This window comes from Nocardia miyunensis NBRC 108239 (genome assembly GCF_001613065.1).
Taxonomy (GTDB): Bacteria; Actinomycetota; Actinomycetes; order Mycobacteriales; family Mycobacteriaceae; genus Nocardia; species Nocardia miyunensis.
Window position 1 is genome coordinate 1 of sequence record NZ_BDBQ01000039.1, and the last position, 57,255, is coordinate 57,255.

The 57,255-nt window shown below is 67.7% G+C and carries 52 protein-coding genes and 2 tRNA genes (1 of these 54 only partly in view); 30 read left to right on the top strand and 24 right to left on the bottom strand.

Annotated features, from left to right (window positions below; translation table 11 throughout):
• The first annotated feature begins 245 nt into the window (after positions 1–245).
• The 5 genes from NM2_RS16380 to NM2_RS16400 all read left to right on the top strand — a co-directional run bounded on the left by NM2_RS16380 (position 246) and on the right by NM2_RS16400 (position 6,573).
• A complete protein-coding gene (locus NM2_RS16380) occupies positions 246–449 on the top strand; it encodes a cold-shock protein (RefSeq protein ID WP_040749676.1) in 204 nt (67 codons plus the stop codon).
• A 201-nt stretch (positions 450–650) separates the two neighbouring features.
• Entirely contained in the window at positions 651–2,678 is a 2,028-nt protein-coding gene (locus tag NM2_RS16385) for an ATP-binding protein (protein WP_067669459.1), read from the top strand.
• Between the two features lie 455 nt (positions 2,679–3,133).
• Positions 3,134–4,756, top strand: coding sequence for a phosphoglycerate dehydrogenase (gene serA / locus NM2_RS16390; RefSeq protein WP_067669461.1), 1,623 nt, complete (start codon positions 3,134–3,136; stop codon positions 4,754–4,756).
• Positions 4,757–4,859: 103 nt separating this feature from the next.
• Positions 4,860–5,303 (top strand): SRPBCC domain-containing protein, encoded by a 444-nt coding sequence (locus tag NM2_RS16395; protein WP_067669463.1) that lies wholly within the window; start codon positions 4,860–4,862, stop codon positions 5,301–5,303.
• A gap of 262 nt (positions 5,304–5,565) precedes the next feature.
• Complete coding sequence (locus tag NM2_RS16400) at positions 5,566–6,573, top strand: 3-isopropylmalate dehydrogenase (protein WP_067669673.1); 1,008 nt, start codon at positions 5,566–5,568, stop codon at positions 6,571–6,573.
• A 243-nt stretch (positions 6,574–6,816) separates the two neighbouring features.
• On the opposite strand, the gene NM2_RS16405 is transcribed toward NM2_RS16400, so the two are convergent.
• Positions 6,817–7,995, bottom strand: coding sequence for an MFS transporter (locus NM2_RS16405; protein ID WP_067669465.1), 1,179 nt, complete (start codon positions 7,993–7,995; stop codon positions 6,817–6,819).
• A gap of 159 nt (positions 7,996–8,154) precedes the next feature.
• Between NM2_RS16405 and NM2_RS16410 the strand changes: the two genes are divergently transcribed.
• The 4 genes from NM2_RS16410 to NM2_RS16425 all read left to right on the top strand — a co-directional run bounded on the left by NM2_RS16410 (position 8,155) and on the right by NM2_RS16425 (position 10,757).
• Positions 8,155–8,928, top strand: a complete 774-nt coding sequence (locus NM2_RS16410) for a fumarylacetoacetate hydrolase family protein (RefSeq protein ID WP_067669467.1) — start codon at positions 8,155–8,157, stop codon at positions 8,926–8,928.
• A 16-nt stretch (positions 8,929–8,944) separates the two neighbouring features.
• Positions 8,945–10,459: a glutamate--tRNA ligase gene (gltX, locus tag NM2_RS16415; RefSeq protein WP_067669469.1), complete on the top strand. Its 1,515-nt coding sequence runs from the start codon at positions 8,945–8,947 to the stop codon at positions 10,457–10,459.
• A gap of 110 nt (positions 10,460–10,569) precedes the next feature.
• A tRNA-Gln gene (locus NM2_RS16420) sits at positions 10,570–10,641 on the top strand.
• Between the two features lie 43 nt (positions 10,642–10,684).
• Positions 10,685–10,757: transfer RNA gene (locus NM2_RS16425), tRNA-Glu, on the top strand.
• A gap of 57 nt (positions 10,758–10,814) precedes the next feature.
• Here the strand turns inward: NM2_RS16425 and NM2_RS16430 are convergent.
• Together NM2_RS16430 and NM2_RS16435 are read right to left on the bottom strand one after the other, a co-directional pair.
• Positions 10,815–11,315, bottom strand: a complete 501-nt coding sequence (locus NM2_RS16430) for a pyridoxamine 5'-phosphate oxidase family protein (protein WP_067669471.1) — start codon at positions 11,313–11,315, stop codon at positions 10,815–10,817.
• 72 nt (positions 11,316–11,387) lie between these two features.
• Positions 11,388–12,089: an IclR family transcriptional regulator gene (locus NM2_RS16435; RefSeq protein ID WP_067669473.1), complete on the bottom strand. Its 702-nt coding sequence runs from the start codon at positions 12,087–12,089 to the stop codon at positions 11,388–11,390.
• Between the two features lie 276 nt (positions 12,090–12,365).
• Here NM2_RS16435 and leuC point away from each other — a divergent pair, with 276 nt between their 5' ends.
• From leuC to NM2_RS16450, 3 genes are all read left to right on the top strand, one after another.
• Positions 12,366–13,790 (top strand): 3-isopropylmalate dehydratase large subunit, encoded by a 1,425-nt coding sequence (leuC, locus tag NM2_RS16440; protein WP_439956880.1) that lies wholly within the window; start codon positions 12,366–12,368, stop codon positions 13,788–13,790.
• 25 nt (positions 13,791–13,815) lie between these two features.
• Positions 13,816–14,415 carry a 3-isopropylmalate dehydratase small subunit gene (leuD, locus tag NM2_RS16445; protein ID WP_067669477.1) on the top strand — a complete coding sequence of 200 codons (600 nt, stop codon included), beginning with the start codon at positions 13,816–13,818 and terminating at the stop codon, positions 14,413–14,415.
• Between the two features lie 165 nt (positions 14,416–14,580).
• On the top strand, positions 14,581–15,207 hold the full coding sequence (locus NM2_RS16450) for an HU family DNA-binding protein (protein ID WP_067669479.1): 627 nt from the start codon (positions 14,581–14,583) through the stop codon (positions 15,205–15,207).
• An 80-nt stretch (positions 15,208–15,287) separates the two neighbouring features.
• Here the strand turns inward: NM2_RS16450 and NM2_RS16455 are convergent, their stop codons facing one another.
• From NM2_RS16455 to cofC, 3 genes are all read right to left on the bottom strand, one after another.
• Entirely contained in the window at positions 15,288–16,238 is a 951-nt protein-coding gene (locus NM2_RS16455) for an NUDIX hydrolase (RefSeq protein WP_067669481.1), read from the bottom strand.
• Positions 16,235–18,451 carry an RNA degradosome polyphosphate kinase gene (locus NM2_RS16460; protein ID WP_067669483.1) on the bottom strand — a complete coding sequence of 739 codons (2,217 nt, stop codon included), beginning with the start codon at positions 18,449–18,451 and terminating at the stop codon, positions 16,235–16,237. The genes NM2_RS16455 and NM2_RS16460 overlap by 4 nt, the downstream gene beginning before the upstream one ends.
• A 154-nt stretch (positions 18,452–18,605) precedes the next feature.
• Positions 18,606–19,307: a 2-phospho-L-lactate guanylyltransferase gene (gene cofC / locus NM2_RS16465; protein ID WP_067669485.1), complete on the bottom strand. Its 702-nt coding sequence runs from the start codon at positions 19,305–19,307 to the stop codon at positions 18,606–18,608.
• A gap of 91 nt (positions 19,308–19,398) precedes the next feature.
• Between cofC and NM2_RS16470 the strand changes: the two genes are divergently transcribed.
• From NM2_RS16470 to NM2_RS16480, 3 genes are all read left to right on the top strand, one after another.
• Positions 19,399–20,394 carry an NAD(P)H-dependent glycerol-3-phosphate dehydrogenase gene (locus NM2_RS16470; protein ID WP_067669487.1) on the top strand — a complete coding sequence of 332 codons (996 nt, stop codon included), beginning with the start codon at positions 19,399–19,401 and terminating at the stop codon, positions 20,392–20,394.
• A 33-nt stretch (positions 20,395–20,427) separates the two neighbouring features.
• Complete coding sequence (locus NM2_RS16475) at positions 20,428–21,675, top strand: D-alanine--D-alanine ligase family protein (RefSeq protein ID WP_281182445.1); 1,248 nt, start codon at positions 20,428–20,430, stop codon at positions 21,673–21,675.
• Positions 21,676–21,914: 239 nt separating this feature from the next.
• A complete protein-coding gene (locus NM2_RS16480) occupies positions 21,915–22,217 on the top strand; it encodes a DUF6191 domain-containing protein (protein WP_245718064.1) in 303 nt (100 codons plus the stop codon).
• A 3-nt stretch (positions 22,218–22,220) separates the two neighbouring features.
• Here the strand turns inward: NM2_RS16480 and NM2_RS16485 are convergent, their stop codons facing one another.
• A complete protein-coding gene (locus tag NM2_RS16485; protein ID WP_067669679.1) occupies positions 22,221–22,919 on the bottom strand; it encodes a DUF3515 domain-containing protein in 699 nt (232 codons plus the stop codon).
• Between the two features lie 121 nt (positions 22,920–23,040).
• Between NM2_RS16485 and NM2_RS16490 the strand changes: the two genes are divergently transcribed.
• From NM2_RS16490 to NM2_RS16500, 3 genes are read left to right on the top strand one after another with little or no spacing between them, the layout of a single operon-like run.
• A complete protein-coding gene (locus NM2_RS16490) occupies positions 23,041–24,009 on the top strand; it encodes a thiamine-phosphate kinase (RefSeq protein WP_084531085.1) in 969 nt (322 codons plus the stop codon).
• A 39-nt stretch (positions 24,010–24,048) separates the two neighbouring features.
• Positions 24,049–24,726, top strand: a complete 678-nt coding sequence (locus NM2_RS16495; protein ID WP_067669491.1) for a uracil-DNA glycosylase — start codon at positions 24,049–24,051, stop codon at positions 24,724–24,726.
• Positions 24,727–24,762: 36 nt separating this feature from the next.
• Complete coding sequence (locus NM2_RS16500) at positions 24,763–25,032, top strand: hypothetical protein (protein WP_067669493.1); 270 nt, start codon at positions 24,763–24,765, stop codon at positions 25,030–25,032.
• A gap of 40 nt (positions 25,033–25,072) precedes the next feature.
• On the opposite strand, the gene NM2_RS16505 is transcribed toward NM2_RS16500, so the two are convergent.
• Positions 25,073–25,597: a GNAT family N-acetyltransferase gene (locus NM2_RS16505; RefSeq protein WP_067669495.1), complete on the bottom strand. Its 525-nt coding sequence runs from the start codon at positions 25,595–25,597 to the stop codon at positions 25,073–25,075.
• A gap of 79 nt (positions 25,598–25,676) precedes the next feature.
• Positions 25,677–25,868 carry a 50S ribosomal protein L28 gene (gene rpmB / locus NM2_RS16510; RefSeq protein ID WP_011210730.1) on the bottom strand — a complete coding sequence of 64 codons (192 nt, stop codon included), beginning with the start codon at positions 25,866–25,868 and terminating at the stop codon, positions 25,677–25,679.
• Between the two features lie 451 nt (positions 25,869–26,319).
• On the opposite strand from rpmB, the gene NM2_RS16515 reads away from it, so the two are divergent.
• The 3 genes from NM2_RS16515 (at position 26,320) to NM2_RS52585 (ending at position 31,707) form a co-directional block, all read left to right on the top strand.
• Positions 26,320–28,128 carry a DAK2 domain-containing protein gene (locus NM2_RS16515; protein ID WP_067669497.1) on the top strand — a complete coding sequence of 603 codons (1,809 nt, stop codon included), beginning with the start codon at positions 26,320–26,322 and terminating at the stop codon, positions 28,126–28,128.
• Between the two features lie 2 nt (positions 28,129–28,130).
• Positions 28,131–30,398: an ATP-dependent DNA helicase RecG gene (gene recG, locus NM2_RS16520; protein ID WP_067669499.1), complete on the top strand. Its 2,268-nt coding sequence runs from the start codon at positions 28,131–28,133 to the stop codon at positions 30,396–30,398.
• A gap of 394 nt (positions 30,399–30,792) precedes the next feature.
• Positions 30,793–31,707 carry an EamA family transporter gene (locus NM2_RS52585; protein ID WP_281182446.1) on the top strand — a complete coding sequence of 305 codons (915 nt, stop codon included), beginning with the start codon at positions 30,793–30,795 and terminating at the stop codon, positions 31,705–31,707.
• 73 nt (positions 31,708–31,780) lie between these two features.
• On the opposite strand, the gene NM2_RS16530 is transcribed toward NM2_RS52585, so the two are convergent.
• A complete protein-coding gene (locus NM2_RS16530; RefSeq protein ID WP_067669502.1) occupies positions 31,781–33,253 on the bottom strand; it encodes a short-chain fatty acyl-CoA regulator family protein in 1,473 nt (490 codons plus the stop codon).
• 354 nt (positions 33,254–33,607) lie between these two features.
• Here NM2_RS16530 and NM2_RS16535 point away from each other — a divergent pair, with 354 nt between their 5' ends.
• Positions 33,608–37,012, top strand: a complete 3,405-nt coding sequence (locus NM2_RS16535; protein ID WP_067669504.1) for a pyruvate carboxylase — start codon at positions 33,608–33,610, stop codon at positions 37,010–37,012.
• A gap of 25 nt (positions 37,013–37,037) precedes the next feature.
• Positions 37,038–37,595 (top strand): 16S rRNA (guanine(966)-N(2))-methyltransferase RsmD, encoded by a 558-nt coding sequence (gene rsmD / locus NM2_RS16540; RefSeq protein ID WP_067669506.1) that lies wholly within the window; start codon positions 37,038–37,040, stop codon positions 37,593–37,595.
• 348 nt (positions 37,596–37,943) lie between these two features.
• On the opposite strand, the gene NM2_RS16545 is transcribed toward rsmD, so the two are convergent.
• Positions 37,944–38,852 (bottom strand): LysR family transcriptional regulator ArgP, encoded by a 909-nt coding sequence (locus NM2_RS16545; RefSeq protein WP_067669508.1) that lies wholly within the window; start codon positions 38,850–38,852, stop codon positions 37,944–37,946.
• Positions 38,853–38,924: 72 nt separating this feature from the next.
• Here NM2_RS16545 and NM2_RS16550 point away from each other — a divergent pair, with 72 nt between their 5' ends.
• Complete coding sequence (locus NM2_RS16550; RefSeq protein WP_067669681.1) at positions 38,925–39,548, top strand: LysE/ArgO family amino acid transporter; 624 nt, start codon at positions 38,925–38,927, stop codon at positions 39,546–39,548.
• A 27-nt stretch (positions 39,549–39,575) separates the two neighbouring features.
• Here the strand turns inward: NM2_RS16550 and NM2_RS16555 are convergent, their stop codons facing one another.
• The 7 genes from NM2_RS16555 to NM2_RS16585 all read right to left on the bottom strand — a co-directional run bounded on the left by NM2_RS16555 (position 39,576) and on the right by NM2_RS16585 (position 44,632).
• On the bottom strand, positions 39,576–40,622 hold the full coding sequence (locus NM2_RS16555) for a PHP domain-containing protein (protein ID WP_084531117.1): 1,047 nt from the start codon (positions 40,620–40,622) through the stop codon (positions 39,576–39,578).
• A gap of 22 nt (positions 40,623–40,644) precedes the next feature.
• The gene (locus tag NM2_RS16560) at positions 40,645–41,238 is read right to left on the bottom strand and encodes a dihydrofolate reductase family protein (protein ID WP_067669512.1); all 594 of its coding nucleotides are present in this window, start codon (positions 41,236–41,238) and stop codon (positions 40,645–40,647) included.
• A 79-nt stretch (positions 41,239–41,317) separates the two neighbouring features.
• Positions 41,318–42,175, bottom strand: coding sequence for a bifunctional DNA-formamidopyrimidine glycosylase/DNA-(apurinic or apyrimidinic site) lyase (mutM, locus tag NM2_RS16565; RefSeq protein ID WP_067669514.1), 858 nt, complete (start codon positions 42,173–42,175; stop codon positions 41,318–41,320).
• Positions 42,176–42,910, bottom strand: coding sequence for a ribonuclease III (gene rnc, locus NM2_RS16570; protein WP_067669516.1), 735 nt, complete (start codon positions 42,908–42,910; stop codon positions 42,176–42,178). It lies immediately after the preceding gene.
• A 19-nt stretch (positions 42,911–42,929) separates the two neighbouring features.
• Positions 42,930–43,112 carry a 50S ribosomal protein L32 gene (gene rpmF, locus NM2_RS16575; protein ID WP_040826295.1) on the bottom strand — a complete coding sequence of 61 codons (183 nt, stop codon included), beginning with the start codon at positions 43,110–43,112 and terminating at the stop codon, positions 42,930–42,932.
• A gap of 66 nt (positions 43,113–43,178) precedes the next feature.
• Complete coding sequence (locus NM2_RS16580; protein ID WP_174575641.1) at positions 43,179–43,781, bottom strand: YceD family protein; 603 nt, start codon at positions 43,779–43,781, stop codon at positions 43,179–43,181.
• Between the two features lie 104 nt (positions 43,782–43,885).
• Positions 43,886–44,632: a DivIVA domain-containing protein gene (locus tag NM2_RS16585; protein WP_067669518.1), complete on the bottom strand. Its 747-nt coding sequence runs from the start codon at positions 44,630–44,632 to the stop codon at positions 43,886–43,888.
• Between the two features lie 221 nt (positions 44,633–44,853).
• Between NM2_RS16585 and NM2_RS16590 the strand changes: the two genes are divergently transcribed.
• Together NM2_RS16590 and coaD are read left to right on the top strand one after the other, a co-directional pair.
• Positions 44,854–45,378 carry a GtrA family protein gene (locus NM2_RS16590; RefSeq protein ID WP_067669520.1) on the top strand — a complete coding sequence of 175 codons (525 nt, stop codon included), beginning with the start codon at positions 44,854–44,856 and terminating at the stop codon, positions 45,376–45,378.
• A gap of 26 nt (positions 45,379–45,404) precedes the next feature.
• On the top strand, positions 45,405–45,890 hold the full coding sequence (gene coaD, locus NM2_RS16595; protein WP_067669522.1) for a pantetheine-phosphate adenylyltransferase: 486 nt from the start codon (positions 45,405–45,407) through the stop codon (positions 45,888–45,890).
• A 3-nt stretch (positions 45,891–45,893) separates the two neighbouring features.
• On the opposite strand, the gene NM2_RS16600 is transcribed toward coaD, so the two are convergent.
• From NM2_RS16600 to NM2_RS16625, 6 genes are all read right to left on the bottom strand, one after another.
• Positions 45,894–47,060, bottom strand: a complete 1,167-nt coding sequence (locus NM2_RS16600) for a glutathionylspermidine synthase family protein (protein WP_067669524.1) — start codon at positions 47,058–47,060, stop codon at positions 45,894–45,896.
• A complete protein-coding gene (locus tag NM2_RS51665) occupies positions 47,061–47,993 on the bottom strand; it encodes a hypothetical protein (RefSeq protein WP_245718065.1) in 933 nt (310 codons plus the stop codon).
• Positions 47,994–48,018: 25 nt separating this feature from the next.
• The gene (locus tag NM2_RS16610; protein WP_067669526.1) at positions 48,019–48,297 is read right to left on the bottom strand and encodes an acylphosphatase; all 279 of its coding nucleotides are present in this window, start codon (positions 48,295–48,297) and stop codon (positions 48,019–48,021) included.
• Positions 48,298–48,318: 21 nt separating this feature from the next.
• Positions 48,319–48,789: an OsmC family protein gene (locus NM2_RS16615; protein WP_067669527.1), complete on the bottom strand. Its 471-nt coding sequence runs from the start codon at positions 48,787–48,789 to the stop codon at positions 48,319–48,321.
• Positions 48,790–48,967: 178 nt separating this feature from the next.
• Positions 48,968–49,663, bottom strand: coding sequence for a response regulator (locus NM2_RS16620; RefSeq protein WP_067669530.1), 696 nt, complete (start codon positions 49,661–49,663; stop codon positions 48,968–48,970).
• A complete protein-coding gene (locus NM2_RS16625) occupies positions 49,660–52,173 on the bottom strand; it encodes an ATP-binding protein (RefSeq protein ID WP_067669532.1) in 2,514 nt (837 codons plus the stop codon). The genes NM2_RS16620 and NM2_RS16625 overlap by 4 nt, the downstream gene beginning before the upstream one ends.
• A 432-nt stretch (positions 52,174–52,605) precedes the next feature.
• Between NM2_RS16625 and kdpF the strand changes: the two genes are divergently transcribed.
• The 4 genes in view from kdpF to NM2_RS16645 are tightly spaced (at most 1 nt apart) and all read left to right on the top strand, a layout consistent with a single transcriptional unit that may run on beyond the window.
• Positions 52,606–52,692, top strand: coding sequence for a K(+)-transporting ATPase subunit F (gene kdpF / locus NM2_RS51670; RefSeq protein ID WP_120737472.1), 87 nt, complete (start codon positions 52,606–52,608; stop codon positions 52,690–52,692).
• Positions 52,693–54,366: a potassium-transporting ATPase subunit KdpA gene (gene kdpA, locus NM2_RS16635; protein WP_067669536.1), complete on the top strand. Its 1,674-nt coding sequence runs from the start codon at positions 52,693–52,695 to the stop codon at positions 54,364–54,366.
• Position 54,367: 1 nt separating this feature from the next.
• A complete protein-coding gene (gene kdpB, locus NM2_RS16640) occupies positions 54,368–56,524 on the top strand; it encodes a potassium-transporting ATPase subunit KdpB (protein WP_067669538.1) in 2,157 nt (718 codons plus the stop codon).
• Positions 56,524–57,255: the 5' portion of a potassium-transporting ATPase subunit C gene (locus NM2_RS16645; protein ID WP_067669540.1), read on the top strand. The gene runs 219 nt beyond the window's last position; 732 of the gene's 951 nt are visible here — the first part of the coding sequence; the start codon lies at positions 56,524–56,526; its stop codon lies off the right edge, out of view. The genes kdpB and NM2_RS16645 overlap by 1 nt, the downstream gene beginning before the upstream one ends.

A 57,255-nucleotide genomic window follows, 5' to 3' on the forward strand; every position in this document is an offset into this window, starting at 1 on the left:
ATTCCGATCGGGTCGCGACGCCGAGCGGTGACGTGCTCGATAAAGTGAACGGCGAGCTGATGCGAATATATCGGTATAATCACGAGACGTGAGACCGGGCCTCCTGGGAGTGCTGGCATATCGGCTGCAAACGCGTCTTGGGGGAAATCACGGTGGCGCGCACCGTGCCCGGCATGGCATTCTGGAACATCGAGACCGGGTCGAGCGGACGTTGGCCGGCCCAGCTCGTCTACAGAAGGTATGAAATGGCGCAAGGCGTAGTGAAGTGGTTCAACAGCGAGAAGGGCTTCGGGTTCATCGCTCAGGACGACGGTGGTCCGGATGTGTTCGTGCACTACTCGGCTGTTAGCGGGAGCGGCTTCCGGTCGCTCGACGAAGGTCAGCGCGTGGAGTTCGAGATCGGCCAGGGCCAGAAGGGTCCGCAGGCCCAGGGCGTGCGCGTGATCTGAGTCACCTGACTTGGTAAGGCTCCGCACCATCGTGGTGCGGGGTCTTTCGCGTTTTCGGCCGTGGTTTCGCCACGGACCGGAATCCGCTTGTGACGACCTGGACGTTTACCGTTCAACCCCTGGTCAACGGGGCCACTCAGCATGGGTGTCAGTGGTGGTAGCTGAACAGCGGCTGCCCACGGGCGAGCGGAAGGCCCGACCATGGACGAAGATGCGCAGTCCGACCACAAGTACACGATGCGGATCAGCCGGCTGGCCATCGACAAGCTGGGAATCCGCCTCTACGACCGGGTTTCGGCGGTTCTGGCCGAACTCATCGCCAACTCCTACGACGCCGACGCCAGTGAAGTGACGGTCTGGTTGCCGTGGGGAGTGACCCTCGCGGGCACCGTGCGCGGCGCACAGGAACCGCCCTACGAGATCATCGTGACCGACAACGGCCACGGCATGACCGCCGACGAGGTCAACGAGCACTACCTGATGGTGGGTTCGGACCGGCGAATCCGCACGGGCTCGGATCTTTCCCGCGAACGCGGCCGACCGGTCATGGGCCGCAAGGGAATCGGCAAGCTGGCCGCCTTCGGAATCTGCCGGACCATCGAGGTGATCAGCGCTGGCAGCGGCGAGCGCGATCGCACCGAGGCCGGATGGCCTGTCTCCCATATCGTTCTGGACCTGGACGATATGGTGCACGACACCGAGAGTGACTACTATCCGGCGGCCGGCGCGCTGGACGGCACCGTCGCACCGCAGCGCGGCACCACCGTCATCCTGCGGGACTTCTTCCGCAAGCGGGTCAATTCCGGCGCGGAACTGAATCGTCAGCTCGCCGCGAGATTCGGGATCGAACGCCCGGACTGGCGGGTCGAGGTGCACAACAGCGCGGCGCGGGAGACCGAGAGCTTCATCCTCAGTGATCTGCCGATCGATGTGATGGAGGAGACGCGCATCGATGTGGCCTCGCGCCCGGTGCGCGCGGGGCGGCAGTACCTGCCCGTCACCGGGTGGATCGCCTACTCCCGGCACCCCTATCGCGACGAGGCCATGGCGGGCGTGCGGATCTACGCGCGCGGCAAGATCGTCGCGCAGACAAGGGATTTCGGTATCGCGGCCGGATTCACCGGCGAGTACAAACTGCGTTCCTATCTGGTCGGGGCCATCCATGTGGACTGGCTCGACGACGAGGAGGACCTGGTGCGCTCGGACCGGCAGGACATCATCTGGAATTCAGGCCGGGGTGAGGCGCTGGCGGCGTGGGGACGTGAGCTCATCGCCGAGATCGGCCGGATGGGGGAGCGGTCGATCCGGCGGCGGGTGTGGGAGGAGTTCGTGGATCGGTCGCAGATCTATCGGAAGCTGGAGGCTATCGCGCCGGGCGACAGGATGTTTCGCGAATCGGTGGCTGGCGCAGCGCGAATCCTGGTGGCCAACAAGGATCGTGCCGCACTGGACGATCCGGGGCACGTGGAAAGCATTGTGCGCCTGGCCCTGTCGCTAGGTCCGCAGCGCAGTCTGCTCGATACGTTGCAGCAGATCGCCGAGGACTCCGATCCGCGCCTGGACGTCGTGGTGGCGTTGTTCGAACGCGCCCGGGTGGCGGAGATCTACTCCCTCGGGCAGATCGCCGGGGAGCGAGTCGCGGTGGTGGACAAGCTGCATGCGCTCATCGACGACCGCCGCTCGCTGGAGCGTCCCTTCCAGGAACTCATCGAGCGAGCGCCGTGGCTGCTCGCACCGGAGTGGACGCCGCTGGGTATGAACGAATCGCTCACCCGCGTCCGCGCGGCCTTCGAGCGTTGGTACGCACAGAAATTCGGCTCCACCCTGGTGACCACCGCCATCGGCAGTGCCAAGCGCGAACCCGATTTCGTCCTGCTGCACGATGCCGGTGAACTCTGGATCGTGGAGATCAAGCGGATGGACTACCATCTCACCGACGAGGAGTACAACCGCGCGATCAACTATCTCTACGCGCTGGACACGTTCCTGACCGAGAACCCCCGCATCGGCGACCAGTTCCCCCGCCGCCGCCTCACCTTCATCGTCGACCACATCGACCGTCTCCGCCCCGCCTCGCTCTCCTCCCTGGACAGCGACGCCCGCATCGACCGCCGCACCTGGCGCGAACTCCTCGATTCCACGCTGCGCGCCCACCGCGACTTCCTCGAGCGGGTCTACGCGATGCGCGGTATAGAGGGTATAGAGGAGGAGCGCGCGCAAGCGGGATAGGACGGAACGCGTCGCTCGCGCGGCCGAGGGCGAGCGCACCCGCACGGGGCGGGGCGGCCCGTCGTCTCCGCATGCCATAGGACGACCGGGCTGGGGGCGCAAGCTCTGCATTCGAACGGAACGCGCACATGCACTCCGAGCTGATCCACGTCGGGTGATCGCGGCGCTGGACGAGGAGCAACGGTCTGCGGATTCCCCTGCGCTCGAATTCTTGCCGGCGAAACCCGCGAGCATCCGGCACGGGAGGTAGTGGACGCGTCATGCGGTCCTCGTGCGGATATGCGGGGCGGGGCCGCGACAGATGCGAGACCACGCCCGAGTCGGAGCGGGCGTACGTGTCCGAGCGTCGGTGAGACCGAGGTCACCCAAGGCGACCACCCGCACCGTTCCCCGGACGAGCCCATTAAGCTTGGCCCCGGTAAATGCCGATCCCCTCTTTCCCAGGAGTGCCCCCAGTGAGCCAAAATGGCCGTCCTGTTGTTCTGATCGCCGACAAGCTCGCCCAGTCGACCGTCGATGCGCTCGGCGACGGTGTCGAGGTGCGCTGGGTCGACGGGCCTAATCGGCCCGAACTACTGGCCGCCGTGCCCGAGGCCGACGCGCTGCTGGTCCGCTCCGCCACCACGGTCGACGCCGAGGTCCTCGACGCCGGCCGGCGGTTGAAGATCGTCGCGCGGGCCGGTGTCGGCCTGGACAACGTCGAGGTCCCCGCGGCCACCGAGCGCGGTGTGATGGTCGTCAACGCGCCGACCTCCAATATCCACACCGCCGCCGAGCACGCGGTCAGCCTGCTGCTGTCCACCGCCCGCCAGATCCCGGCCGCCGACGCCACCCTGCGCGAGCACACCTGGCAGCGCGGCAAGTTCAACGGCGTGGAGATCTTCGGCAAGACCGTCGGCGTGATCGGCCTGGGCCGCATCGGCCAGCTGTTCGCCGCGCGCCTGGCCGCGTTCGAGACCAAGATCGTCGCCTACGACCCTTACGTCTCGCCCGCCCGCGCCGCGCAACTGGGCATCGAACTGCTCGAGCTGGACGAGGTGCTCGCCCGCGCCGACCTGATCTCGGTGCACCTGCCCAAGACGCCCGAGACCAAGGGCCTGCTGTCCGCGGAGAAGCTGGCGCTGACCAAGCCTGGCGTCATCATCGTCAACGCCGCCCGCGGCGGGCTGATCGACGAGGCCGCGCTCGCCGACGCGATCAAGTCGGGTCATGTGCGCGGCGCGGGCATCGACGTGTACGAGACCGAGCCGTGCACCGACAGCCCGCTGTTCGAGCTGCCGCAGGTCGTGGTCACCCCGCACCTGGGCGCGTCCACCGCCGAGGCGCAGGATCGCGCGGGCACCGATGTGGCCAAGTCCGTATTGCTCGCTCTGGCAGGCGAATTCGTGCCCGGCGCGGTGAACGTCACCGGCGGCGCGGTGGACGAGTTCGTCGCCCCGTGGCTGGAGATCGTGCGCAAGCAGGGTGCGCTGCTGGGTGCGCTGGCGAACGAGCTGCCGGTCAGCCTCGAGGTGCAGGCGCGCGGCGAGCTCAGCGCGTACGACGTTGCGGTGCTGGAGCTTTCGGCACTGCGCGGCATCTTCTCGGCGTTGAACGAGACCGACTCCGAGGGCGAGCAGGGCCCGGCGGTGACCTTCGTCAACGCCCCGGCGCTGGCCAAGGAGCGCGGGATCGAGGCGACCGTCACGACCGCCACCGAGAGCCCCTCGCACCGCAGCGTGGTGGATCTGCGCGCGGTGTTCGGCGACGGCCGCACCCTGAACGTCTCGGGCGCGCTGACCGAGCCGGAGCTGGTGCAGAAGATCGTCAACATCAACGGCCGCAACTACGATATGCGCGCCGAGGGCCTGAACCTGGCCGTGCTGAACTACGAGGACCGTCCCGGCGCGCTGGGCAAGATCGGCACCGCCCTGGGCGAGGCCGGGATCGACATTCAGGCCGCCCAGCTGAGCCAGGACGTCGACCAGGAGGGCGCGACGGTCATCCTGCGCGTGAACACCGAGGTCCCCGCCGACGTGCGGTCCTCGATCGCCGAGGTCGTCGGCGCGGGCAAGGTCGTCCAGGTCGACCTGAGCTGAGTCCGGAACCTGTGCGCGAACCGATCCTCGACCGGATCGGTTCGCGCACACCGCTTTTCGGCTCATATCGGTGGCTCGCCAATGTTCGGTTGGAATTCGTGGCGTGCGACCGATCGAAACGACCGTTGACATAGCCGCGAGCCCGCAGCGAGTGTGGGACGTGCTGACCGACTTCGCGCGCTATCCCGAGTGGACGACGTACATTCGGGAACTCGACGGGTGCGCCGAAGTCGGCCATCGGTTGCGGCTCGTGCTCGGGCCGCCCGGCACGAAGCCCTACGTGGTGGATGTGCCGGTGCTCGAGGCGACACCCGGGGTCAGGCTCGCGTGGGCGGCGGTGATTCCGCATGCCACTTGGCTGCCCGCGGCGATCTATACCGGCACACACGAATTCGTGTTCGCGGAACTGCCCGGCGGCGATACAAGACTGACGCACCGGGAGTCCTTCGGCGGCTTGCTGTCGCGGTTGGTCGCGGAAGGGCCGCGCGGCGGCGACGAAGGTTTCGAGGCATTCAACCAGGCGTTGAAACGTCGGGTGGAGGCCTGAGTGCTCGCAGTCGGACCGGATCGGGTGCGCCGACGCGTCGGCCGGTGGCCGGATCTCACGGATTGAGAGCCGCTTGCCCTGGTGACGGGGCAGATTCGGCTTACCGCTAAGGTGGCGATGCTTGCGATCGGCGCGTGTGATCGCATGGCCGATCGGCTCGGTGCCGCCGCGCTGCCGAGATCGCGCCGGTCGGCCGTACCGGCTGATTCGGCCACATATCTGGTATGTGGGCCACGAGCGTGAACGAACGGAGCGTTGTCATATGAAACTGGCTGTCATTCCCGGTGACGGTATCGGTCCCGAGGTCATCGCCGAGGCGCTCAAGGTGCTCGACGTGGTCGTGCCGGGCGTGGAGAAGACCCATTACGACCTGGGCGCCAAGCGGTATCACGCCACCGGTGAGGTACTGCCGGATTCGGTGCTGCCCGAGCTGAAGCAGCACGATGCGATCCTGCTCGGCGCGATCGGTGATCCGTCGGTGCCCAGCGGCCTGCTCGAGCGCGGGCTGCTGCTGCGCACCCGGTTCGCGCTGGATCACCACGTGAATCTGCGTCCGTCGCGGCTGTTCCCGGGCGTGCGCAGCCCGCTCGCGGGTGAGCCCGACATCGATTTCGTCGTCGTGCGCGAGGGCACCGAGGGGCCGTACACCGGCACCGGCGGCGCGATCCGCGTGGACACCCCGCACGAGGTCGCCACCGAGGTCAGCACGAACACCCGGTTCGGCATCGAGCGCGTGGTCCGCTATGCCTTCGCCGCGGCCCAGCAGCGCCGCAAGCATCTGACGCTGCTGCACAAGACCAATGTGCTGTCGTTCGCCGGTTCGCTGTGGCAGCGCACGGTGACCGAGGTCGGCGCCGAATTCCCGGACATCGAGGTCGCCTATCAGCACATCGACGCCGCGACCATCCACATGGTCACCGATCCGGGCCGCTTCGATGTGATCGTCACCGACAATCTGTTCGGCGACATCATCACCGATCTGGCCGCCGCCGTGTCCGGTGGCATCGGCTTGGCCGCCTCGGGCAATATCGATGCCTCGGGCGTCAACCCGAGCATGTTCGAACCCGTGCACGGCAGCGCTCCGGACATCGCGGGCCAGTCCAAGGCCGATCCGACCGCCGCGATCCTGTCGGTTTCCCTGCTGCTGAACCACCTCGGCCGTACCGACGAGGCCGCCCGCATCGAATCCGCCGTGGCCAAGGACCTGTCCGCCCGCACCGGCACCGCCTCCACCGTGGAAATCGGCGACCGCATCGCCGCCGCGGTCTGAGCATCCGCCCGAAAGGCCCCGCTTCCGAATGTCTTCGGGCGCGGGGCCTTTCGCTGGGTTCAGGGTTGTAGCCTCAATGTCGCGTATACCGCCGGGCGTGCGCTCGATTGCGAATACTGAGGCGGACAAGACATTTCGGGACGCAGTTCGATCTTGTTCGGGCTGAAGGTGTTTCGAGTCGCAGCGCACCGCCGAGCCGGACCTTTCGGAGGTTCGGCTCGGGGGTGTGGCGTATCGGGGTGACTACGCGGACTCGCGCGGGACGAGGGGAACGGCGGCGATGGCGAAGACCGCGGCGGCGACGTAAGCAGCGGGAAAGCCCGCGGCCGTGATCAGGGCGCCGAAGGTGGGGGCCACCGCCGCGGTGGCGAGGTACTGGCCGGTGTTCTGGATGCCCAGGCCGCGCCCGCTCCAGAAGGGGCCCGCGATCTCGGCTACGGCGGTGAAGGCCAGGCCGTTGTCGGCGACAGTGATGACCGACGCGATCACCAGGATCGGCAGTGCTGCCCACCACCAGTGCAGCCATGCCGAAAAGGCAAGGGCCGCCATCGAAATCACTGCTGCGATCGCAATAGTGCGTAGTGGTCGCAGGCGGCTGGCGAGGCGGTCGGACCAAATTCCCGCGCCGATACGTCCCGCCGCACCCAGGATCTGCGTCACTGTGACGAGAACGCCCGCGACCGCAAGTGACAGTCCGACACCGTGATTCAGCCACAGCAGTGCGAATGTCCACACCGTCGCCTGCGGGATCACCAGCAGTACCGACACGGCGTGAATGCGCCACAGGGTCGTGTCGCCTCGGTAGGGATTGTCCGAATCGACCTGCGCGACAGAACGTTCGGGACGCGGCGGATCGAGGATCCCGATCGCGCAGCCGATCGCGGCGACGCCGGCCATCACCGCGGGAACCAGCACGGCGGTGGAAAACCCGTGTGCCGCCGCGATTGCCGGGATCGCCAGGGCCGCGATGCCGACGCCGAGCGGCTGTGCGGTCTGCCGGATTCCCATCGCCAATCCGCGTTGATCGGGCGGGAACCAGCCCGCGATCACGCGCCCGCTCGCGCCGTTGGTGCTCGCCGCGCCGATGCCTGCCAGCAGCAGCAATGCGCCCAGCGCAAGGTAATTCGTGGTGGCGGCCGCGGCGGCGCCCGCGCCGAACATCAGCAGCGGGCCGACGATCAGCACCGTGCGTTCGCCGAATCGGTCGACCGCGTAGCCCCATGCGACCAGCGTGCAGACCATGCCGACCATCGGCATCGCCACCAGCAGACCGGCTGTGGGCAAGGACATTCCGCGTTCGGTGAGGGCGGGCAGCAGGAACGGCGCACCGTTGCTCATCACCGCGCTGGCGGCCTGGGCGAAGAGGCCGAGCGCGAGCATGACCCACCGTCGAGTGGTGCTCAGCTGGGTCACGGTCACCATATCCTCACCTCGTATCTCAAATATTGGGATAGAAATCTTATTCTGTGAACTCTGGATCACGGTACACCCGGCCCGCGACCGGCTGCGAGGCGGTGCTGCGGCGCCACTGTGCAGACCGGGTGGTCGGCCCCATACCACCTGGTGGATAGACTGCGAGCCATGCGTCTAGGTCGAGTTGCCAGCCCCGATGGGGTCGCGTTCGTGAGCATCGAAGGAACCACCTCCGATGGTGTTGCCAAGGAGATCGCCGAACATCCGTTCGGCACGCCCACCTTCACCGGCCGCAGCTGGCCGGTCGCCGATGTCCGGCTGCTCGCGCCGATCCTGGCCAGCAAGGTGGTGTGCGTCGGCAAGAACTACGCCGCGCACGCCCGCGAGATGGGCGGCGAGGCGCCGGAGGATCCGGTGATCTTCCTCAAACCCAACACCGCGATCGCCGGACCGAACTCGGCAATCGTGTTGCCGCCCAGTTCCTCTCAGGTCGATTACGAGGGCGAGCTGGCGGTCGTCATCGGACGTCCGTGCAAGGACGTGCCCGCCGCGCGCGCTCGCGAGGTGATCCTCGGCTACACCGTCGCCAACGACGTCACCGCCCGTGACCAGCAGCGTCACGACGGTCAGTGGACCCGCGGCAAGGGGTACGACACCTTCTGCCCGCTCGGGCCCTGGATCGAAACCGAGCTGGACCCAACGGATCTGGAGATCGTCACCGAACTCGACGGCGAGGTTCGTCAGCGCAGCCGGACATCGCTTCTGCTGCACGATATTCCGAAGCTGGTCGAGTGGGTCACCACCGTGATGACGCTGCTGCCCGGCGATGTCATCCTCACCGGCACCCCCGAGGGTGTAGGACCGATGCAGGATGGGCAAACCGTCTCCGTGACGGTCGAGGGCATCGGCACCCTCACCAATCCCGTTGCCGCCAAACGTTGATCGGAAAGTAGGGCTTGTGCTTACCCACCCCGCCGGCTCCGCAAGCTCCGCCGGCTCACCATCCCCCGCGACAGACGTACGGGTCCGTTTCTGCCCGTCGCCGACCGGCACGCCGCATGTCGGGCTGATCCGGACGGCGTTGTTCAACTGGGCGTTCGCCCGGCACCACGGCGGCGCCTTCGTCTTCCGCATCGAAGACACCGACGCCGCACGCGATTCCGACGAGTCGTACCGCGCGCTGCTGGACGCGCTGCGCTGGCTCGGACTGACCTGGGACGAGGGCCCGGAGGTCGGCGGACCCTATGCGCCGTACCGGCAGTCGCTGCGCCGGGACCTCCACATGGACATCGTCCGGAGGTTGCTGGAGGCGGGCGAAGCGTACGAATCGTTCTCCACCCCAGAGGAAGTCGAGGCCCGGCACCGGGCCGCGGGACGCGACCCGAAGCTCGGATACGACAACTTCGACCGCGAGCTGACCGCCGAGCAGATCGCGGATTTCAAGGCGCAGGGACGCGGTGCGGTGATCCGGCTGCGGATGCCCGACAAGGACATCACGTGGCACGATCTGGTGCGCGGGGAAACCACCATCCGGGCCGGTGTGGTTCCCGACTTCGCGATCACCCGGGGTACCGGCGAGCCGCTGTACACCCTGGTCAATCCGGTCGACGACGCATTGATGAAGATCACCCACGTCCTGCGCGGCGAGGACATTCTGTCCTCCACCCCGCGGCAGATCGCGCTGTACGAGGCACTGACCCGGATCGGGGTCGCCGAGTTCACTCCGGAGTTCGGTCATCTGCCCTTCGTGATGGGGCAGGGCAACAAGAAGTTGTCCAAACGTGACCCCGAGTCGAATCTGTTCGTGCATCGGGATCGGGGATTCATTCCCGAGGGTTTGCTGAATTACCTGGCTTTGCTCGGGTGGGGCATAGGTGAGGACCGGGACATCTTCTCCATGGAGGAGATGGTCGCGGCATTCGACATATCGAAAGTAAATTCGAATCCGGCGCGGTTCGACCAGAAGAAGGCCGACGCCGTCAACGCCGAGCACATTCGTTTGCTGGAGCCGGCGGATTTCGCTCATCGACTTCGCAGCTACCTCACCGGGCAGGGACACATCGGCGCGGAAGTGGATGATGCGCTTTTCTCGGCCGCGGCCGAGTTGGTACAGACCCGGATCGTGGTTCTCGGTGATGCCTGGGACTTGTTGAAGTTCCTGTTCCAACCGCACGCGGAGTTCACCGTCGACGAGGCCGCGGCGCAAAAGAATCTCGGACCAGATGCCGCACCCGTGTTACGAGCCGCCATCGACGCGCTGGAGGGCATTTCGGACTGGTCGGCAACCGCTCTCGAAGCGTCGCTGAAAACCGCTCTGGTGGACGATCTGGGCCTCAAACCGCGTAAAGCGTTCGCACCAGTGCGAGTCGCGGTCACCGGTTCGCACATCAGCCCGCCGCTGTACGAATCGCTGGAGTTGCTCGGCCGGGAGGTGACCATGCAGCGGCTGCGGACCGCCGCAACCGCGATTTGACCCGCTTGACCAGGCGATTTGTATAAAGCGGGGAGGGGACTGGTAATCTTCTCCCCGGCCCGGAAACGAGCCTCCAGCCCACCGGGACGGAGGCAGAACGCCCAGGTCATTGGGGTATGGTGTAATTGGCAACACAGCTGATTCTGGTTCAGCCATTCTAGGTTCGAGTCCTGGTACCCCAGCGGAGTGTCTCCGGGTCGTTCGATCCGGCTGAGCACTCGTCCTGGCCCCGTCGTCTAGCGGCCTAGGACGCCGCCCTCTCAAGGCGGTAGCGCGGGTTCAAATCCCGTCGGGGCTACGCGAAGATCCCCCAGCCATTCGGCTGGGGGATCTTGTCGTTCCGCTGGTGCTGCGTTCAGTTCTCCGGCGGCCAGGTCGATCCGCCCGCGGGGACCTCGGGCATGCCGAGCTTGCGGTGATCCCAGGAGCGGGTGCGTTCGGGCACGATCCTGATCGCGACCCGCTTGTTCAGCATCGCCTCGACCATCGGGCGCAGTTCCTCGGTGTACGGGCCGGTGTAGCGCTCCCAGACGCTGATGCCCACCTTGAACAGCGCCTCGGCATCGTCCACGATCTCCGCGTGGCCCTCGATGGACACCCCGCGCAGCTGGTCGTAGCTGCCACCGGCCTCGACCAGCACCGTGACCCGGGGGTCGCGGCGGATGTTGACCGCCTTCTGGGATTTGGCCTTGGTCTCGAACCAGATCTCGCCGTCGACCAGGCCGTACCACATGGCGGTCAGGTGCGGCAGGCCCTTCGGGCCGAGCGTGGCCAGCGTGATGATGCGGCTGCGCTCGAGGAATCCGGTGACCTCGTCGTCGGACATCACGATCTGTGCGCGTTGATTCACTCCCATGGGCCGACTCTAGTTTACGGCGTATGGTGCGCGTCACACGGTCTTCGTCACATTCCGGACCGCTGTCCGTGCCTACAGACGCTTGTGCAGCGCATCCGCGGCCGCGACCAGATCAGCGGCCCAGCGCGCACCCGGCCGGCGTCCCATCCGGTCGATCGGCCCGGACACCGAGACCGCGGCGACGACGCCGCCGGACGAATCGCGCACCGGCGCGGAGATGCTGGCCACCCCGGCCGCGCGCTCGGCCGCGCTCTGCGCCCAGCCGCGTCGGCGCACCTCGGCAAGTGCGCGTTCGCCGAACACCGCGTCGGACAGGACGCTGCGCTGGAGTTCCGGATCGGCCCACGCGAGCAGGACCTTGGCGGCCGATCCGGCGGTGAGGGGGAGGCGGGCGCCGACCGGGACGGTGTCGCGCAGTCCGGAGGCCGGTTCCAGGGCCGCGATCGCGATCCGCGAATGACCGTCCAGCCGGTAGAGCTGCACGCTTTCCCCGGTGATCTCGCGAAGCCGGGGCAGCACGACGGCCGCGGCGTCGAGCATGGGATCCTGCGCGGTGCTGGCGAGCTCGGACAACGCCGGGCCGGGCTGCCAGAGCCCGTTGGCGTCGCGGGCGAGCATGCGGTGCGTCTCGAGGCCGACGGCCAGCCGGTGCGCGGTGGCCCGGGGCAGTCCGGTGCGCGCGCACAGCTCGTTGAGGCCACAGGGCTGCTCGGCCACCGCGTAGAGCACGGTCATGGCTTTGTCGAGCACCCCGATACCGCTATGCTGTCTCATAGGACGATATTTAAGTCTCAGATAATGAGATTTGCAACTGAGTCCGACCACCCGCCCAGCCCGGTGGGTGACCACAACTGCAACCACAACCACGCAACTTCCGCTCTCGACCCGGCCAGCATGGAGCGAGTCTTCGAGCGACCGTTCGCGGCCGGCTCGCCGCTGAGCACTCGAAGCGCATGGGCGAAGCCCGAGTCTCGAGTGCTCAGCGGCGAGCCTTGGGGGCCGCGAACACGCCGGAGCGAAGCGGAGGCCAAAGATACCGAGGTGATCAGGATGGCCGAACGGCCACGCACACTGGCTGAGAAAGTCTGGGACGAGCACGTCGTAGCCCGCGGTGCGGGTGAGGGCGAGGCGCGTGAGCCCGACCTCATCTACATCGATCTGCACCTGGTGCACGAGGTGACCAGCCCGCAGGCTTTCGACGGGCTGCGGCAGGCCGGACGGCCGGTGCGCCGACCCGATCTCACCATCGCCACCGAGGACCACAACGTCCCCACCGTCGACATCGACAAGCCGATCGCGGACCCGACCTCGCGCACCCAGGTCGAGACATTGCGGCGCAACTGCGAGGAATTCGGCGTCCGGCTCTATCCGATGGGCGACATCGAACAGGGCATCGTGCACGTGGTCGGCCCGCAGCTGGGTCTGACCCAGCCCGGCACCACTGTCGTATGCGGTGATTCGCACACCTCCACGCATGGCGCGTTCGGCGCGCTGGCGATGGGTATCGGCACCAGCGAGGTCGAACACGTCCTGGCCACGCAGACGTTGTCGCTGCGGCCGTTCAAGACCATGGCGGTCAACGTCGACGGGCAGCTGCCCGCGGGTGTCACCAGCAAGGACGTCATTCTGGCGGTGATCGCGCAGATCGGCACCGGCGGTGGTCAGGGCTACGTCATCGAGTATCGCGGCGAGGCCGTGCGGTCGATGTCGATGGAAGCGCGGATGACCATGTGCAACATGTCCATCGAGGCGGGTGCGCGGGCGGGCATGGTGGCCCCCGACGAGACCACCTACGAATTCCTGAAGGGCCGTCCGCACGCGCCCCAGGGCGCGGACTGGGATGCGGCGGTGGCCGCCTGGGAGGCGCTGAAGACCGATCCGGACGCGGAATTCGACGCCGAGGTCCATATCGACGCATCCGCGCTGACCCCCTTCGTGACCTGGGGTACCAATCCGGGGCAGGGTGTCCCGCTGGGCGCGGCCGTGCCCGATCCGGCCGAAATGGCCGACGAGACCGCGCGCGAGACCGCCGAGAAGGCGTTGCGTTATATGGATTTGGAGCCCGGTACTCCGCTTCGGGATGTCGCTGTCGACACCGTATTCGTCGGTTCGTGCACCAATGGCCGGATCGAGGATCTGCGTGCGGTGGCGTCGGTGCTGGAGGGGCGTACGGTGGCCGCCGGGGTGCGCATGCTGATCGTCCCGGGTTCGATGCGCGTGCGCGCGCAGGCCGAATCCGAGGGCTTGGGTGAGATTTTCACCGCGGCGGGCGCGGAATGGCGTCAAGCCGGGTGTTCGATGTGCCTGGGCATGAATCCCGACCAGCTTTCTCCCGGCCAGCGCTGCGCATCGACCTCCAACCGCAATTTCGAGGGCAGGCAGGGCAAAGGATCGCGTACCCATCTGGTTTCGCCGCTGGTCGCGGCGGCCACCGCGGTGCGCGGAACCCTGTCCTCACCTGCGGACCTGAACTGACACACCCACATACTCAGGAGAACTCATGGAACCCTTCAAGGTGCACAAGGGGATCGGGGTGCCGCTGCGCCGGTCCAATGTCGATACCGACCAGATCATCCCGGCCGTCTATCTGAAGCGAGTCACACGTACGGGATTCGAGGACGGGCTGTTCGCGGCCTGGCGCTCGGATCCGACGTTCATTCTCAACGCCGAACCGTTCGACCGGGGCAGCGTGCTGGTCGCGGGCCCGGATTTCGGTACGGGATCCTCACGCGAACACGCCGTTTGGGCGTTGATGGATTACGGCTTCCGGGTGGTGATCTCCTCACGCTTCGGTGACATCTTCCGCGGCAACGCCGGTAAGGGCGGGCTGGTGGCGGCCCGCATGTCACAACATGATGTCGAATTGCTCTGGAAGTTGCTCGAGGAACGGCCCGGTCAGGAATTGATCGTCGACCTCGAGGCGCGCACGGTGGCGACCGGAACCGTCGTGTTGCCCTTCGAAATTGACGACTACACCAGGTGGCGTCTGCTCGAGGGCTTGGACGACATCGGCCTGACTCTTCGTCAGGAAGAGGCGATCGACCGGTTCGAAAAGGCAAGGCCAGGTTGGAAACCCACGACCATTCCGACGCCTAATTAGCGGGGCTAATCCGGCCCGGTCGTTAGCTGGAAGCCGCCAATCGCGGTAGCTGTGCGTGTGCCACACCACATGAAATTTGGCGTGGCACATAGACTCTTGCCCATTGAAGGTTTACCGTGGTACCTAGTCGGTCCGACGACGGGCCATTAGTCTGCGGAGGATTCAATGAACAAGGCGGAACTGATCGACGTTCTGACCGAAAAGTTGGGTACTGACAGGCGCACGGCCACTGCGGCAGTCGAGCAGATTGTCGACACGATCGTGCGCGCGGTGAACAAGGGCAACAGCGTCACCATCACCGGATTCGGTGTGTTCGAACAGCGCAAGCGCGCTGCACGGGTGGCGCGTAACCCTCGCACCGGTGAAACCGTCAAGGTCAAGCCCACTTCGGTCCCTGCATTCCGGCCGGGTGCACAGTTCAAGGCAATCATTGCCGGGAAGCAGAAGGTCGCGGCTCAGGGCCCGGCCGTGAAACGCGGTGTGGCAGCACCGGTGTCGGGTGCGGCGAAGAAGACCGCCGCCAAGAAGGCAGCGGCCAAGAAGACCGCCGCCGCCAAGAAGACCACGGCCGCCAAGAAGGCCGTGGCGAAGAAGACTGCCAGCAAGGCTCCGGCCAAGAAGGCCGCGGCGAAGAAGACGGTGGCCGCCAAGAAGACCACCGCCAAGAAGACCACGGCTGCCAAGGCTCCGGCCAAGAAGGCTACGGCGACCAAGGCCGCGGCGAAGAAGACCACGGCCGCCAAGAAGACCACGGCCAAGAAGACCGCAGCGAAGCGGACCGCTCGCCGCTGACGTCTTACGCGAATCGGCCCCGGCTCATCAGGCCGGGGCCGATTCGTATGTCGGTAGGGTCTTCGGTCACTTCTCGCGCGTCAGTGCGCGCGCAATGCTTTGTCGAGATGGTCGGCGGCGACCAACCGCCCGTCGGCCACCGACAACACCCAGGCACTGCCTTTGCGGTTACGCGCGGGAGGCAGTGTGACACCGTCGATTTCGGCCCAGGCGGCCAGCAGCGGCGGAATCACCTTGCCCTGACTGCAGATAACGCGCACGGTGTCCGGTGACACCAGTTCGCGGATCCGCCGCAGAGCCGCGTCCGGCGCTGTGGCATAAGCGGTTTCGGACATCGTCGGCTCGATGCCGATCTCGACGCCGAGTTCGTCCGCGAGTCCCTGGACGGTCTGCACACAGCGCAGGGGCGGAGCCGAGTAGACCTCGGTGGGCCCGAAGACGGCCAGATTCGGCGTCAGGTCCCGTGCCTGTATCTGCCCCTGTTTGTCCAGCGGTCGTTCGGAATCGGGGCCGGAGAAGCGGTTCCGATGACCGGCCTTGGCGTGCCGCACCAGCAGCAGGGTCGCGGTGTCCGGCGGGTACCGCAGGAAATTGCGGACGATGGTGCGGTCCATCGGATACGACAGTGCATCCATGACCCGGTCCATGCCGAGCCACCGCAACCGGTCCACCTCGGAATTGACGGTGAATTCACCGTCGTCGATCCGGGCGGACCAGTAGTCCACGCGCTTGAGTTTCCGGTGCCCGGTCACCGGATAGGTGACCTTGCCCAGATAGCGGCCCAGCCGGGTGCTCAGGCCGGTCTCCTCGGCCACCTCGCGCACCGCCGCGATCATCGAGGTCTCGCCCGGATCGAGTTTGCCCTTGGGCAGCGACCAGTCGTCGTACTTCGGGCGGTGCACCACCGCCACCTCGACCGTGCCGCCCGGCCGCCGGCGCCACACCACGGCGCCGGCGGCGAGGATGTTGGCGGTGACCCGGGGGTCGGGGTAAGGGACGGAGTCGGAATCCTGTGTCGCCGAACGGCTCACTGCTGATCCGGACGCCGCAGACGCATGAGGAATTCCTGATGATCGCGGACCTGCTCGCCGAGCTCGGCGACCTCCTCCGGGGTCGGACGAGCCTGCCAGGTCCCATCCGGTCGCAGTACCCAGCACCGCGTCGTCGGATACAGGGCCGAATCGAACATCACCGTCAGCTGCTCGCACAGCTTGGAGTCCTTGACCTGCGCCATGACCTCCACGCGCCGGTCCAGGTTGCGGTGCATCATGTCGGCGCTGCCGATCCAGTACTCGTCCTGAGCCTGGAAATGCATGACGCGGGAATGTTCCAGGAACCGCCCGAGGATCGAGCGCACCTGGATGTTCTCACTCATCCCGGTCACGCCCGGCCGCAGTCCGCAGATGCCGCGAACCACGATCTGCACCGGCACTCCGGCCTGTGATGCGCGGTACAGCGCGTCGATCACCTGCTCGTCGACGATCGCGTTGGCCTTCATACGGATTCGCGCGGGCAGACCCTGCTCGGCGAGCTCGACCTCGCGCTGGATCCGCTCGATGATCCCGGCCCGCACCCCGGTCGGGGCGACGAGCAGATTCCGGTAGGTGGCCTTGCGCGAGTATCCGGTCAGCGAATTGAACAGATCGGTCAGATCCGCGCCGATTTCCGGTGCGGCGGTGAGTAATCCAACGTCCTCGTACAGTCGCGCGGTCTTCGGGTTGTAGTTGCCCGTGCCGATGTGGCAGTACCGGCGGATCGTCGCGCCCTCGCGGCGGACCACCAGGCAGGTCTTGCAGTGCGTCTTGAGCCCGATCAGGCCGTAGACCACGTGCACGCCCGCCTGCTCCAGCGCCCGCGCCCATTTGATGTTGGCCTGCTCGTCGAAGCGGGCCTTGATCTCCACCAGGGCCACGACCTGCTTACCGGCCTCGGCGGCGTCGATGAGCGCGTTGACGATCGGGGAGTCGCCGGAGGTGCGGTACAGCGTCTGCTTGATCGCCAGCACTTGCGGATCGGCCGCGGCCTGTTCGATGAACCGCTGCACACTGGTGGAGAACGAGTCGTAGGGGTGGTGCACCAGCACGTCGCCCTCGCGCAGGGCGGCGAAAACGTTTCGGGGCGTTTCCCTTTCGCCGAACGCCGGTGGGGTGGTCGGCACGTAGGGGGCGTCCTTGAGCGCGGGGCGGTCCACCCCGTACACCTGCCACAGGCAGGACAGGTCCAGCAGGCCCGGCACCTGGATGACATCGCCCGGGTCGACGTCGAGTTCCCGCAGCAGCAGATCGAGCATGTGCTCGGTCATATCGTCGGAAACCTCCAGGCGCACCGGAGATCCGAAGCGTCGGCGGGCGAGCTCGCGTTCCAGGGCCTGCAGTAGATCCTCGTCGCGGTCCTCGTCCACCTCGAAGTCGGCGTTGCGGGTGATGCGGAACGAATGATGTTCCACCACATCCATTCCCGGGAACAGCTGGTCGAGGTGCGCCGCGATCAGATCTTCCATCGGCAGGAAGGCGGCCAGGCTGGACACGGCCGGATCACCCTCGCGCACTGCGGCATTGCGGCCCGGCGGGACGGGGGCGCTGCGGCGCACGCGCACGAAGCGATCCACGTTGTCGGGTACCTTCACCCGCGCGAAGTGCTCACCGCCGTTGTCGGAATCCTTAACCGTCACAGCGAGGTTGAGACTCAGGCCGCTGATGTAGGGGAAAGGGTGGGCGGGGTCGACGGCCAGCGGGGTCAGCACCGGGAAGACCTGATCCTGGAAGTAGCCGGACAGGCGGCGGCGCTCGTCGTCGTCCAGATCGGACCAGCCGATGATGGCGATGCCCTGTTCGACGAGTGCGGGCTGCACATCGTCCAGGAATACGCGGGCGTGCCGGGAGGCGAGCTCCTGGGTTGCGGCCGCGATCAGCTCCAGCTGCTCGGTGGGTGACAGGCCGTCGGCCGAGCGCACCGAGAGTCCTGCCGTGGCGCGGCGTTTGAGCCCGGCCACGCGGACCATGTAGAACTCGTCGAGGTTCGAGGCGAAGATCGCCAGGAATTTCGCGCGCTCCAGCAACGGTTCGGAATGATCCTCGGCCAGCGCCAGCACCCGCGCGTTGAAGTCCAGCCAGCTCAGTTCCCGGTTGAGGTAGCGATCCGCGGGCAACTGCGAAACAGTCGTACTCCCGGGAGGCGGTGCGGCGGCCGGCGGCGCCGCCGGCAACCGGGGCTGCTGCTGCTGGACGATTTCTGTATCACTCACACCATCACCTCGCTGCGCTCGGTCGTAACCCGCTCGGCGCAGGCAGTGCTGCTCGTTCGCTCGCAGGCTCGATCACACTCACGATCATCCCTCATATTCGAGTGGCACCGCGACCGGCACCGCTGGCTGCCGACCTCCGACGCAGGTCTGGCGATCATCTAGCACACATATGACCCGCGCCGCACCTCCGCATGAGATCCGTGTGAACATGCTGCGGCCACCCGATGTCGCGCAGCAGCGCGGTCGTGGCCGGGCCGAGACCGAGCGTCACCGCGGCCCGCAGGTCCGCGGGTGTGTCCACGTCCAGGCGCAGTCCGGGCCAGTCGCCGTCGAGACTCTTCGCGCCCGAGTCGATATGGCGCCGAGCCGAATCCGTGCCGAACAGCGGTGACAACGCAGCGCGCCCGTCGCGCACCAGTAGGGCGGCGGTGCCCTGCCCCGTGTGGTCGGCGACCAGGGCGCGTCCGGTCGCGGGGGCGGCGGCCAGCATATCGGTCAACTCGCTCGCGCGCAGGGCGGGCAGATCGGCCTGTAGCGCAAGCAGATCCACCGCACCGTGCCGATCGCGCACCGCCTCGGCCGCGTCGGCGAGGGCGGCATTGAGCCCGTCGGCGGCCGCCCCCGGATCGGGATGGGTAGCCGCGCCGAGTGCGTGCACCGCCGCTGCCACACCGGAATCCGGGGTGACGACGGTGACCGAGCCGATACCCGCGGCCAGGGCCGCGTGCACGGTGTCCGACAGCATGGCCAGCACCAGACGCGACCGATCGGCGGGCGGCAACACTTCGGCGAGTCGGCTCTTGGCACGCTCGAGGTTCTTCACCGCGATCACGGCGTGGACGGCATCCGGACGCATCCGCCCATCGTTGCATGTCCGGCATTGTGGCGGGGCTCATGACCACCGGTATTGCGACGCGAATCCGGGAACGAATGGCAATATCGGTCTGGTGACTAGGGCGGCAGTGATGGGTGCGGGATCGTGGGGTACCGCATTCGCGAAGGTGTTGGACGACGCGGGCACCGAGGTGACGATGTGGGCCCGGCGGCCCGAGGTGGCCCACATGCTGGCCACCGAGCATCGCAATCCGGACTATCTGCCCGACGTGCGGCTGAACGGGGTGCGAGCCACCGACGACTATCGGGCCGCCCTCGATGGCGCGCAGATCGTCGTCCTGGCCGTCCCATCCCAGTCATTGCGCGGCAATCTGGCGAACTGGCTGCCCTCGATCCCGGCCGACGCCACACTGCTGAGTCTGGCCAAGGGCATCGAGACCGGCACGCTGCTGCGGATGAGCGAGGTGATCGCGGAGGTCACCGGCGCGGATCCCGGCCGGATCGCGGTGCTGTCCGGGCCGAACCTGGCCCGCGAGATCGCCGCCGAGCAGCCCGCCGCGTCAGTGGTGGCCTGCGGGGACGAGGCCCGAGCACAGGCCGTGCAGCACTCGTGCGCCACCGGATACTTCCGGCCCTACACCAACACCGATGTGGTCGGCTGCGAGATCGGCGGCGCCTGCAAGAATGTCATCGCGCTGGCCTGCGGTATCGCCTCGGGAATGGGCCTGGGCGATAACACCGTCGCCAGCCTGATCACCCGGGGGCTGGCCGAGATCATCCGTCTCGGCGTCGCGCTGGGCGCGAATCCGGTGACCCTCGCCGGACTGGCCGGAGTCGGCGATCTGGTCGCCACCTGCACCTCGCCGCTCTCGCGCAACCGGTCGTTCGGGCACGTGCTCGGTACCGGCGGGTCCATGGAGGCCGCGCAACAGGCCACCCATGGTCAGGTGGCCGAGGGCGTCAAATCGTGCACCTCGATCCGGGCGCTGGCCGAGCGGCACGGGGTGGAGATGCCGTTGACGACCTCGGTGCATCAGGTGTGTCATGAGGGACTCTCGGTTGCCGACGCCGTCGGCAGGCTGCTCGGGCGGTCGATGAAGCCGGAATGATTGAATCCGCGCAGTCCGGGTACGGTTTCGGACATGACTGAGTCGATGGCGGCGGGCGCGGGCCCCTCCGTGGTTACGCAAGCTGCCGCCTCCGGGCCTGACCGCGCCCACCGCGGGTCGATGGCGGCGGGCGCGGGCCCCTCCGTGGTTACGCAAGCTGCCGCCTCCGGGCCTGACCGCGCCCACCGCGGCCGGATTCGGGTAGGAGTCGTCTTCGGCGGCCGCAGCAACGAGCATGCGGTGTCCTGCGTGTCGGCGGGTTTCGTGCTGCGCAATCTGGACCCCGAACGCTACGAGGCCGTGCCGGTCGGCATCACCCGGGACGGAACCTGGGTGCTGAGCGGATCCGAGGCCGGGACGCTCGCCATCGCCGACCGCACACTGCCCTCGGTGGACCGATCGGGTACCGAACTGGTGCTCGCGGCCGACCCGACCCGCGGCGGGAGTCTGCTGCCGCTCGACGGTTCGGCGGGTGGGCCCGCCGCGCTCGAGGTGGTGTTCCCGGTGCTGCACGGCGCGTTCGGCGAGGACGGCACCGTGCAGGGGCTGCTGGAGATGGCGGGTCTGCCGTACGTCGGGCCCGGCGTGCTGGCCAGTGCCACCGGGATGGACAAGGAGTTCATGAAGAAACTCTTTGCCGCCGAGGGCATTCCGGTCGGTGACCATGTGGTGCTGCGCCCCGGGACGGCCACCGTGAGCGAGGCGGACCGCGAGCGCCTGGGACTTCCGGTGTTCGTCAAGCCCGCTCGCGGCGGATCCTCCATCGGCATCACGAAGGTGGACGGCTGGGATCGGCTGGACGAGGCGATCGCCGTTGCGCGCCAGCATGATCCGAAGGTGATCGTCGAGGCCGCCATCAGCGGGCGCGAAGTCGAATGCGGCGTACTGGAATTCCCGGATGGCCGGGTGGAAGCCAGTGTGCCCGCGGAGATCCGGATGCCGGAGCTGAGCTCGGACGCGCCGGACTTCTACGACTTCGACACCAAATACCTCGACGACGTGTGCGAGTTCGACATCCCGGCGAAGCTGAACGACGATGTGGCCCTGGAGATCCGGGAGCTCGCGGTACGGGCGTTCCGCGCGCTGGACTGCCAGGGGCTGGCTCGCGTCGACTTCTTCATCACCGAGCAGGGCCCGGTGATCAACGAGATCAACACCATGCCCGGTATGACCGCCATCTCGATGTACCCGCGGATGTGGGAGGCCACGGGCATCGACAACGGCGCTCTGATCAGCACGCTCGTCGATACCGCGCTGGCTCGCGGCACCGGGCTGCGCTGAGTCCGAACCAGGACGTGTCGGTTCGGATGTGCCGTCGGGCACAGGAACCGCGCCGCGCTGTCCGCTCGATGGATGGCGTGATCGGGCCATCTCCAGCCCGAGCGTGATGTGCGCCGAGATGGCGCATATGGGTCGTCTCGGACTGCTCGTGCGTGATGTGGCGACGTCGGGTCCCGTCGTCTCGGGCCGGGTGTCGCGTCGCCGGTTTCGCGCCCCCGGTTGCCGGTACCCTCGGGCCGGTGCTGTTCGCGATGACTATCCCGGGGCTGGTGGTGCTGATCACCGTCATCTCCTGTGGCGACGTGCTGTACCGAAGGCTGACCGGACGCACCGCGCTGCCGTGGATGCGCGGATCGGGCGGTCCGGGCGCCGCCGCTATCGGGCTGGAGCAACTCGACGCGGTGTTCGGTGCGGGCAAGCAGGTCGAATTCGAACAGCGTCGGGTGGTGCTCATGCACCGGGAGAATCCGGGTGACGCTGTGCCCGGCGGCCTCGGCGTCGACCTGAGCACGGGCCGGGTCACGTTCCGCCGGCCCGGGTGAGATCTAGTGCGGGATCGGCGCGGGATCGATCGGGCGGGCGGGTAGCACCTTGCTGACCGCGTTCGAAATGTCTTGTAGCGGAGTGGGTCCGGCCTTGTCGGGCATGGTGACGGCGATGTAGGTGCCGCGGTCGACGACGTACCAGGTGCCCGAGGTGACGCCACTGGTCGGATCGCGCACCTCGAACCAGTTGACGCCGTTGATCACCTGCAGCGCGGCGGATTGGACGAATTCCGCCGGACGATCCAGGCCGCAGCGCAGCACGATCGGATCGCCGCCGTCGGGCAGCTGCCAGCCGACGGTCCCGGGCGGTGCGGGCTGGGCCAGATCCGCCTTGGTGTACCCGCCCAGGCTCGACGGCAGTGCCGGTAGCAGCGTGGTGCACACCTGACCCGTGGCCTGCGGTTGCGGGACCGATCCCAGTGCGAGCGGCTCGCGCGTCGGGTGCTGCCGCGCGAACACCGCGATGGCCAGGACGACGACGATCAGCACGACCGGCAGTGCCACGGCCGTCGCGATGAGCGCCGGTGAGCGCCGGGTGTCCTCCGGCTCGACGCTGTAGCGGTCTCCGGTCCGGGCGGCGGCGTCCGAGTCGGCGCTACCCGAGGGCTTCGAGCCGGATTCGGTGGCATCCGGGCTGTCGGAGCCGGATTTCGTGGAATCGGACGCCGACGCGTCCGGCCGTTCCCTCTCGCTGCTCATCCCGGAGATCTTCTCCACTCGTCTCTGCGCCCGATCCTGGCTGGTGGTCGTTGGTTTCGGATCCGAGGGTAGCGTCGCGGGAGCCGGTTGCTCCCGGCGCGGTTCGTGAAAGGAGACGGCCATCACTGACACCAGCCCGCGAACGGTGCGTGAACTGGGCGAGTTCGGGCTCATCGCGCGGATGAACGCCGGGCGCGAACAGGTTCCGGCCGTCCTGCTCGGCCCGGGCGACGACGCCGCGGTGCTCGCGGCGCCGGACGGGCGATTCGCGGTCAGCACCGACATGTTGGTACAGGACCGGCACTTCCGGCTGGACTGGTCGAGCCCGTGCGACATCGGGGCCAAGGCGATCGCGCAGAACGCCGCCGACGTGGTGGCGATGGGGGCCGCGCCGAGCGCGTTCGTGGTGTCCTTCGGCTGCCCGGCCGACACCCCGGTGGCCTTCGTGGACGGCTTCACCGAGGGGATGTGGGCCGAGGCCGGCCGGGTGGGCGCCTCGATCGCCGGTGGTGACGTGGTGCGGGCGCCGATATTGATCATCTCGGTGACCGCGTTCGGCGATCCGCGTCGCGCGCCCGTGCTGCTGTCCGGTGCCAAGCCCGGCGACCTGGTCGCGGTCGCCGGACGGCTCGGCTGGTCGGCGGCCGGACTGGCCGTGTTGAGCGCGGGCCTGGACCCGGGCCGGTTCCCGGGTGCGGTTGCCGCGCACCGGGTTCCGCGACCGCCCTATCACGCCGTGCTGGACCTGCCGGACGACGCGGCGATCACCTCCCTCACGGACGTCTCCGACGGGCTGCTCGCCGATTTCGGGCATATCGCCGAATCCTCCTGCGTCGCCATCGATCTCGACACCGCCGCGCTGGGTGACGAGGACCTCGATCCGGTCGCCCGTGCGCTCGGCGCGAATCCGCTGGAGTGGATCCTCACCGGCGGCGAGGATCACGCCTTCGCGGCCACATTTGGTGCGGGACAAGCACTTCCGGCCGGATGGACCCGTATCGGGCGGGTCGCGGACGGCTCGGGAGTCACCGTCGACGGCGCGCGCTGGTCCGGACCGGGCGGTTGGGAATCCTTCTCGGAAGGTAGGTGACCGGTCGCGGTGAATCGGGCCACACTAAGTTTGTCCGACATGGGTGCGAAACCACTGTCGGAGATCATTGATTCGGGCTGGGCCGAGGCATTGGCGCCGGTGGCCGACCGAATTGCGGCCATGGGTGAATTCCTGCGCGCGGAGAACAACGCCGGACGCGGCTACCTGCCGAAGGGCGAGAACGTGCTGCGCGCGTTCCAGCGTCCACTGGACAAGGTGCGGGTGCTGATCGTCGGCCAGGATCCCTATCCGACGCCGGGACATGCGATGGGCCTGAGCTTTTCGGTCGCACCCGATGTCTCGCCGGTGCCGCGCAGCCTGGCCAACATATTCTCCGAGTACTCCCGGGATCTGGGATTTCCGACGCCGTCCTGCGGTGACCTGTCGCCGTGGTCGGATCAGGGTGTGCTGATGCTCAACAGGGTGCTCACCGTCTCGCCCGGTCAGCCCGCCTCGCATCGCGGCAAGGGCTGGGAAGCGGTGACCGAGCAGGCGATTCGCGCGCTCGTGGCGCGTGAGCAGCCGCTGGTGGCGATTCTGTGGGGCCGGGATGCGTCCACCCTCAAGCCGATGCTCGGCGCGGTGCCGTCCATCGAATCGGCCCATCCCTCACCGCTGTCGGCCTCCCGTGGATTCTTCGGATCCCAGCCGTTCTCCCGTACCAACGAATTGCTCGGTACATTGGGGGCCGCCCCGGTCGACTGGCGCCTGCCGTGACCGGGTGTTCTAACTCATCACAGTAGGAGCAGATGCATGCAGATCAAGTCCGTGCGCGGTGCCATCGTGACCGTCGCTGCCGGTGCGGCCATCCTGGGGGCGCCGGTTGCGGCAGCACAGGCCAAGACCATTCCGCTGGAGCAGGTTCCGGCCGCACCCGCGAATCCTGAGCAGGCCGCGCCGGTGCTGGCGCTGTACGACCCGCAGACGGGTTCCGCCTCGCTGTCGTCGAATGTGAACGCGTTCGGCCTGTGCGCCCTCCAGAGCATCAGCGCGAATGTGCAGTGCCTGGGCGGCGGTAGGTAATTCCGGTCGGTAGCGCCGCGCCCCCCGGTGCGGGTCCGCCCTAGCGGGCCGGGGCCGCATCGGCTGGGCGCAGCATCCGGACTTCGATACTGGGGGAGAAGCGTTCGACTCGTCGAGCGCCGTCGAGTTCGAAACCGTACTTGCGATAGAAGCTCTGAGCGCGGGGATTCTCCTCGAACACCCACAGGAAGGTATCCCTGCGGGTGTCCAGGACTTCGCGCATCAGATCGTGTGCGAGTCCGGTGCCGTACCACGCGGCCCGGACGTACATCGCGGACAATTCCCGTTCGGCGGGCGTGTCGCCGGTTTTGTCGATCGCGCGGATGCCGGCGAAGCCGACGACCGCGTCGTCGACGAGGGCGACGCGTATCGCATCCGGGGGCCGCGTCGCGGCCCGGATGCGTTCCCACTGTTCGGCCCGGCGTTCGATGTCGAAGGCGTCCAGGACGTGGTCCGGGATCAGCCCCCGATAGGCCTCACGCCAGCAGCCGATATGGCATTCGGCGAGGCTGTGGCAGTGTTCGGCGCGCAGCGGGGTGACGTGCCAGGTGTGGTCGGATGTCATCTCGGCACCTGTGTGTAAACGACGACACCCCGGACCACCCTCATCGGGTGCCGGGGCGTCGACGAACGGTTCGTGCAGCTCAGCCGCGAACGACCTTGCCCGCCTTCAGGCAGGAGGTGCAGACGTTCATACGGCGGGTGTTGCCGGGGGCAACCTGCGCGCGAACGGTCTGGATGTTCGGGTTCCAGCGACGGTTGGTGCGCCGGTGCGAGTGCGAAACCGACTTACCGAAGCCGGGGCCCTTGGCGCAGACGTCGCAGACGGCAGCCATAGTCGCGAGCTCCTTCATGTCATGTTCGGATTGCTGTCATCGCAGACAGCCGATCCGGAAACGTATCGTCCAATGCCTGCCGACGAGGGCGTCGGCGACGCGACCGACCGACGGCCGCGTGAGGCAACCCTGCAAGAGTAGCCGTCGGTGACGAGCGATGTCCAATCGCCCCCGACGGCTCGGTACCGGGCTGGTCGGCGCACGAATGGCCGGCCGGACCGACCGGAGGCCCGAGCGGTGTGAAGGTTCGGTGACCGGGCCGGACTCGCGAGCGAGTGGGCGCATGACCGCTTGACGAGGCGAAGTCCGGCAGGCCGTCACAGACGGCAACTGTTCCGGCATGGCGACGTGAAGGATTGCCGCCGTGGCGATGCGGTGTCGGTGTGGGTGATTACGCTGGCGATGGATCTGGGTGGTCGCCGAGATCGTGGTCGCAGCTGGGAGCGGAAGGATGGTGACGGTGCCCGGGGTCCGGGAGGTGCTCGATGGGTCCGCGATGGTCCGGTGGGGACAGCTCTGCCTGATGGGCCTGGAGCGCCACCGCGACGAGATCAACGCGCTGAACGTATTCCCGGTGGCCGACGCGGACACCGGAACCAACCTCCTGGCCACCATGCGCGCCGCGGTCACCGCCGCCCAGGATGCGCTGGGTGCCGCAGACGCACGGCCGGATGAAGCCGATCCCGAATCAACAGGCAGCGCGGTGGACAGCGACGACGCGGGTCGCACCGATGCGAGCGGCGGCAATGGCGGAGTCGTCGAGAGTGGCGGTTGGCCCGACGGTGATGCGGGTGAGGCTCCGGTCGCGATGGCCGGTGCGGGTCGTGGTGACCCGATCGACGGTGATGCGGGCGAGGTCCTTGCCACGATGGCCCGTGCGGGGACGGCCGGGGCGCGGGGGAATTCCGGGATCATCCTGTCCCAGGTGTTGCGGGGGCTTGCGGTTGCGGTGCCCAGCGGGCCGGTGACCGCGCGGAACTTGCGGGAGGCGCTGCGGCGGGCGGCGGTTCTGGTGCGTGCGGCGTTGAGCGACCCCGTCGAGGGCACGATGCTCAGCGTGCTGGAGGCGGCCGCGGATCGGGCGGCGGACTGTCCGGAGACCGAGTTGGGGGAGGTGGCTCGGGCGGCCGCGGACGGCGCGTGCAAGGCGTTGGGTGATACGCCCTCGCAGTTGGGGGTGCTGCGCGCGGCGGGTGTGGTGGATGCCGGGGCACGTGGGCTGCTGGTGGTGCTGGACGCGCTGGTGGCGGTGATCACCGGACAGGCTCCGGCACGGCAGGAGTATCGATCGAACACGGTGTCGGATGTGCCCGAACCTGCCGTGCGGCAAGATCATTCGGTGCCGGGCGATCCGGTGGCGCCGCAGTACGAGGTGATGTACCTGCTGTCCGGGACGACCGGCCCGCGCATCGATGTATTGCGCGAAAGTCTTGCGCGCCTGGGTGATTCGGTGGTCGTGGTGGGCGACGACGAGGACGGCTGGTCGGCGCACGTGCACTGCGCGGATGCGGGCGCGGCCGTGGAGGCGGGGCTGGCCGCGGGCACGCTGAGCCGGATTCGCATCGAGGGATTGATGGTGAATCCGCTTGCCGCGCAAGGATCTTCCGATCGCGGCATCCTCGCGGTCGCGGCGGGCGCGGGTGCCGCGCGGCTGTTCGAGGATTCCGGAGCGACGGTGCTGGACGGCGAGGTCACCGCCGACGTACTGCTCGCCGCGATCCGGCGCATGCCGCAGCGCGAGGTGCTGGTGCTGCCGAACGGTGCGCTGGCCGCACACGAATTGGTCGCGGTCGGTATGGCCGCCCGCAACGGGGCCGTACCCCGGGAGGTGTTGATGCTGCCGAGCGGATCGATGGTGCAGGGCATGGCGGCGCTGGCCGTGCACGACGGCGGCCGGATCGCCGTGGACGACGCGTTCGCCATGTCCGAGGCGGCGGCGGCCACCCGCTGGGGTGCGCTGCGCGTCGCCCGCGAGCGGGCGCTGACCATCGTGGGCACCTGTGCCCGCGGTGACGGACTCGGCCTGGTCGGCAACGATGTCGTGGTCATCGATCCCGAGCCGCGCGCCGCGGCCCGCACCCTGCTGGATCGGATGCTCGGCCTCGGCGGCGAACTGGTCACCCTGCTGCTGGGCGCGGACGCACCGGACGAGCTTGGCGAAGATCTGGCCGAACACATCACAGCGACATTTCCCGGGGTCGAGGTGGTCGCCTACAGCGGCGGTCAGCCCGTGGATCTGGTGCAGATCGGGGTGGAATAACCATGGCGACACTGCGGGACCGGCTCGATCACGTGCTCGGGGTGAAGGCGGCCGACTCACTGGCTGACGCCTTCGACATGCAGACGGTCGAGGATCTGCTGCGGCACTATCCGCTGCGGTATGCCACACAGGGCCAGCCGCTGAGCGAGGAGGCCCCGGAGGAGGGCGCGCACCTGACCCTCGTCGGCGTGGTCACGAAAACCGAACTGCGGCCGATGAAGAACCGCCGCGGCCGGTTGTTGAAGGTCGAACTCGACGCCGGGTCCGCGAAACCGGTCGAGATCACCTTCTTCAACGGTGACAAGGTGAGCTATCTGGTGAAACAGGGTGTGCGAGCGATGATGTCGGGCACCGTGCACTGGTGGCGGCCGGACCGCTGGAATCTGTCGCACCCCTCGTACCTGATCCTGCCCGAGGCCGGGGAGTCGGTGGAGAATCTCACCGCGGTGCGCGGCAGCGGCGATCTGCGCGGACTGGCGCAGAGCGCGAAAGGCGAACAAGGCGTTGATGTCTCGTTCTTCGAGCGCGAGTACATCCCGGTCTACCCGGCGACGGCGAAGGTGCAGAGCTGGGATCTGCTCGCCTGCGTGCGGCAGGTGCTCGATCAGCTGGATCCGATCGATGATCCACTGCCGCAGAATCTTCGGGCCGAACGCGAACTGCTCGCGGTCTCGGACGCGCTGCGCCTGATCCACCTGCCCGAACGCAAGTCCGATATCGAACAGGCAAGGGAGCGTTTGCGTTTCGACGAGGCGCTGGCCCTACAGCTGGTCCTGGCCGAACGCAAGCACGATGCCGAGGGCCGTGCCGCCAAACCCTGCCCGCCCCGGACCGGCGGTATCGCAACGGAATTCGACAAGCGCCTGCCGTTCGAGCTCACCGCGGGACAGCAGCAGGTGATCACGGAGATCTCCGAGGATCTGTCCCGCCCGCACCCGATGCACCGGCTGCTGCAGGGTGAGGTCGGTTCCGGCAAGACCATCGTCGCCCTGCACGCGATGCTGCAGGTCGTCGACGCCGGGCAGCAGTGTGCGCTGCTCGCACCCACCGAAGTGCTTGCCGCCCAGCACTATCGGTCGTTGCGCGGGATGCTCGGCGAGCTCGGCACGGCCGGCGAGCTGGGCGCGGCGGACGATGCCACCAAGGTCGTGCTGATGACCGGCTCGATGTCCGCGAGTGCGAAGAAGGCCGCGCTGCTGGACGCGGTGACCGGCGAGGCCGGAATCGTCATCGGCACGCACGCGCTGATCCAGGACAACGTCGAATTCCTCGACCTGGGCATGGTGATCGTCGACGAACAGCACCGCTTCGGCGTGGAGCAGCGGGATGCGTTGCGCGCCAAGGCCGCACCGGGCGTCAGTCCGCATCTGCTGGTGATGACCGCGACCCCGATCCCGCGCACCATCGCCATGACCACCCTGGGCGATCTGGAGACCTCGACACTGACCGAACTGCCGCGCGGACGCTCACCCATCACCACCCGGGTGGTGCCCGCCAGAATGCATCCGAAATGGGTGGACCGGGCCTGGGAGCGGATCCGCGAGGAGGTCGGGCAGGGCCGTCAGGCCTACGTGGTGTGCTCGCGGATCGGCGAGGAGGAGGACAAGCCGAAGGCCAAGGGGCGCAAGGCGAAACCGGAGGAGGAGAAGGAGGGGCCGACCACACATGCGGCCCGGGACGTCTACGAGACGCTCTCGGCCGGTGCGCTGGCGGGCCTGCGGGTCGGGCTGCTGCACGGGCGGCTGCCGAGCGACGAGAAGGACGCGGTCATGCGCGCGTTCAACGACGGTGAGATCGATGTGCTGGTGTGCACCACCGTCGTCGAGGTGGGCGTGGACGTGCCCAACGCGACGGTCATGGTGATCGTGGACGCCGACCGCTTCGGCGTGAGCCAGCTGCATCAGCTGCGCGGCCGCGTCGGGCGCGGCAAGCATCCCGGACTGTGCCTGCTGATCACCGAGACCTCCCCGATGGGTACGGCGATGGCCCGGCTCGAGGCGGTCGCGGGCACCCTGGACGGATTCGAATTGTCGGTACTGGATCTGCGCCAGCGCCGGGAGGGCGACGTCCTCGGCTCGGCCCAGTCCGGCACCGCGCGGTCGCTGCGCCTGCTGTCGCTGCTCGACGATCTCGAGGTGATCAGCGCCGCGCAGGAGCTCGCTCGTGAGATCGTCGAATCGGATCCGGGACTGGCGCGTCATCCCGGCCTGGCGACGATGATGCGCGCGGCGGTCGACGGCGAACGCCTGGAGTACCTGGCCAAGTCGTAGTCGGGTCCGGCCCGGGCGGCGGTGTCACCCGGTGGTGACTCGTTCCGGTTCGGCGGGTGCGAGCGGTGAGTCCGTCGCGGTGTCCCAACTGGGTCGGGGTGTATGTGGCGAGGCTTGGCTGTGGTGATCTGGTTCGGCCGGGTGGGTGTGCGGGTGGTGGGCTCGATTCGCGGTGATCTGGCGGGGCCGGGCCGGTGTGCGAGTGACGAGCCGGGTCGGGAACATGTCCGTGCGGGTGAGATGCTCCGACGGCGAAATGCTTCGGTCGGGCGGGGGCGGTGGGCGTAAGCGTTGGAGACTCGGCCGGGCGCGGGCGTCAGCGGGACGGCCGACCCTGGATGCGCGCGGGCGTCGGCGGGGTGCGGGCGTTGTAAAGGAAAGGAGCGGCGGTTCTGTGGTCGCGATAGATTTCGGGCGGGTGCGCAGGGGCGCGATACCGCAGTTGTTCTCGCGGGTGCCGGTGTGGCAGGGCATCGGCGGGATGCCGCCGACGTTGCTGGTGCTGGCGGGCATCGTCAGCGTGCAGGTGGGTGCGGCGCTGGCCACCGAATTGTTCGCCGCGACGGGCCCCGCCGGTGCGGTGAGCCTGCGGCTGTTCTTCGCCGGGGTCGTCCTGCTGGTGTTCTGGCGTTCCTCGTTGCGGATCGAACGTCGGGCGCTGCCGGTCGTCCTCGGATACGGCGCGGTACTGGCGCTGATGAACCTGTCCTTTTACGAGGCGATCGATCGTATTCCGCTCGGCATGGCCGTGACCCTCGAATTCCTGGGTCCGCTGGCGGTGGCCCTGGCCGGCTCGCGGCGCTGGATCGATCCGGTGTGGGCGGTTCTGGCCGGGGCCGGGGTGCTGTTGCTGACGAGGGCGGCCGGGCATGTGCCCTGGCTGGGTGTGCTGCTGGCGCTGGGGGCGGCGACCTGCTGGGCCGGTTACATCCTGCTCGGTGCGAAACTCGGCGAGAAGACAAGCGGCGGTGGGGGATTGGCGGTGGCGATGGCGTTCGGCGGAGTGCTCATGGCGCCGGTGGGCATCGCGGGTGCGGGGACCGCGCTGCTGCATCCGTCGGTGCTGGCGGCCGGTTTCGGAGTCGCGATGCTGTCCTCGGTGCTGCCGTATTCGGTCGAGCTCGAGGCGCTGCGCCGGATTCCGCCGCGGGTGTTCGGAGTGCTGATGAGTCTCGAACCCGCCGTCGCGGCCATGGCCGGATTACTCGTGCTGGGCCAGCAGATGAGCCTGCCGCAGTGGGGCGGGATCGCGTGCGTCGTGGCGGCGTCGGCGGGCGCGACACGCACCGGGCGGGGAGATCACGTCTGAGGGCGTGCGCGGTGAACGTCGGAACGGTGCGCATGCTGGAGCCGAGCGTCGGTGAAAGGGCGTGAGCCGGTCGTCAGCGGATCGCGCGCGGATAGGGCAGGTCGACCGACGTGGTCTCGGTGACCGCCAGCGGCCTGCCGATCTGCGGGAAGGCGCGCTGCGGGCAGGAGGAACGCTCGCACACCTTGCAGCCCGCACCGATCGGGACCGCGGCCGACGGGTCGTCCAGTTGCAGCCCGTGCGAGTAGACCAGCCGGTCGGCGTATTCGATATCGCAGCCGAGGCCGATGGCGAATTCCTTGGTGGCCGTGCTGAATCCGCGCGGTGCGGGCTGGGTGGTGCGCGCCACCCAGAGATAGCGGCGGCCGTCGGGCATCGCGGCGACCTGGGTGAGCACCCGGCCCGGATTCGCGAACGCCTCGTGCACCACCCACAGCGGGCAGCTGCCGCCGACGCGGGAGAAGTGGAACGCGGTCGCGGACTGTCGTTTGGAGATGTTCCCGGCGCGATCGGTGCGCACGAAGAAGAACGGCACACCGCGCTGTCCCTGCCGCTGCAGGGTGCTCAGGCGATGGCAGACGGTTTCGAAGCCCACCTCGAAGCGCAGTCCGAGGAGATCTATGTCATAGCGCAGTTCTTCGGCCGAGCGCAGAAATTTTCCGTACGGAAGTACCAGTGCACCGGCGAAGTAGTTGGCCAGCCCGACCCGGGCCAGTGCGCGTGATTCGCCGGTCAGCGAGGGCGTCCCGGCGATCACCTCGTCCAGCAGCGGCCCGTACAGCAGGAACGCCAGCGTCGTGGCGATCTGGAAGGCGCGCTGTCCCGGACGCAGCCGTCGTGCCAGGGTGAGGGTGCGGCTGTCCGGATCGTAATGCCGTTTGGGTATGGCCGGATCGGCCCCGTCGCCGCGGACCAGCACGGTCACCCGCGCACGTTCCTCCGCGACGCGGGCCAGCTGGCGATCCAGGGAGCCGATCGTCAGGTTGGATTCCTCGAACAGCTGCTCGGCGGCCAGATCCAGCTGGGCGATGTGATTGTGGTGGTCGTAGAAGAAGTCGCGCACATCCTCGTAGGGCATCGGCACCCCGGGCGCACCGGTCGGGGTGGCGACCTTGGAGGAGAGCAGATCGAGCTGATCGGTGGCCGCGCGCAGGCGGCGATGCATGGCGACGATGGTCTTGGCGACCTCGGGCAGGCGGGTGGCCAGATCCTCGACCTCGGCGGCGGGCGGTGCGGTGCCGCCGGCGGCTTCGACCAGAACCTCGTGCAGATCCGAGACCAGGCGCGCGTCGGAGTCCGCGGCGAAGAACTGCACATCAAGATCGAAGGTCGAATTCAGTTTCAGCAGAACGGGAATGGTGAGCGGCCGCTGGTCGCGCTCGAGCTGATTGAGATAGCTGGGCGAGAGCTCGAGGGACTTTGCCAGGGCGGCTTGCGTCATCCGCCGTTCCTCGCGCAATCGCCGGAGTCGGGCACCCGCATACATCTTGCGCACGTGCAAGATGGTACCCACGACATTCGCAATCGTTGCAACATCTTCGGCCATGTCTGCCGGCAATCTGCCGTGCCCGCGACTTCGGCCGATATTACCGATGCGTAGTGTGCGAATCCGGCGTGGTCGACCAGGCGCGGGAAGTGGCCGCATACCGGCGCCGGTCCTGGGCCGACGCGCCTTTCGGTGAAGGTAACCGATGATGAGCCGTGCCGCCGGTACCTCTCGTCCCGCCGCGACCGATCCGCTCGCGTTGTCCGGATGATTCCGGACTCGCATTCGGTCGATGCACAGTGACGTATCGTCGCGATGTCGGGTCGCGCACCGGCCGTATCCGGCCCCGGTGAGCGTTCGGTCGAACCTGTTACAGTTTGCGCAGGCCCATATTCGGGCAGGTACCTTTATCGGATGTTCTCCAAAGTGCTCGTCGCCAACCGCGGGGAAATCGCCATTCGGGCGTTCCGTGCCGCCTACGAACTCGGCGTCGGGACCGTCGCGGTATTTCCCTACGAGGATCGCAACTCGGTACACCGGCTCAAGGCCGACGAGGCTTATCAGATCGGCGTGCCCGGCCACCCGGTCCGGGCCTACCTGTCGATCCCGGAAATCATCAAAGCCGCCAAGACGGCCGGGGCCGATGCGATCTATCCCGGATACGGATTCCTGTCGGAGAATCCCGATCTGGCCGCGGCGTGCGCACGTGAGGGCATCACCTTCATCGGCCCCTCGTCCGATGTACTCGAACTGACCGGTAACAAGGCCCGTGCGATTGCCGCCGCACGAGCGGCCGGTCTGCCGGTGCTGTCCTCGAGCGAGCCGTCCTCGGATGTTTCCGAACTGCTGGCCGCGGCGGAGACGATGGAATTCCCGATCTTCGTCAAGGCCGTCGCGGGCGGTGGCGGGCGCGGTATGCGGCGGGTCGCGGATCGCGCCCAGTTGCGCGAGGCCATCGAAGCGGCCGCTCGCGAGGCCGAATCGGCCTTCGGCGATCCGACGGTGTTCCTCGAGCAGGCGGTGATCAATCCCCGCCATATCGAGGTGCAGATCCTGGCCGACGGGCGCGGCGGTGTGATCCACCTGTTCGAGCGCGACTGTTCGCTGCAGCGGCGGCATCAGAAGGTCATCGAACTCGCGCCCGCGCCGAACCTGGATCCCGCACTGCGCGAGCGCATCTGCGCCGATGCTGTGGCCTTCGCCCGGCAGATCGGTTACAGCTGCGCGGGTACCGTGGAATTTCTGCTGGACGAGCGCGGCAATCACGTCTTCATCGAGATGAATCCCCGTATCCAGGTGGAACATACGGTGACCGAGGAGATCACCGATGTCGATCTGGTCGCCGCGCAGCTGCGCATCGCGGCGGGGGAAACCCTGGAATCGCTCGGCCTGAGCCAGGATTCGATCAGTATTCACGGCGCGGCATTGCAGTGCCGGATCACGACCGAGGATCCGGCCAACGGATTCCGGCCCGACACCGGGCGGATCACCGCGTACCGCAGTCCCGGCGGCAGCGGTATCCGGCTGGACGGCGGTGCCAATCTTGGCGCCGAGGTCGCCGCGCATTTCGACTCGATGCTGGTCAAACTCACCTGTCGCGGAAGGGATTTCGCCACGGCCGTGGCACGGGCGCGACGGGCGGTCGCCGAATTCCGGATTCGCGGCGTGACGACGAACATCCCGTTCCTGCAAGCGGTTCTGGACGATCCGGATTTCCGGGCCGGGCGGATCACCACCTCGTTCATCGACGAGCGGCCGCATCTGCTGACCCAGCGCGGTTCAGCGGACCGCGGTACCAAGATCCTGAACTATCTGGCCGACATCACCGTCAACAAGCCGCACGGTGATCGGCCCACGGCGGTCTACCCGCAGGACAAGCTGCCCGCGCTGGATCTGACCGTGCCGCCGCCGGACGGTTCGCGGCAGCGGCTGTTGAAGTTGGGCCCCGAGGGTTTCGCGCAGGCGCTGCGGCAGCAGAGCGGAATCGCGGTGACCGACACCACCTTCCGTGATGCGCATCAGTCGCTGCTGGCCACCCGCGTGCGTACCAGCAGTCTGCTGCAGGTCGCCGGGCATGTGGCGCGGATGACGCCGGAGTTGCTGTCGATCGAATGTTGGGGCGGGGCAACGTACGACGTGGCGTTGCGGTTCCTGCACGAGGATCCGTGGGATCGCTTGGCGGCGTTGCGCGAGGCCGTGCCGAACATCAATCTGCAGATGCTGTTGCGTGGCCGCAATACGGTCGGGTACACGCCGTATCCGGAAAAGGTAACGCGCGCATTCGTTTCCGAGGCCGCCGAGACCGGTATCGATATCTTCCGGATCTTCGACGCGTTGAACAACGTCGATCAGATGCGTCCGGCGATCGACGCGGTGCGCGAGACCGGGACCACGATCGCGGAAGTCGCGTTGTCCTATACCGGTGACCTGTCGGATCCGAACGAGGATCTGTACACCCTGGACTACTACCTGAAGTTGGCCGAGCAGATCGTCGAGGCGGGCGCGCACATCATCGCCATCAAGGACATGGCCGGGTTGCTGCGCGCACCCGCGGCGCACGCCCTGGTCACGGCGTTGCGCAGCAATTTCGATCTGCCGGTGCACGTGCATACGCACGACACTCCGGGCGGGCAGCTGGCGACGTATCTGGCCGCCTGGCAGGCCGGGGCCGATGCGGTGGACGGCGCGAGTGCGCCGATGGCCGGGACCACCTCGCAGCCCGCGTTGTCGGCGATCGTCGCCGCGTCGGCGAATTCGCCGTACGACAGCGGGATCAACCTGCAGAACGTGTGTGATCTGGAGCCGTACTGGGAGGCGTTGCGAAAGGGCTACGCGCCCTTCGAATCCGGGCTGCCCAGTCCTACCGGGCGCGTATACGAGCACGAGATCCCGGGCGGCCAGCTGTCGAATCTGCGGCAGCAGGCCATCGCGCTGGGCCTGGGCGATCGGTTCGAGGAGGTGGAGGCGAAATACGCTGCGGCGGACCGGCTCCTGGGCCGCCTGGTGAAGGTGACCCCGTCCTCGAAGGTGGTCGGCGATCTGGCGCTGTCGCTGGTCGGTTCCGGGGTGACGGTCGACGACTTCGCCGCCGATCCCGGCCGCTACGACATTCCCGATTCGGTGATCGGTTTCCTGCGTGGGGAACTCGGCACGCCCGCGGGCGGATGGCCCGAGCCGTTCCGCAGTCGCGCGCTGGCCGGTCGCGGACCGGCCAAACCGGAGACCGAACTCACCGCGCAGGAGGAGGCCGGGCTGAACGGCGATTCGGCGCTGCGTCGAGGGACGTTGAACCGCTTGCTGTTTCCCGGTCCGACAGCCGAATTCCTGGAGCACCGCGAGAAATTCGGCGATACGTCGGGCCTGTCCACGAACCAGTACTTCTACGGTCTGCGACACGGCGAGGAGCATCGGGTCCAGCTGGAGAAGGGCGTCACGCTGCTCATCGGCCTCGAGGCGATCTCCGAACCCGACGAGCGCGGTATGCGCACGGTGATGTGCATCCTGAACGGCCAGTTGCGCCCGGTCCAGGTGCGCGACCGCTCGATCGCCAGCGAGGTTCCCGCCGCGGAGAAGGCCGACAAGTCGGACCCGGGGCATATCGCCGCACCCTTCGCGGGTGTGGTCACCCTGGTCGTCTCCGAGGGCGACACCATCTCCGCGGGTGACACCATCGGCACCATCGAGGCGATGAAGATGGAGGCCGCCATCACCGCTCCCCGCGCGGGCACCGTGGCCCGCGTCGCCATCGGCCGGGTGCAGCAGGTGGAGGGCGGCGACCTGCTGGTGAACGTCCGCGTGAACGAGACCGCCGCGGAGTGAACCAGCGTCGGCGGGGTGCGTCCCGGTGACTCGGATCGTGGCCGGGTCGGCCGGCGGGCGGCGTTTGCGGGTGCCGCCCGCCGGGACTCGGCCGACGTCGGATCGGGTTCGTGAGGCGTTGTTCAGCATGCTTTGCGCCCGAATGGATTTCGACGGAATTCGGGTGCTCGACCTCTACGCGGGCTCGGGCGCGCTGGGACTGGAGTCGTTGTCCCGCGGCGCATCCCACGCCCTGCTGGTCGAGTCCGATCGCAAGGCCGCATCGGTGGTCCGCGGCAATATCGCCGATCTGGGGCTGCCCGGCGGCGAATTGCGTATCGGCACAGTATCTTCCGTACTGTCCACCACCCCGCCCGAACCGTACGACCTGGTCCTGTCCGATCCGCCGTACGCCCTGGAGGGCGACCGGATAACCGCCGACCTGACCGCACTCGTCACCAACGGCTGGCTCCACCCCGACGCCCTCGTCGTCGTGGAACGCGCCACCCGTTCTCCCGAAACCTCCTGGCCCGCAGGCTTTTCCCCACACCGCCCCCGTCGCTACGGCGAAACCCGCATCGAGTCCGCCGACTACGAACCGTGAGCTGTCCGGGTGACCCCCGAGTCGATCTCATCAGCCCGGATACGACGTCGTAGGAACACGTGTCGTCGCGGCAAGCGCCACGTGCGAGTGGCAGACGAGTGCCGATCCCGGCTGACGGAATCGGCGTTCGCATTGGCTTCCACACGCAGCCTGCCCCCGGGCGACACCGTCGGGGAGAAATGATGATGTTGTTCGACAACATGAGCCTCCCGCTGACGTTCACCGCCAACGGCAGCACGTGGCAAATCCTTCGCCGGTGATCAAGGCGGTCCTGGCGATGTGGCGGGGTGAGGCGCGGCTTTCCGCAGCTCGAGTTGTCGGCGCGGAACCGGTACTACAGGGCGGTGTTCACAGGAGTGACTCGGCGGCAGCGGCGGCTATGGCGGTGGCGACGGAGGTGAGGGCGGGGGAGTCCAGACGCCACTGCTGCCAGTGCAGCGCGACGTCGATGTGCATGGATTCGTCGATGGTGACCAGGGCATTCGCGTAGTCGCGGGTGGCGATCTGGAGGTCGGGGAGCAGGCCCCAGCCCAGGCCGAGGCGGACGGCTTCGGCGTAGCCGGAGGTGGCGGGGATGTAGTGCCGGGGCGGGTCCACGGGACGGCGGGTGCGGCGGCGCATCAGGCGGTCCTGGAGGTCGTCGTTGCGGTCGAACATGATCACCGGGGCCGTGGCGAAGGCGCGTGGGGTCGCGCCGTCGGGGAACCAGGTGCGGGCGAATTCCGGAGTCGCCATGGGGCGGTAGCGCATCGCGCCGAGCCGGCGTACCCGGCAGCCCTGCACCGGCTGGGCGGTGGCGGTGATGGCGGCCATGACGGTGCCGTTGCGCAGCAGGCGGGTGGTGTGTTCCTCGTCCTCGCGGTGGATTTCGAAGCAGACCCCCGGCGGTGCGGCGGACAGTGCGGGCATCACCCAGGTCTCCAACGAGTCCGCGTTGACCGCGATCGGCAGCCGGACGCGCCGGTCGACCTCGGGCCCGGCCGCACCGTATTCACTTGCGGCAGTGCCGAGTTCGCGTGCGGTATCACCGGTCAGCAATTCGATCTGACGGGCCAGGCGCAGCACCGCGAGCCCGGATTCGGTGGGGCGCACGGGTTTCGTGCGTTGCAGCAGGATGCGCCCGACCGCGCGTTCGAGCGCCTTGATGCGCTGGCTGATCGCCGACGGGGTCACTCGCAGCCGCCGCGCGGCCGCCTCGAAGGTCCCCTCGGCGACGGCCGCGTCCAGCGCCCGGAGCTGATCCAGCTGCAGATCCATATCAAGAAATTGTAATGATCGGTGAAAAACATTAGCTGGTCTGGTCGATGGGCCACACTTAGCGTGGAGCCGGTGAATACGTCGTCGGCTGTGCAGGCCGCCCTGTCGGGCCTGGGTTTCGGACTCTCGCTGATCGTGGTGATCGGCGCGCAGAACACCTTCGTGCTGCGGCAGGGCATCCGTCGCGAACATGTGCTCGCCGTGGTGGCGGTCTGCGCGATATCGGATGTGGTGCTGATCGCCGCGGGGGTGGCCGGGCTCGGCGCGATCATCCGGTCGGCGCCCGCGGTGCTGGTCGCGGCGCGGTACGCCGGGGCGGCCTTCCTGATCGGCTACGGGATCCTGGCGGCGCGGCGGGCGCTGTCGCCGGGCGCGATCACCGGGGAACCGTCCGGAGCGTCGGTGGCGCTGGGCGCGACGTTGCTCACCTGCCTCGCGATGACCTGGCTCAATCCGAACGTCTACCTCGACACCGTGGTCCTGCTGGGTTCGTTCGCCAGCACCTACGCGGGCGCGTACCGGTGGTTCCTGGCCGCCGGGGCGATGCTCGGCAGCATCCTGTGGTTCACCGGTCTCGGCTTCGGTGCTCGCCTGCTCGGTCCGCTGTTCGCCCGCCGAACCGCTTGGCGCGCACTGGATTCGGTGATCGCGCTGATCATGTTCACCTTCGGAGCCCTGCTCGTGCTACAGCATTGATCAGGGCGGTCGGCGCCGGTGCGCGAGTCAGTGCGCGGCCTCGGTGAAGCCCAGCAGCTGATCCAGTGGCCAGGTGTTGATGACGCGCTTCGCATTCACACCGTTGGCCAGTGCCCGCGCGCACCCGTACCCCTGCCAATCCAGCTGACCGGGCGCGTGGGCGTCGGTGTCGATGGAGAAGAGGCACCCCATCTCGACGGCCAGCCGGATCAGCCGTCCGGGCGGATCGCGGCGTTCCGGGCGGCTGTTGATCTCCACGGCGGTCCCGAAACGTCGGCACGCCTCGAAGACGACCTCGGCGTCGAACTCCGATTCCGGGCGGACGCCGCGCTCACCCTCAACCAGCCGCCCGGTGCAGTGCCCGAGGACGTCCACGTCCGGATTCGCGACCGCGGTGACCATGCGCCGGGTCATGGTCGCGCGGTCCGCCCGCAGATTCGAATGCACGCTCGCCACGACGATGTCGAGTTCGGCGAGCAGATCCGCGCGCTGATCGAGTGAACCGTCGTCGAGGATGTCGACCTCGATGGCGGTGAGGATGCGGAACGGCGCGAGCCGCTCGTTGAGCTCGGCGACCACGTCGAGCTGACGGCGCAGCCGGTCCGCGGACAGTCCGTTGGCGACCCGCAGCCGCGGCGAATGATCGGTCAGCGCACAGTATTCGTGCCCCAGCGCCATCGCCGTGCGCATCATCTCCTCGATCGGACTGCCGCCGTCGGACCAGTCCGAATGCGTATGCAGATCGCCACGCAGCTGCCCGCGCAACTCCGCACCCTCGGGCGCGATCGGCCTTGCCGCCGAACGCGATTCGGCCAATTTCGCGGGCACCTCACCGGCGCACGCCTGCGCGATCACGCTCGCGGTCTTCGGCCCGATCCCCGAAATATCCTGCCAGCCACCGCTTTTCCGAAACCGCTCGAACTCCGCCTCCGACAGCGCCGCCACCGCATCGGCCGCCCGCCGATAGGCTTTCACCCGATGCGTCTGCGCCCGCTCGCGCTCCATCCAGAACGCGATCTCCCGAAGCGCCGCCGCTACTTTCAGCATCCCGGACGCCTCATCTGGTGATGACATCTGCACCTCCGACACGCTGAAGTCACGGGGAGGCGGGGGAGATCCGCACATACTTGAGGAAAGCCACGCCGTCCTCGAATACGCGGCTGGTCAGCACCCGGAATCGATTCGGTGTTGGCAGCCGCGATCCGGCCCCGAACAGCGGCCGTCCGCTGCCAAGCACGATCGGATGCAGCTTCAGGAAGATCTGATCGATCTCCGGCAGCAGCGCCTGGGCGAGCTCGCCGCCCCCGCACAACCAGATGCCAAGGCCCGGTTCACGTTTGAGCTGCCGGACCCGCGAGCGGGGATCGGCGGCGATGAGTTCGACGTCCGGATCGGGATTCTCGGGCAGTGTGGTGGACACCACGAATTGGCGCAGATGCGCGTACGGGCTCGAGGTTCCGGTGCGCACGCCGAAATCGTGCGTCCGGCGGCCCATCAGGACCGTATCGAAGGTTGCCCCGGGTTTGTCCAAGCCGTGGGCCTCACGCACCTTCGTCGGCAGGGTTTCCGGGTACTGCGCGGTGACCACCGGGACGTGGTCACCGCCGACGGGGAAGAAATCCACCGAACCGTCGTCGGTGGCGATGAATCCGTCGATCGTCGAGGCGACGTAGTAGGTCAGTTTGCGCATCTGTCCTCCTCAACAGCCGGGATGGGCCGTAGTGACGACGGTAGCGCGGGCAAATCCGCAGCCGCCGGGTTTTGCGCAGCTAACGTCGTGGGCGGGGCTGACAGCGCGGGCAGGAGTAGGAGGACCGGTTCATGAATTTCTCCCGCCGGATCGGCGCACCGCACCGGCGGCACGGTTCGTCCTCGCGCCCGTAGGCGGCCAGGGAGCGTTCGAAATAGCCGGATTGCCCGTTCACGTTGACGTACAGCGCGTCGAAGGAGGTGCCACCGGCGTGCAACGCCTCGGACATCACCGCCTGCACTTCGGCGAGCAGCCCGTGCAGAGCAGGACGGGTGAGTCTGGCCGCGATGCGCTCGCCGTGGATGCGCGCCCGCCACAGCGCCTCGTCGGCGTAGATGTTGCCGATCCCCGACACCACGGTCTGATCCAGCAGGACCCGTTTCACATCGGATTGTTTGGCACGCATCGCGCGCACCACAGCGTCCGGGTCGAACAGCGGATCCAGCGGATCGCGCGCGATATGCGCGACCGCCACGGGCAACGAGGTGCCGTCGACCTCGACCAGCGGGTGCAGCGCCCAACCGCCGAAGGTGCGCTGATCCACGAACCGCAGCTGCGCACCCGTATCGAGGGTCGCCACGATGTGCGCGTGCTTCTCCAGCGGGGCGTCGGCGGGCTGGACCAGCATCTGCCCGCTCATGCCGAGATGCACCACGAGCGCGGTGTCCGGATCGTCGAAGGTCAGCCAGAGGAATTTGCCGCGGCGCTGGGCCGATTCGACCCGCAGACCCGATATCCGCGCCGACAGATCATCCCCGCCGAGCACATGCCTGCGCACCGAGCGGGGATGTTTCACCGTGACGGATTCGACGATATGACCGACCACATGATCGGCGAGGCCGCGCCGGACGACCTCGACCTCGGGAAGTTCGGGCATCTACCCCTCGTTGAGAGATTGCCAGGCCGCCCCGGCGGCCTTCTGTTCGGCTTCCTTCTTGGACCGGCCGACACCCGAGCCGTATGCCTGACCACCGATCACCGCGGTCGCGGTGAACTCCTTGTCGTGGTCCGGGCCGGTCGAGGTGATCTCGTACGCGGGCACGCCGATGCCGCGTTCGGCGGTCAGCTCCTGCAGGCTGGTCTTCCAGTCCAGGCCCGCGCCCATGCGGGGACCGCGCTCGAGCAGTCCGGCGAACAGGCGCAGCACCACCTCGCGCGCCACCCCGATGCCGTGATCGAGATGGACCGCGCCCAGCAGCGATTCCATCCCGTCGGCCAGGATGCTCGGCTTGTCGCGACCGCCGGTCATCTCCTCGCCCTTGCCCAGCAGCAGATGACGGCCCAGGCCGCCCTCGCCCAGGCCGCGGGCGACCTCGGCGAGCGCGTGCATGTTCACCACGCTGGCACGCAACTTCGCGAGCTCACCCTCGGACTTGTCCGGATGCTCGAGATACAGCCGCTCGGTGATGCTCAGGCCCAGAACCGAATCGCCCAGGAATTCCAGGCGCTCGTTGGTGGGCAGACCACCGTTCTCGTACGCATATGAACGGTGGGTGAGGGCCAGACGCAGCAGATCCGCGCGTAGATCGACGCCGAGTGCCTCGAGCAGGCTCGTATGGTCGGCGGACTCACCCACGGCGGGAACGTCCGCGCGGTCCTTACTGGCGGTCACTTCTGCGCTGCCGGTGCGATCAAACCGCCGAGGCGACCTGGCGGCCCTTGTAGGTGCCGCAGTTCGGGCACGCGATGTGCGGCAGGGTCTTCTCGCCGCAGGCCCGGTTCGGGCAGGTGATCAGGGTTGGCGCGGTGGCCTTCCACTGGCTGCGCCGGGAGCGGGTGTTGGAACGGGACATCCGGCGCTTCGGAACGGCCACGACTGCTTCTCCTTAAGGTTCTCTCCCGCCGGACCCGGTCCGGGCCCGCGGGAAATCCGTCTACGTCTAATTGAGGTCGGCGGCGGTGCCGCCGGTACCGGGGGATTCGGCCGTGAAATCGGCGAGCCCCGCCCAGCGAGGATCCAGTATCTCATGCCGATGGTCCGAACCCGCAATCGCCATCCGCACACCGCATTCGGCGCACAATCCGGGGCAGTCCGGTTCGCACAGCGGTTGCAGCGGAAGTTCCAGGCCGATCATGTCCGTGACCACCGGTTCCAGGTCGATCATGTCGTCGACCAGGCGGTAGATCTCGTCCTCTTCGGTGGTCTGTTCTGTGGCGCTGTCCGGATAGGCGAACAGTTCGGTCACCTGCAGCACGATCTCGTCGGTGAACGATTCCAGGCAGCGCGAGCACTCCCCGGCGATCGGCGCGACCACCGAACCGGTGACCAGCACACCCTCCGAGACCGATTGCAGCGCCAGGTCCATATCCACCTCGGCCCCGGCCGGAATGCCGACCAGGTCCAGCCCGATCCTGTCCGGCACGGTCACCGCGCGCTGCAGTGTCTTCATCGAGCCCGGTTTGCGTCCGAGGCTGCGTGTATCCAGCACGAAACCCGCGTCGCTCGGACGACGACGCGTACCGGAACGGGAGTCGGCGGGCATCACGAACTCACTTCACCTGTAGGTATGGATGGGTAACCAGTCCACGATACCGAATGCGCATGGTCGATCCGAAATCGCCTCGATATCGCGGGCTGCCCGCGTTGTCAGCGGCGGAAGTCCCCGGCGTAATCCGGGATGCCCGTGCCGGTGCGCAGCTGATGCCGCCCGCGGTCCACGATGCGCATCGTGCCGTGCAGGATCTCCTCGAAATCGGCGAGCTTACCGTCGACGTACTGGTCGCACTCGCCGCGCAACCGGTCCGCCTCGGCCTGCGCCGAATCGATCAGCCGCGCGGACTCGGCGTGCGCGGCCCGCACCACCTCGGTCTGCTGGACCAGCCGATCCTGTTCGGCCTGGCCCTCGGCGACCGACCGTTCGTAGGAGGACTGCCCCGCGGCGATCATTCGCTCGGACTCCGTACGCGCGCGTCCGGTGACGGCCTCGAATTCGGCCTTGCCCTCGGCGACGATCCGTTCGGCCTCCGCGGTGGCGGTGGCGACCATGTGATCCGCGTGCGCGCCGGCCTCAGCGACCATGCGATCGGCATGGGCCTTGGCGTCGGCGAGGATGCGGTCGGCCTCCTCGCGGGCGGCGGACACGGTCTGGTCGGCCTGGGCGTTGGCGCTGGTGACGGTGTTCTCGGCGGAGTCGGTGGCGTCGTTGACGATCCTGTCGCGGTGATCGAGGACGTCCTGTGCGTCGTCCAGTTCACCCGGAATCGCCTCGCGCACGTCGTCCAGGAGTTCGAGCACGTCACCGCGGGGGATGATGCAGTTGCGCGTGGGAGGGATCCCGCGTGCCTCTTCGACGATCGCGACGAGTTCGTCGAGTGCCTCGAATACGCGGTACATCTGCTGACCCCACTCTCCTGCCGAACCTGCGATGGCGAACATCTCTGCCGTCGTAGCCCAGTGTGCCTCGCATCACCGGCCCCCAGCGGGTTCGGTGGCGGTGTGTCGGCTGGGTGTTTCCTATGCCACACAATCAAGTGGAGGAAATCTCTCCGTTTGGTGCTAAATTCTTACCGAGCGGTAGATCAGCCGGGCCTCGGTCCGGCGATGTCTCGATCGGAATGACGATGGCTGTCCTGTATCCGGCAGATCCGGGCGTGGGGGTGACCCCCGAGCCCGAGTTCGCTGTATCCACCGACCCTGCGCGGACCGTGACCACCCGGCTTCGTGGTGCGTTCGGACTGTTCGGGGAATATCTGCGTAGCGACAGGTGGCTGGCCCAGCTGATCCGCTTCGCCCTCGTCGGCGGCCTGAGCAATGTCGGGTACTTCCTGCTGTTCATGGCCTGCTACGGCGGTGGGCCGCAGGTGGCCAATCTGATCGGGTCGGTCGTGAGTACCGCGATCGCCAACGAACTGCATCGTCGACTGACCTTCCACGCCGCCGGTCGCGTCGGCTGGCTGACCGCCCAGATAGAGGGGGGCGGTCTGGCCCTGGCCGGGTTGGCGATCACGTCGGCGGCGCTGGCCCTGCTGGACGTGGTGGTCCCGGGGATGGGTGATATCGCCGAGGCGATCGCCGTCATCGTGATCACCGCGGCAGTGGGGACCCTGCGCTTCCTGAGCCTGCGGCTGTGGGTCTTCTGACCCGCGGATCCTGTTAGCGTTTCCTCATGGCTGGAGCACTGTGCCCCGGATCGTTCGATCCGGTGACGAATGGACATCTGGACGTCTTCGCCCGCGCGGCAGCGCAATTCGACGAGGTCGTCGTGACGGTGATGATCAACAAGAACAAGCAGGGCATGTTCACCGTGGACGAGCGCATCGAGATGTTGCGCGAGGTCACCGCCGATCTGCCGAACGTCCGGGTGGAATCCTGGTACGGCCTGCTGGTCGACTTCGCCCGCGAACAGGGCGTCAGCGCCATCGTCAAGGGTCTGCGCGATGCCACCGACTTCGGCTACGAGCTGCAGATGGCACAGATGAACAAGAAGCTCTCGGGCGTCGACACCTTCTTCATCGCGACCAACCCGGTCTACAGCTTCCTGTCCAGCTCCCTGGTGAAGGAGGTCGCCACCTTCGGCGGCGACGTCACCGACATGCTTCCGCCCGGAGTGCACAAGCGCCTGCTGGCCCGGCTCGCCGAACGTCGCGGCTGAGCGCTACTTCGTCTCGATCCGGTGCGGCACGAATGTGCTGGAGTCGTCGGTGATGAGGCCCGGGGTTTCGCGGATGCCCAGGCCCGCGGACTCGTCGCCGACGATCCACGCGCCCAGGACCGGGCGCATGCCGTCGAAATCCGGTAGCGGATCGAGCAATTGGTAGACGTAGCCCTCTTCGCCGTAGACGCCGCCGGTGGAGGTCTCCATGCCGCCGCCGACGATGGTCATATTCGCGCCCTCGCGGCCGAGTTTGGGTTTGCGGATGTATTCGGTGAGCTCGTGCGGCTCATCGATGTAGGCGGGCAACAGGTTCGGGTGGCCGGGGTACATCTCCCACAGCACCGCGAGCAGAGCCTTGTTGGACAGCAGGGCCTTCCACAGCGGCTCGATCCACATGGTCTCCGGCAGTGAGTCGACCACGCGCTTGCCGAAGTCGTCGTCCAGGGCCCATTCCCACGGATACAACTTGAAGATCGATTCGATCGGCGCCTCGGCCAGATCCACGAAGCGTTCCAGTTCGCTGTCCCAGCCGATCTCCTCGATCGGCAGCGCGACGGTGTCGAATCCGGCCTCGGCGGCGGTCTCCTGCATATAGGCCGTGGTGACGTTGTCCTCGCCGCTGCCGTCGGCCGAGGACCAGGTGAAGTGCAGTGCGCCCCTCGGGAGTTGGGTACGCAACTTCGCCCAGCGCTCGACGAGCTTCTCGTGCAACGAATTCCACTGATCGTCACCTTCGTGGACGTCGGTGAGCCAGTGCCACTGCACGATCGCCGCCTCGAGCAGCGAGGTCGGCGTATCGGCGTTGTACTCCAGCAGTTTCGCCGGACCGCGGCCGTCGTAGCGCAGATCGAAGCGGCCGTAGACGAAAGGATCCGAGCGGCGCCAGGATTCGGCGATCGGTCCCCAACTCCATTCGGGCAGACCGAAATCGGCGAACCGCTCGGTCAGCACGACCTGTTCGGCGGCGTGCAGGCACATCGTGTGCAGCACCTCGACCTGCGCTTCCATCGCCAGGATCTCGTCCAGATCGAATGCGTAGTGCACCGATTCGTCCCAGTACGGGCGTGGCTGCCCGTTCACGTCGCGGCCGGGCGAGCCGAATACCAGGCCCTGATCGGCGATGATCCGCTGCCAGCTGGCCCGCGGCCGCTCGCGCACCCGGCGCATCTATGAACCTCCCGACTTTCCGCCGCTACTGGAACCCAGGCCACCGCGAATCACGGTGCCGCTCTTGGTACTGACGTGCGCATTGGACGGTGCGCTGAAGCTGCCGCCGGTCGGCGGGCGGCCGACGTAGTTGTTGGCGCCGCCGTAGTAGTAGCGGTACTGGTGGCCGTTGAAGAAGAACACCGCGGGCAGTCCGCTGTGGTACGCGCCGGTGCTGGTGGCGTAGTTCTGCGCCGCGACGCAGTCGTTGTCGTCGACGACGGTCTGCTGGCCGCTGTCGTCGGTGGTGCAGTAGGCGGTGACATCGGGCTCGGACGTCTGGCAGGCCAGATAGCCTGCGCCGACCACCGCGGCCACGCCGACGATCGCCGCGCCGCCGATGAGTGCTCGCTTGCGTTTGCGCTGTTTGTCCTCGAGGGCGAGTGCGGCCGCGCGTTCGGCCTCCTCGGCTCGTTTGCGCGCCTTGTCCCGCGCTCGCGCCTCGGCGACCGTCGGCGGGCGGGGTTGGGTGACGCCCGGTTCCTGACGTTCGATGCGGCCGCGCGGCGAATCGGCGGGAGGATCGTCGGGCGGGGGATAGATCACACCGCCGACGTCGGGAGCCGCGGGTTGGGCGCTGACCTTCGTTTCGTCGGGCGCGTCGAGGCGCGGCGCGGTCGCCGTTGGATCCGGATCGTCTGAACCGGATGTCCCGGCCGCGGACTCCTCGGAGCCGCCCGCAGCCGTTCTCGGAAACGAGTCTGCGCCGGGCAGGGGGGTGGTCGGGTTCGGCATGCCTGGGAGTGGCTGCGTCGGTCGGGGTTCGGCGAAGCCCGGCACCTTCTGTCCGGGGGGCTTCACGCGTCCGGTGTGCTCGGAATCCTCGGTGGGTGAACCGTCCGACTCGCCGGGGTCGGGGTTGTAGCGCCCCATACCCGGATGTTCCGTTGCCACCGATCTACTCCCTGTTCCCCACCGGTTACCGTTCCACGAAGCCCGAGAACTCGCTCTGGGCGGCACCCCAGTCTTCCACAACCAGATCCACCCGGCCGGGAGTTGTTCCCGACCGCAGCAGTCCCACCAGTTTCTCGCAATTGCCCCGCGAGCCCTCGGCGATGACGTGGACGCGGCCGTCGGGTGTGTTCCGCGCGTAACCGGTCAGGCCCAGTTCGAGCGCGCGGGCGCGGGTCCACCAGCGGAAACCCACACCCTGGACCAGGCCGTGCACCCATGCGCTGAGCCGGACGTCATCGCTCACGACCGCGCCTCGCCGACTCGCTCACGCATCCACCTGGAACGACAGGTTCACCTGCGATCCGGCCTTCAACGTGCGGCCGACCGTGCACACCTTGTCGATGGCCCGCTGCACGGTCACCAGCAGACGTTCGCGCCGGGCCTCGTCCAGTTCGGACAGATCGAGCTCGAGGATCTCGTTCAGCTCCGGATACACCTCGCTCTCGCGGTCGGCGTCGCCGCTGACGCGGATGGTGGCGTCGTAGTTCTCACCGAGCCGGTTCGACAGCGGGAAGTCCGAACTCATCCCCGTGCACGCGGCCAGCGCGATCTTGAGCAGCTCACCGGGGGTGAACACACCCTGCACGCCATCCGAGCCGATCAACACCTCGGCCCCGCGCGAACTGCGTCCGGTGTACCGCCGCGTCCCGGTGCGCTCGACCCACAGCGAGGTCGGCGTCTTCCCATCCGCGCCGGAGGTTGCCGCGGTGGTGCTGGTCGAGGTCTGTTCAGCCATTCCACAATCTTGCCATCAGTACGATTCGCCGAGCATCGGAGTTCGGGGTGAGCCCGGCCACCGACACGATTCCCCCGAACAGCAACATTTCCCGCTGATCCGCAAGGTGCGCACTCAACCGGCCCCGCACGGAGCGAGCCTTACAGCGCCGAAACCCGCCGGAGCGAAGCGGAGGCAATCAAACACAGAAGCGGTAGCCCATGCCTGCTTCGGTGAGTAGGTGTTTGGGGTGCGAGGGGTCCTCTTCGAGTTTGCGGCGGAGTTGGGCGAGATATACCCGCAGATAATGGGTTTCGGTGGCGTAGGACGGGCCCCAGACTTCGCGGAGCAGTTCGCGGCGGCCGACGAGTTTGCCCTGATTGCGCACGAGCATTTCGAGCACACCCCATTCGGTCGGGGTCAGGTGGACGTCGTCGCCGTGTTTGACGACCTTCTTCGCGGACAGGTCCACGGTGAACGAGGACGTCTCCACGATCGGGTCGATGCCGTCGGTGGCGGTCGCGCCGCGCCGGACCGCGGCGCGCAGACGCGCCAGCAGCTCGTCCATGCCGAAGGGTTTGGTGACGTAGTCGTCGGCTCCGGCGTCCAGCGCCTCGACCTTGTCCGCGGAGTCGGTGCGCGCGGACAGCACGATCACCGGCGAGGTGCTCCAGCCGCGCAGACCGGCCAGCACATCGATACCGTCCATATCGGGCAGCCCGAGATCGAGCACCACCACATCGGGATGCTTCTCCGCCGCCGCGCGCAGGGCCGCCGCGCCCGTGGCGGCGGTGATCACCTCGTAGCCGCGCACCGACAGGTTGATCCGCAGCGCGCGCAGGATCTGCGGTTCATCGTCCACCACAAGGACTTTCGTGCTCGCCGGTGTCGTCACCCGAGTTCCTCCTGTTCTTCCTGTCGAACGGCCGGTAGGTCGATGATCACGGTCAGACCCCCGCCCGGTGTCGGCTCGGCGTGCACGCTGCCGCCCATCGCCTCGACGAATCCGCGCACCACCGACAGGCCGAGGCCGACGCCGGTGGAGTTGTCCCGGTCGCCGAGCCGCTGGAACGGCTCGAACAGCTGGTCCTCCAGCCCGGTCGGCACCCCGGGACCGTAATCGACGACCGTGAGCGAGACCCGATCCCCGGTGTACTCGGCGGTGACCCGGATGGGCGTATCGGGCGGGGAATAGCGCAGGGCGTTATCGATGAGATTGGCCAGCACGCGGTCCAGCAGACCGCTGTCGGCGAGCACCTCGACGTCGCCGACCTCCACCTTCACTCGGTCGTGCACCGCGCGGCGCAACCCGCGCGTGCCTATGCCGACGCCGACCACCGCGCGGTTCACGACCTCCTCCAGATAGACCGGCTCGAGCCGGGGCGTGACCACCCCGACGGCCAGTCGCGAGGAGTCGAGCAGATTACCGACCAGCCCGGTGAGCTGATCGACCGATTCCTCGACCGTCGCCAGCAGTTCGGCGGTGTCCTCGGGGGAGAACTCCACGTCATCGCTGCGCAGGCTGGACACCGCGGCCTTGGCCGCCGCGAGCGGCGTGCGCAGATCGTGACTGACCGCCGAGAGCAGTGCGCGGCGCAGCCGGTCGGCCTCCATCACCCCGGCCGCGGCCTGGGCCTCATCGGCGAGTCGGCGCTGCCGGACCAGCCCGGCCGCCTGGTTGGCGACCGCGCCGAGGACGACGCGATCGGCGGGCGTGAGCGAGCGACCGTTGAGCAACAGCCAGTGCAGGTCGTCCCCGGCTTCGATGGCGGTATCGGCGTCACTCACCCGGCGCGCGGGATCCACACCGACACAGGCGATCACGTCGTCCTCGGTGACCAGGGCGACCGCGCGCTGAGCGTAGGTCTCGCGGGCGTGCTCGAGCAGATCGGGCAGATCCGCGCCGTGCAGCACCGCACCCGCGAACAGGGTGAGCAGTTCGGCCTGACGCGAGGCCGTGCGCGCCTCGCTGGCCCGGCGTTTGGAGATGTCGACCAGCGCGGCCACCGCGACGGCGACCATCGCCATCACCACGATGGTGAGGAAGTTGTTCAGCTCGGCGATGGTCAGGCTGTAGCGGGGGGAGACGAAGAACCAGTTCAGCAGCAGCCCGCCCAGGACCGCGGACAGCGAGGCCGGCGCGACGCCGCCCAGCAGGGCCACCGCGATCACGCCGATGAAGAACAGCGCGCTCTCCCCGGCCAGATCCAGGCGCGAGTCCAGGAAGTAGTAGCAGATCGTGGTGATCAGCGCGGGCACCATCAGCGCCGCGAGCCAGGAGGACAGTTTGCGTTCCGGCGGCATCAGCGACGACCAGCGAAAGCCTCGATTGGACTCCTCGTGGGTGACCATGTGCACATCGATCTTGCCCGACAGTTGCACCACGGTCGAGCCGATGCCCTCGTCCAGCATCCGCGCCCAGCGTGAGCGCCGGGAGGTGCCCAGCACCAGCTGGGTGGCGTTGACCCCGCGGGCGAAGTCCAGCAGTGCGCTGGGCACGTCCTCGCCGGTCACGGTGTGCAGGCTCGCGTCCAGGCCGGTCGCCAGCTCGCGCAACCGGTTCAGCCGCTGGGTGGACACACCGGCCAGGCCGTCGCCGCGCACCACGTGCACGACGATCAGATCGGCGCTGGACTTGGCGGCGATGCGGCTGGCCCGGCGCACGATGGTCTCCGACTCGGGCCCGCCGGTCACCGCGACGATGACGCGTTCGCGCGTCTCCCAGGTGTCGGTGATCCGATGGTCCTCGCGATATTTCGCCAGTGCCGCGTCGACTTGATCGGCCAGCCACAGCAGCGCCAATTCCCTTAGGGCGGTGAGGTTTCCGGGCCGGAAGTAGTTGCGCAGCGCCGCGTCGACCTTATCCGCGGCGTAGACGTTCCCGTGGGAGAGCCTGCGCCGCAACGCTTCCGGGGTGATGTCGACCAGCTCGACCTGATCCGCGCCGCGAACCACCCAGTCCGGCACGGTTTCTCGCTGCACGACGCCGGTGATCTGCTCGACCACGTCGTTGAGACTCTCCAGATGCTGCACGTTGACCGTGGAGATCACATCGATTCCGGCGGCGAGCAGTTCGTGCACGTCCTGCCAGCGTTTGTCGTTCTTCGAGCCGGGCACGTTGGTGTGCGCGAGCTCGTCGACCAGCACCACCGCGGGCGCGCGGCGCAGCACCGCCTCGACGTCGAGTTCGGCCAGCGTCGCGCCGCGGTAGGACATCATCCTGGCCGGAATGCGCTCGATGCCCTCGAGCAGCACAGCGGTCTTGGCGCGATTGTGCGTCTCGACCACCGCGGCCACCACATCGCGGCCGCGGTCCAGCCGCCGGTGCGCCTCGCCGAGCATGGCGAAGGTCTTGCCCACGCCCGGGGCGGCACCGAGGTAGATGCGCAGTTGACCGCGTTTCACGCGTCCATCATCTCGCGTGGGAACCGTCTTGGCTGGTGGGGCGCGGTCGCGGCGTGGTCCGGCATGAAACGTCTCCTGGGGTGTAAAGGGACGGCCGGGAGAATCTGCGGCCGGGCCCTACCTGTCTACCGCCGCCACACCGGCCGACCGGGACATTGACGCTTTCTTGACGGGGATGACCTGGACCTTTACGCCCTTCGAGCACCGCTTCGAAACGGTGCCGTAAGTGACCCGTCAAGGCCACCTCGCCGGGCGCTAAGAACGCGTCAAGAGCCTCGTAAACAGCCCATTCGGACGCTTGACTCACAACGGCGCGGTCATCTGCGCCCTTGGTCCAAGAAAGGTTCGACCCATGTCTGTCGTGGTGTTCACGGTTCTGACCGTGGCGATCTTCGCCCTGCTCGGGCTCATTCAACGGGGAGTCGAACGGCTGTGACGCAGAACATCATCGGTCTCGTCCTGGCCGTCGGCATCGCGATCTACCTGGTCGCGGCTCTGCTGTACCCGGAAAGGTTCTAGGTGAACACGACTACTGCGGGGATCGTCTTCGTGGCGGCCCTCGTCATCGCGCTCGCCGTGGTCCACGTACCACTGGGCGACTACATGTACCGGGTCTTCTCCCGGGAGAAACACTCTCGCGCCGAGCGCGTCATCTACCGGCTGATCGGCGTGCAGCCCGGGGTCGAGCAGACGTGGGGGGTCTACGCCCGCAGTGTGCTGGCCTTCTCGGCGATCAGCGTGCTGTTCCTGTTCTTCCTACAGGTGTTGCAGGGCATACTGCCGCTGCACCCGCACGATCCAGGCACGAAGCTGACCGGGGATCTGGCCTGGAACACCGCCATCAGCTTCGTGACGAACACCAACTGGCAGAGCTATGCCGGTGAGTCCACGATGGGCCACGTCGTGCAGATGTGCGGCCTGGCGGTGCAGAACTTCGTCTCCGCCGCCGTCGGCATCGCCGTGGCGGTCGCGCTGGTACGGGGTTTCGCCCGGCATCGCACCGGCGATCTGGGCAACTTCTGGGTTGATCTCGTGAGGGGGACCATCCGGATTCTGCTGCCCATCGCATTCGTCTTCGCGATCGTGCTGGTCTCCGGCGGCGTGATCGAGAACTTCCACCTGTTCTCGCAGACCGCGAGCACGGTCGCCAACACCGGCGGCCAGACGCTGCCCGGCGGCCCGGTCGCCAGCCAGGAGGTCATCAAGCTGCTGGGTACCAACGGCGGCGGATTCTTCAACGTGAATTCCGCGCATCCGTTCGAAAACCCCACGGGCTGGACGAATTTCGTCGAGATCTTCCTGCTGCTGGTGATCAGCTTCTCGCTGCCGCGCACCTTCGGGCGGATGGTCGGCAGTAAGAAGCAGGGATTCGCGATCGTCTCGGTGATGGGCACGCTGGCGCTGTTCAGCGTGATCGTCACCAACTTCTTCCAGCTGCATCACCACGGCACCGTGCCGACCGCGGTCGGGGCGGCCATGGAGGGTGTCGAAACCCGTTTCGGCGTGTCGAATTCGGCGACGTTCGCCAGTGCCACCACGTTGACATCGACCGGCGCGGTGGACTCCGCGCACGATTCGATGACCAGCGCCGGCGGCATGATGGCGATGTTCAACATGCAGTTGGGCGAGGTCGCGCCCGGCGGCACCGGCTCGGGTCTGTACGGCATGTTGATCCTGGCGGTGATCACCGTGTTCGTCGCCGGTCTGATGGTCGGCCGCACACCGGAATACCTCGGCAAGAAGATCAATCCGCGGGAGATCAAGTTCGCCGCGGCCTATTTCCTGACCACGCCGCTGATCGTGCTCACCGGCACCGCCGCGGCGATGGCCCTGCCGGGGGAACGCGCCTCGATGGCCAATTCCGGCCCGCACGGCCTGTCGGAAGTGTTGTACGCCTTCACATCCGCCGCGAACAACAACGGCTCGGCCTTCGCAGGCCTGAGCGCGAACACCCAGTGGTGGAACACCGCGCTGGGCCTGGCCATGGTGTTCGGTCGTTTCGTGCCGATCATCTTCGCCCTCGCTTTGGCCGGATCGCTTGCCGCACAAGGTCGTACGCCCGCCTCGGAGGGCACGCTGCCCACCCATCGGCCGCTGTTCGTCGGCATGGTCGCCGGTGTGACGATCATCCTGGTCGGCCTCACCTTCTTGCCCGCGCTGGCGCTCGGGCCGCTCGCCGAAGGAATTCACTGATATGACCACTCCAACCATCGAGAGTTCCGCGCCCGCACCGGAGCAGTCCGCGCCGGCGCCCAAGGGACGGGTCGCGGCGGGGCTGTTCGACCCCGCGATGCTGGTGAAATCGCTGCCGGACGCGTTGCGCAAACTCGATCCGCGCACGCTGTGGAAGAACCCGGTCATGCTGATCGTCGAGATCGGCGCGGTGTGGTCCACGGTGCTGGCCCTGGTGCATCCGACGTTCTTCGCCTGGGCGATCGTCGTATGGCTCTGGCTCACAGTGCTTTTCGCGAACCTGGCCGAGGCCGTCGCCGAAGGGCGCGGTAAGGCGCAGGCCGATACGTTGCGAAGGGCCAAGACCGACACCGTCGCCCGGCGATTGGTGAACTGGTCCCCGGGCGCTCGCGCGGTCGAGGAGAGCGTCCCGGCTCCGGACCTGCAACGCGGCGATCATGTCGTGGTCGAGGCGGGCCAGGTCATTCCGGGGGACGGCGATGTCGTGGAAGGCATTGCGTCCGTGGACGAATCGGCGATCACGGGGGAGTCCGCGCCGGTGATCCGCGAATCCGGCGGTGACCGTTCCGCGGTCACCGGCGGGACGACGGTGCTGTCGGACCGGATCGTCGTCGAGATCACCCAGGAGCCCGGCGGCTCGTTCATCGACAAGATGATCGCGCTGGTGGAGGGTGCGAGCCGGCAGAAGACGCCGAACGAGATCGCGTTGAACATCCTGCTGGCCGCGCTGACGATCATCTTCGTATTCGCCGTCGCGACGTTGCAGCCGCTGGCCATCTTCGCCAAGGCCAACAACCCCGGCGTCGCGGACAATCAGGCGCTGGACGTCAACGGCGTCACCGGAATCGTGATGGTCTCGCTGCTGGTGTGCCTGATCCCGACGACGATCGGCGCACTGCTGTCGGCCATCGGCATCGCCGGGATGGACCGCCTCGTGCAGCGCAACGTGCTGGCCATGTCGGGACGCGCGGTCGAGGCGGCGGGCGATGTGAACACGCTGCTGCTGGACAAGACCGGAACCATCACCCTGGGCAATCGCCAGGCGTCGGATTTCGTGCCGATGCCGGGGCTTTCCGCGGACGAATTGGCCGATGCCGCACAGCTTTCCAGCCTCGCGGACGAGACGCCCGAGGGCCGCTCGATCGTGGTGTACGCCAAGGAGGCGTTCGGCAAACGCGAACGCACCGCCGGGGAGTTGACCGGTGCGAAGTGGGTGGAGTTCACCGCGCAGACCCGCATGTCGGGCGTGGACCTGTCCGACGGGCATCAGTTGCGCAAGGGCGCGGCCAGCGCGGTCACCGAATGGGTGCGTTCGCAGGGCGGGCGGATTCCGGAGGAACTGGGACAGACCGTCGACGGCATCTCCGCCTCCGGCGGCACGCCGCTGGTCGTCGGCGAGGTGCAGGACGGTACGGCGAGGCTGCTCGGCGTCATCCACCTCAAGGACGTCGTGAAGCAGGGCATGCGCGAGCGCTTCGACGAGATGCGCCGGATGGGCATCCGCACGGTCATGATCACCGGCGACAATCCCTTGACCGCCAAGGCGATCGCCGACGAGGCCGGTGTGGACGACTTCCTCGCCGAGGCCACGCCCGAGGACAAGCTGGCGCTGATCCGCCGGGAGCAGGAGGGCGGCCGGATGGTCGCCATGACCGGTGACGGCACCAACGACGCCCCCGCGCTGGCCCAGGCCGACGTCGGCGTCGCCATGAACACCGGCACCTCGGCGGCCAAGGAAGCCGGGAACATGGTCGATCTGGATTCGGATCCGACCAAGCTGATCGAGATCGTCGAGATCGGCAAGCAGTTGCTGATCACCCGCGGCGCGCTCACCACGTTCTCGATCGCCAACGACATCGCCAAGTACTTCGCGATCATCCCGGCGATGTTCGTCTCGCTGTTCCCGGGCCTGGACGTGTTGAACATCATGCGGCTGCACAGTCCGCAGTCCGCGATCCTGTCCGCGGTCATCTTCAACGCGCTCGTCATCGTCGCGCTGATCCCGCTGGCGCTGCGCGGCGTCAACTACCGGCCGTCGAGCGCGTCCAAGCTACTGAGCCGCAACCTCTACATCTACGGCCTCGGCGGCATCATCGCCCCGTTCATCGGCATCAAGGTGATCGACCTGATCATCCAATTCTTCCCGGGGATGTCCTGATGCGTGCTTTCTCGACAAGACAGTCGACCTGGATCCGGCAGCATCTCGCCGCGCTGCGCGCGCTGCTGGTCATGACGGTGATTCTCGGAATCGCCTATCCGCTACTGGTTTTCGTGGTCGCTCAGCTGCCCGGCCTGCACGACAAGGCCGAGGGCTCGCTGATCGAGCGGAACGGAAAGGTGGTGGGCAGCAGCCTGATCGGTCAGGCGTTCACCGACGGCAAGGGCAACGTGAAGGTGCAGTACTTCCAGACCCGTCCGACCAACGCCGCGCCCGCGGCCGATTCGACCACCGGGGTCAGCGCCATCCCGGATGGCTACGACCCGGCCAGTTCCACCTTCGGCAACCTGGGCCCGGAGAGCATCGTGGACACCCTCGATCCGAAGGATCCCAAGAACGACAAGCGGGCACTGCTGTCCACGGTGTGCTCGCGCAGCATGGCCGTGGGCGCGCTGGAGGGGGTGGACGGCAGCCGTCCGTTCTGCACCTCCGGTGGTGTCGGCGCGGTGCTGGCGGTCATGGGTCCGCGTGATGCACACGGCAACGTGGTCGATCCGACCCAGGTGGTCAGCGTGAACGAGGATTCGCGCACCACGAAGACGCCGTTCCTGGCGTTCTACAAGGGCGTCGCGGTGGAGCTGGCCAAGGCCGGGCAGGACTACTCGGCCGGGCAGATCGTGCCGATCCGGGGCAACGCCTCGGCCGACACCCCCGTGCCCACCGACGCGGTC

What these genes read in the sequence shown, in the direction of transcription:
- NM2_RS16615 (WP_067669527.1), bottom strand. Translation starts at nt 48,789, where the DNA reads ATGGCTGAACAGACCTCGACCAGCACCACCGCGGCAACCTCCGGCGCG.
- NM2_RS16535 (WP_067669504.1), top strand. Translation starts at nt 33,608, where the DNA reads ATGTTCTCCAAAGTGCTCGTCGCCAACCGCGGGGAAATCGCCATTCGG.
- NM2_RS16430 (WP_067669471.1), bottom strand. Translation starts at nt 11,315, where the DNA reads ATGGGAGTGAATCAACGCGCACAGATCGTGATGTCCGACGACGAGGTC.
- NM2_RS16435 (WP_067669473.1), bottom strand. Translation starts at nt 12,089, where the DNA reads ATGAGACAGCATAGCGGTATCGGGGTGCTCGACAAAGCCATGACCGTG.
- mutM (WP_067669514.1), bottom strand. Translation starts at nt 42,175, where the DNA reads ATGCCCGAACTTCCCGAGGTCGAGGTCGTCCGGCGCGGCCTCGCCGAT.
- NM2_RS16385 (WP_067669459.1), top strand. Translation starts at nt 651, where the DNA reads ATGGACGAAGATGCGCAGTCCGACCACAAGTACACGATGCGGATCAGC.
- rpmB (WP_011210730.1), bottom strand. Translation starts at nt 25,868, where the DNA reads ATGGCTGCCGTCTGCGACGTCTGCGCCAAGGGCCCCGGCTTCGGTAAG.
- NM2_RS16530 (WP_067669502.1), bottom strand. Translation starts at nt 33,253, where the DNA reads ATGGCCGAAGATGTTGCAACGATTGCGAATGTCGTGGGTACCATCTTG.
- NM2_RS16545 (WP_067669508.1), bottom strand. Translation starts at nt 38,852, where the DNA reads ATGGATCTGCAGCTGGATCAGCTCCGGGCGCTGGACGCGGCCGTCGCC.
- recG (WP_067669499.1), top strand. Translation starts at nt 28,131, where the DNA reads ATGGCGACACTGCGGGACCGGCTCGATCACGTGCTCGGGGTGAAGGCG.
- cofC (WP_067669485.1), bottom strand. Translation starts at nt 19,307, where the DNA reads ATGCGTCCGGATGCCGTCCACGCCGTGATCGCGGTGAAGAACCTCGAG.
- NM2_RS16400 (WP_067669673.1), top strand. Translation starts at nt 5,566, where the DNA reads ATGAAACTGGCTGTCATTCCCGGTGACGGTATCGGTCCCGAGGTCATC.
- NM2_RS16560 (WP_067669512.1), bottom strand. Translation starts at nt 41,238, where the DNA reads ATGCGCAAACTGACCTACTACGTCGCCTCGACGATCGACGGATTCATC.
- NM2_RS16410 (WP_067669467.1), top strand. Translation starts at nt 8,155, where the DNA reads ATGCGTCTAGGTCGAGTTGCCAGCCCCGATGGGGTCGCGTTCGTGAGC.
- NM2_RS16405 (WP_067669465.1), bottom strand. Translation starts at nt 7,995, where the DNA reads ATGGTGACCGTGACCCAGCTGAGCACCACTCGACGGTGGGTCATGCTC.
- NM2_RS16500 (WP_067669493.1), top strand. Translation starts at nt 24,763, where the DNA reads ATGCAGATCAAGTCCGTGCGCGGTGCCATCGTGACCGTCGCTGCCGGT.
- NM2_RS16555 (WP_084531117.1), bottom strand. Translation starts at nt 40,622, where the DNA reads ATGTCATCACCAGATGAGGCGTCCGGGATGCTGAAAGTAGCGGCGGCG.
- NM2_RS16475 (WP_281182445.1), top strand. Translation starts at nt 20,428, where the DNA reads ATGACTGAGTCGATGGCGGCGGGCGCGGGCCCCTCCGTGGTTACGCAA.
- NM2_RS16585 (WP_067669518.1), bottom strand. Translation starts at nt 44,632, where the DNA reads ATGTACCGCGTATTCGAGGCACTCGACGAACTCGTCGCGATCGTCGAA.
- leuD (WP_067669477.1), top strand. Translation starts at nt 13,816, where the DNA reads ATGGAACCCTTCAAGGTGCACAAGGGGATCGGGGTGCCGCTGCGCCGG.
- NM2_RS16600 (WP_067669524.1), bottom strand. Translation starts at nt 47,060, where the DNA reads ATGCGCCGGGTGCGCGAGCGGCCGCGGGCCAGCTGGCAGCGGATCATC.
- NM2_RS16495 (WP_067669491.1), top strand. Translation starts at nt 24,049, where the DNA reads ATGGGTGCGAAACCACTGTCGGAGATCATTGATTCGGGCTGGGCCGAG.
- NM2_RS16515 (WP_067669497.1), top strand. Translation starts at nt 26,320, where the DNA reads ATGGTGACGGTGCCCGGGGTCCGGGAGGTGCTCGATGGGTCCGCGATG.
- NM2_RS16450 (WP_067669479.1), top strand. Translation starts at nt 14,581, where the DNA reads ATGAACAAGGCGGAACTGATCGACGTTCTGACCGAAAAGTTGGGTACT.
- kdpB (WP_067669538.1), top strand. Translation starts at nt 54,368, where the DNA reads ATGACCACTCCAACCATCGAGAGTTCCGCGCCCGCACCGGAGCAGTCC.
- NM2_RS16505 (WP_067669495.1), bottom strand. Translation starts at nt 25,597, where the DNA reads ATGACATCCGACCACACCTGGCACGTCACCCCGCTGCGCGCCGAACAC.
- NM2_RS16580 (WP_174575641.1), bottom strand. Translation starts at nt 43,781, where the DNA reads ATGCCCGCCGACTCCCGTTCCGGTACGCGTCGTCGTCCGAGCGACGCG.
- coaD (WP_067669522.1), top strand. Translation starts at nt 45,405, where the DNA reads ATGGCTGGAGCACTGTGCCCCGGATCGTTCGATCCGGTGACGAATGGA.
- NM2_RS16380 (WP_040749676.1), top strand. Translation starts at nt 246, where the DNA reads ATGGCGCAAGGCGTAGTGAAGTGGTTCAACAGCGAGAAGGGCTTCGGG.
- NM2_RS16590 (WP_067669520.1), top strand. Translation starts at nt 44,854, where the DNA reads ATGACGATGGCTGTCCTGTATCCGGCAGATCCGGGCGTGGGGGTGACC.
- NM2_RS16485 (WP_067669679.1), bottom strand. Translation starts at nt 22,919, where the DNA reads ATGAGCAGCGAGAGGGAACGGCCGGACGCGTCGGCGTCCGATTCCACG.
- leuC (WP_439956880.1), top strand. Translation starts at nt 12,366, where the DNA reads ATGGCCGAACGGCCACGCACACTGGCTGAGAAAGTCTGGGACGAGCAC.